Consider the following 57,509-nt stretch of genomic DNA (forward strand, 5'->3'; position numbering starts at 1 on the left):
CGATGCGATCGAACAGCACCAGCCCGACATCATCGGCATGTCGGCACTGCTGACCACGACCATGCCCTACATGAAGGTCGTCATCGACACGATGAAGGAAAAGGGCATCCGCGACGATTATGTCGTGCTGGTCGGCGGTGCGCCGCTGAACGAGGAATTCGGCAAGGCCGTCGGCGCCGACGCCTATTGCCGCGACGCCGCGGTGGCGGTCGAGACCGCCAAGGACTTCATGAAGCGCAAGCACAACGTGCGGACTTGAGCACAGCAGTTCGATCCATGTTTGTGACCGAGAACGCCGCCATGCACCCGGATGGCAAGATGGCCTGAATCGCTTGGCACGAAGGGGGCTGAGGTCCGTATGCGCATCGAGTCGATCAAAGTCTATCAGGTCCTTCTGCCTGTCAAAGGCGGCGCCTACCGGATGGCCAGCGATACCGTGCAGACTCTGGATAGCACACTCGTTGAAGTGACCACCGAAGACGGACTGTCAGGCTGGGGTGAGACGTGCCCGGTCGGCCCTGTTTATCAACCCCAACATGCCCTGGGTGCGCGAGCGGCAATTGCCGAAATAGCGCCTGGACTCATTGGTGAGGACACTGCGTCCATGCGCCGCCTCGCGAAAAGAATGGACGAGCGGTTGAACGGTCACAACTATGCCAAGGCGGCCTTGGACATAGCCCTCCTCGACCTCGCCGGCCTGCGGCTGGGTGTTCCGGTTTCAACACTTCTGGGCGGGGCGCTCACCGATCGTGTGCCGTCTTACTACTCGACTATTGTCGGTGCACCGGACGAGACGGCGCGTATTGCCGTCGACAAGGTCAAGGCCGGATACCCACGACTTCAGATCAAGATAGGCGGACAGGATCTCGAGCAAGACGTCGCCACCGTGCACAAGGTATGGGAAGTGGTTGGCTTCAAGGCCCGGATAGCCGTCGACGCCAATCGAGGCCTCACCGCCGCTGCGGCGCTGCACATCGATCGGCTTTGCCAGGCAATCCCGTTCGTGTTCGAACAGCCTTGCAACACCATGGAGGAAGTCGCCAGTCTCAAGGGACGCGTGACCCATCCGGTCTACCTCGATGAGAATACCGAGGATTTGAATGCCGTCCTGCGGGCAGTTTCTTCAGGTATCGCGGACGGATTCGGATTGAAGGTCACCCGCCTTGGTGGCCTTACCAAGATGGTCACGGTCCGCGACCTGTGTGCGATACGATCGCTCCCGCACAGCTGCGACGATGCCTGGGGTGGGGACGTCATCGCCGCGGCCTGCGTGCACCTCGCCGCTACCGTCGAGCCGAGCCGTTTTGAGGGCGCCTGGATCGCGCAGGAATACATCGAAGGGCATACCGACCCGGTAAACCCCGTCGTCATCGAAAACGGGCATATAAGCGTCCCGCAGATGCCAGGGCTCGGTGTCAAGCCTGAGCGCTCCCGGCTCAAAGCACCTGTCGCGACTTTCGGAGGCTGAGGATCCTGTGATGTTCGCGGCGATTGTATCTGCCAGTGTCGTCGGCAGTTGACCGCGGAAGTGCTTTTGCGAACCTCCAGAATGTCTGGCGGGGCGCCTGGGGCTGGCGCTGCAGGACTTCATGAGCCGCAAAAAAGTCGATATGCAGGATGCGTGGTATTGATAGCTTCAAGCCATCAGCCGGAGATTCTGCATGAGACCGACAGTGCTCGTTGCCGCCCTTTCGATAGCCTTGCCCGCGGCTGCCTTCGCCGGACCAGCGTCCGATGCGGTGAAGTTCTTCTATGTGCCGGCGGTCAAATTCGAGGCTGATGAGCAATACCGGGATCGGTTCACCGAGCCGGTGACGAACCTGTTCAACCTGAACGACCAGGCAACGAAAAAGAACCCTGACGAGGTCGCCTGCATCGATTTCGATCCTGGCCTGGATGCGCAGGACTTCGATCAGAAGACTGTCTCTAAAACGCTGAAACTGTCCGAGAAGATGGATGGTGACACCGCCGAGGTTACGGCGTCCTTCAGCCTTTTTGCAGAAGGCGATGACTCGAAACGTGACATGGTCTGGTCGCTCAAGAAGATCGACGGCAAGTGGAAGATATCGGACATTGCCTCCAAGACCAGCGACTGGAAGCTCAGCGCGCTGGAATGCGTGGCCGGCCAGACGCCGGAGTGAAGGCGATGGTCCGTCGCCGGATCCTGGCACTATCGGCCATGTGCCTGCTGGCAGCGGGTCCGAGCGGCGCCGCCGCGCAAGGGCTGTTCGGTGCGCCGCCGGCAAACGCGCCGGCCGACACCGCTCCGGGCGACAGCGGAGCGCCACCTGCAAATGCGCCCGGCGGTGCGGTGGAACCCGCAACGCCACCAGTGGCATGGCCGCCCAGCGAGCCCGCCGCACCCATCCAGCCGGGATCGCCGACGGCGGTGGTGCGGCCATTTTACGATCAGGTCGGGCTCGAACTCGATCCGGCGCAGCGCAGCCATTTCATCGATCCGGCGAAAACCGTTCTCGACAAGAGCGACGCCTTGCGCAAATCGGGACAGGGCGAATGCCTCGACCCCAACATGGCGCTCGACAACGCGAACTATGACAAAGCCGAGATCGACAAGAGCCTGAAGACGCTTGAAGCGATCAATGGTGACAAGGCCAAGGTCATTGTCGCCTTCGTTGTCGCCGGCAACCCGCACCGGCTGGAATGGAAGTTCAGCAAGGTCGACGGCGACTGGAAGATATCGGACCTGTTGTCGGTGACCGGCGAATGGGCGCTCAGCCAATATCAGTGCGAATGAGCGGGAGACCAAACGCGCATCGCGTTGAAACGGATTCAGGCGACGCGCCTTAAGTCTTTGTTTTTATGTATGCCGTTGCCTCAAAACCGGCGTCAGTTTTGGGTGACATGCATTAGCCGCGCCCGCGATAGGGCGCCACTCCGGTATCGGGCAACCAGGCGCCTTCCGGCGGCGCGCCGGTCTGCCAGAACACGTCGATCGGAATGCCTCCGCGCGGGAACCAGTAGCCGCCGATGCGCAGCCACAGCGGCTTGGTTGCCGCCACGATGCGGCGGCCGATCATGACGGTGCATTCTTCATGGAAGGCGCCGTGGTTGCGAAATGAGGTCATGAACAGTTTCAGCGACTTCGATTCCACCAGCAGCGCATCGGGGGCGTAGTCGATGACGATATGGGCGAAGTCCGGCTGGCCGGTGACCGGGCACAGCGAGGTGAATTCCGGGCAGGTGAAGCGCACGATTGCGGGCGGGCCGTCGCCGCGCGTAAATGGCACGGTCTCCAGCACCGCTTGATCGGGGCTCTGGGGCGTCTCGACGTGTGCGCCGAGCTGGGTAAGGTTCTTGGTGACGGTCATGGGCAGCATTCCTTCGAATTTGCCGCTCATTAGCACCGGACCGAAAAGCGCGCAGCGGTTTTCGGACGAATCCGATCATTAAATAGGATCTGAACCATCGGACCGAAAAGTGCCCCGGCATCGTTGGTGGCGCGCGGTCGGCCCTGCGTACGAGAGCCCGTGTACGTCGGTCAGGCCGCGCGCCCGCACGTCATTGGCTTGTCGCCAGACAACGTACGATTCTGTGAGTTGCTGCGTCTCAGACCATCCTGGCGACGGCCATGCAGAGCACGGTGACGACCAGCAGCCGCGCGGCGATGCGCTCGCCCGTCGCCATTCTGGCGCGCAGTTGCGTTTCGGTTTCCGCACTTGCGCCGGCAAGCCACCGGCTGGGCGCCCTGACCATGGCGCCGAGCACGCCCGCGGCGGCGAAAGCGGTCAGGATGCCAAGCGCCAGCACCATTTCCATCGAGCCGAAATAGGCGCCGTGGAAGAAATACCAGAGCAGCGCTCCGGTCAGGAAAACCATGCCGGCCGCACCCATTTGCGGCTGGATGAAGCGCTCGGCACGGATATCGGGATCGCGCGCCAGCGTGATCGTCGTGCCTGCCCAGAATACGCCCGCCATGACGTGAAGGCCGATAACGACGATGTAGACGTACTGCATGACCGGATTCTCCTCCTTCGTGCGTCAATATGATATAGTTAGATATCTAACGGTTAGGTGTCAATGTATAAACCACGGCCAGTTCCATCGGCCTTTCCCTTGTTCTAGTGTCTTGTGATGACGCCCTTTGAACGCCCGCCAGTCGGCATGAATCTCGGCCGTACCGCCAAGCTGGTTGCCCAGGCTTTTGACGCTGCCCTGGTCGAGGCTGGCGGCACGTTGCCTGTCTGGCTCACTCTGCTGTCGGTCAAGTCGAGCAAGCTTGCCAACCAGCGCGAGCTTGCCGGCATGATCGGCATCCAGGGCGCGACGCTGACACACCATCTCAACGCGATGGAGACGCAGGGCCTGCTGACGCGCCGCCGCGATCCCGTCAATCGCCGGGTTCACCTGGTCGAATTGACTCAAGCCGGAGAAGCGATGTTCGAGACATTGCGCAAGGCAGCGCTAGTTTTCGACAAGCGGCTGCGGGTGGGGCTTTCCGACGAGCGCTTGGCGGAGTTCGCACAGGTGCTGGCGGCCTTGCGGGCCAATGTGGAAAGCTAGGGCAGGCTCAGTCGTCGTAGCTCTGGATTGCGCCAAAGGTGTAGCGGCGCAGCTTCAGTGCGGTGATCAGGTTGGTCAGCTTGGTCTTGCCGTCGAAACTGTCCTGGAACATCTCGTCATGCATCAGCAGGATCAGCTTGTGCGGCTTGACGAAGCGGCCGTAGCCGAACAGGTGATCGATCTCGCTGACCAGATGGTCGACGCTCTGCACCGGCTCGCCGCTGTCCTTGTGCACCCATTCATGGTCCCAGCCGTAGAAATAAAAGCCTGAGGCCGCGACAAACTCATAGTCGGGCTCCTCGCGGCCCTCCTGGGCCAGGCCAAGCGAAGTGTCGTTCTTCGACATCGAGGGCAGTCTGAACACGTCGCGCCCCGGCAGGCGGGCATGCACCACCGGCTTCAGGCCGAGCACCGCGTTTGCCCGCATCATGTCGGCGACGACGCCTTCGGTGTCGGCGTAGTAATGCTGGTAGCGGTTGTTGGCGTGGCTGTAGCTGTGGTTGCCGAGTGTAACCAGCGGAAGCTGTTTGGCGCGCTGGACGAGCGCCCTGTTGGCGGCGCTTGCTTGCGCATGCATGCCGACCATGAACATGGTCGCCGGAACCTGCTCGGCTTCCAGCACGTCGAGGATGTTGCTGGTGCCGTTCAGCGGGCCATCGTCAAAGGTGAGATAGATTGTGCGATCCGCCCCATGGGCGGAGAACGCAAAAATCAGCAGTGCCGCCAGGACAATCCGAAACGGTGTCATCACCCGCACTATCAGGTTGCGATGACGGCAGGCCGCCATGTCCACAACGGCTTGTCAAGGCGGGCGGTGCATGTCGCCCAAAAGTGCGCAGCGGTTTTGGGGCAACGACATGGAGAAAACAGGGACGCAAAGCGCGTCGGATGTCTCCGCTCGAGCGCGACGGGCTTTGTGCAGCGCCTACGCCAGGCTTCCCTGCAGCACCGTCAGCCTGGCCTTCTTCGGCATGCGGGCCGTCAGCCATTCCAGCGCCTTGTCCTGCGGCATCGGGAAGGCGATGGAATAGCCCTGCACCTGATCGCAGCCGATTGCCATCAGCGAATCGAGCTCGGCCTCGGTTTCAGCGCCTTCGGCAACGATCGAGATGCCAAGGCCACGCGCCAGCTCGGTGATGGCACGCACGATCTTCGAGTTGTCGCCATTCTCATGGATGTTCTGGACGAAGCGGCGGTCGATCTTCAGCCGGTCGATCTCGTTGGGATTGACATGGCTGAGCGATGCATAGCCGGTGCCGAAATCATCGAGTTCGAGATGGACGCCGGCTGCCCTGATATGGCGCAGCTTGGCGGCGATACCGGTCTTCTCGTCATCGAGAATGACGGACTCGACGATTTCCAGCGACAGTTTCTGCGGCGGCAGCCCAGCCTTCTCCAGCGTCTCGAACAGGAACGCATCGAAGTCGTGCTCGCGCAGTTCGGTGCCTGAAACATTGACGGCAAGCCGCCCAAAGGCAATGCCGGCGCGGTTCCATTCGGCGGCTCCGTTGATCGCCTTGCTGATGACGATGCGGCCGATCTCCGGCATGAAGCCGCATTTCTCGGCGACCGGAATGAATTCGCCGGGTGAGATCATGCCGCGCTCGGCATGGTTCCAGCGCACCAGCGCCTCGATGCCGCTGATCGTGCCGTCGGTCAACGAGACCTGCGGCTGGAAATAGACCTGGAACGCCCGGTCCGCGATGGCGATCTTGATGTCGTGCTCGAGCTGCTTGCGATAGTCGAGCTCCCGGCGCAACTCTTCGGAGAAGAACGAGAAGTTGCTGCCTCCTAGTTTCTTGGCAGAGTAGAGTGCCAGATCGGCGTGGACCAGCAGGTCCTGCGCATTGTCGGCGTCGACCGGGTAGACGGCGATGCCGGCGCTGGCGCCCGGAAGAATGGTCGTGCCCTGAAAGATGATCGGCTCGTTGATGTGGGCCAGGATACGCCGCGCCAGCATGTTGATGTCTTCGGTGCCGCCGGCGCCGCCGAGGATCATGACGAACTCGTCGCCGCCCAGGCGTACGCACAGGTCCGATGCCCGGCAGGAATCGCGCATGCGCTGCGCCGTGACGACCAGCACATAGTCGCCGGCGGCGTGGCCGAGTGTATCGTTGATCTGCTTGAACCGGTCGAGGTCGAGCTGGACGACGGCAAGCCGCTCACGACGCCGTTGCGAGCCCTTGATCAGCGTATCGAAATGATCGGTCAGGAACGTGCGGTTGTGCAGGCCGGTGAGGCCGTCGTGCACCGCGATGAAGGCCATGGAATTGCGTGCGTCGATCAGCTCATGCGTCTTGCGCAGGATGGCGTTCGACATCGGCCGGAAGATGAAGAGCGCCACCAGCACGATCACGCCGAGGGTGGCGTAGAACAGCGTGCGGTGAAGCGCGAGCAGCTTCTCGGCGCGCTCGTCGGCATCGGCGCTAATGCGCTGGCCAAGCGCTGCGTAGCCCGACAAGGTCGCGTTGGCGACAGAGGCATCGAGATTGACGCGCTCGCCGCTGCCCTTGTAGCCGTCACTGGCGCCCGTCAGCTGGGATTCAAAGGATGAGATCAGCCGCTTGCCATTGGCGACGAGGCCTACCGAGAAATAATCAAGATGGAACGGCTTGGCGAACAGCACGCTCTCGGTCGATTTCGGGTCCAATCGGGCAGGCGACATCGGGTCGGCGTTGGTCTGCTCGAGCAGCAGATCGTAGTTCGTCTCGAACTCCGCCGTCGCCTGCTTAAGAGCGCTGACCAGCGCCGGCTGCTTGTCACGCGAACCAGAACTCGTTGCGCCGGCAAGGAAGACGATGCGCTGCGACAGCGTCTTTTGCGTGCTTACGATGTCGAGCAAGGTGTTGTTGTGCTGCTGGGTGGCCATCATCTGCTGCAGCAGGATGAAGGAAGCTATCACCATGGCGGCGATGATCAGCAGGGCCAGCCAGTAGCCAGCCTTGATCAGCAGTATGAGCTTGCCTGAAACGGTTTGCACCGGCTGCTGCGACATGTTGTGGGGCGGCCCTCTCGCCAACGGATTCTTGTTGCGAGGACCATTGGCTTGCAAACGTTAACAGGTCTGGAAATCGACAGCCGGACGGCGAGGGGGAAACGCTTAAAGATCGCGAAATGGTTATTGGCTGGTTTCGCGCTGTGTCGGCATTTGAGAGGTCGTCGGCCAGCACTGTTGTCGTGACGTCGCTTCCGCGGCCGCATGACGATGCATATCGGGGCCGCATGCCCACCGATCCGGTCGTTTTTGCGATGGATTTTTCGCGCGGGCCGGACGACAGTCGGCCCACATCAAACGAGGCCCTATCATGACCGCAGCATTTCTCTCTCACATCGACAGCGAACTCGCGGGGCTTAAGTCGGCCGGCCTCTATAAATCCGAGCGGGTGATCTCTTCGACCCAGTCGGCGCAGATCGAGGTCGGCGGTCAGAAGGTGCTTAATTTCTGCGCCAACAACTATCTCGGCCTCGCCGACAGCGCCGACCTGCGTGCGGCGGCCAGCCAGGCGCTCGACCGCTATGGCTACGGCATGGCCTCGGTGCGCTTCATCTGCGGCACGCAGGAAGAGCACAAGCAGCTCGAGGCGACGATTTCATCCTTCCTCGGCCTGGAGGACACCATCCTCTACGGCTCCTGCTTCGACGCCAATGGCGGCCTGTTCGAGACACTCCTCGGCGAGAACGATGCGATCATTTCCGATGCGCTGAACCACGCCTCGATCATCGACGGCGTGCGGCTGTCGAAGGCAAAACGCTTCCGCTACGCCAACAACGACATGGCCGACCTCGAAGCGCGGCTGAAGGAGGCGAAGGATTGCCGCTTCCGGCTGATCGCCACCGACGGTGTGTTTTCCATGGATGGCATCATCGCCAATCTAAGGGGTGTCTGCGACCTCGCCGACAAATACGATGCCATGGTGATGGTCGACGACAGCCATGCGGTCGGCTTCGTCGGCCAGAATGGCCGCGGCTCGGCCGAGCATTGCGGCGTCGAGGGCAGGGTCGACATCATCACCGGCACGCTCGGCAAGGCGCTCGGCGGTGCATCCGGCGGTTACACATCGGGCAAAAGCCAAGTGGTCGACTGGCTGCGCCAGCGCTCGCGGCCCTATCTCTTTTCCAACACGCTGATGCCGGCGATCGCCAGCGCCTCGATCAAGGTGTTCGACCTGATCCGCAATGGCGACGCCTTGCGCGAACGCCTATATGCCAATGCGGCACGGTTCAGGTCGCAGATGGGCAAGCTCGGCTTCACGCTGGCCGGGGCCGATCATCCGATCATTCCGGTGATGCTGGGCGACGCGACGCTGGCGCAGGAGATGGCGGCGCGCATGCTGAAGCGCGGAATCTATGTCATCGGCTTTTCCTTCCCGGTGGTGCCGAAGGGCCAGGCGCGCATCCGCACGCAGATGTCGGCGGCGCATTCCAGCGCCGACATCGACCGTGCGGTCGAGGCGTTCGGCGTCGTCGGGCGCGAACTCGGGGTGATTTCCTGAAAGGCCGAAATCGCAAAGCGATTTTGGAACAAGAGATTCAAGGGACAAAAGCATGTCGAACATGATGAAGGCGCTGGTGAAGGCCAAGGCCGAGCCGGGCATCTGGATGGAAGAGGTGCCGGTGCCGGAGATCGGCCCCAACGACGTGCTGATCAAGATCAGGAAGACGGCGATCTGCGGCACCGACGTCCACATCTACAATTGGGACCAGTGGGCGCAGAAGACGGTGCCGGTACCGATGGTGACCGGCCATGAATTCGTCGGCACGGTTGCCGATTTCGGCGCCGCGGTCACCGAATACAAGGTCGGCCAGCGCGTGTCGGGCGAAGGCCACATCGTCTGCGGCCATTGCCGCAACTGCCGAGCGGGCAGGGGGCATCTGTGCCGCAACACGCTCGGTGTCGGCGTCAACCGCCCCGGCGCCTTCGGCGAGTATCTGGCGATCCCGCAGCACAACGTCGTGCCGATCCCCGGCGACGTGCCGGACGAGATCGCCGCGATTTTCGATCCGCTCGGCAATGCGGTCCATACCGCCCTGTCCTTCGATCTGGTCGGCGAGGATGTGCTGGTCACCGGGGCCGGGCCGATCGGCATCATGGGCGCGCTGGTGGCGCAATGTGTCGGCGCGCGCAAGGTGGTCATCACCGACATCAACCCGGTGCGGCTGGCGCTGGCGAAAAAGCTTGGCGTGCAGCACGTCGTCGACGCCTCGAAGGAAAAGCTGCGCGACGTCATGCCGGTACTCGGCATGACCGAGGGTTTCGACGTCGGTCTCGAAATGTCGGGGGCGGCGCCCGCCTTCCGCGACATGATCGACACGATGAACAATGGCGGCAAGATCGCCATTTTAGGCATTGCGCCCACCGGCTTCGAGATCGACTGGAACAAGGTCATCTTCAAGATGCTGCATCTCAAGGGCATCTACGGCCGCGAAATGTTCGAGACCTGGTACAAGATGATCGCGCTGGTGCAGGGCCCGCTCGATGTTTCCGGGTTGATCACGCACCGCATCGGCATCGACGACTTCCAGACCGGTTTCGATGCAATGCGCAGCGGCAGTTCCGGCAAGGTGGTGATGGATTGGTAGACGGCGGTCGCAGGGTGGAAAACCACACTCTCGACATGGCAATGTCTGTACATGATTGAGTTCCTGCACCTGAACCCCGATTGGAATGCCGACCCGAACGCGCCCGACGTCGAGCTAACCGTCGAGGGTGACGGCGTTCAACTTGTCTTTCTTTTGAACCCATGGGCTTACGAGGCCGAAAAGGGCGAGAAGGGAACGCTTCGCTTCGTTGACTGTAGTCGTTGGCGATGGGACGCCACCAACGATCACGCTTGGTTCGCAGGCAAAGGCCGCTACAGCGATCAAGCTCCAGAATGGGGGGAGTTCTATGAGGTGATCGGCGAAGATCGCGCAGTCAAAGAACTTGATTGGGAGGTTCTATCACCGGACACTCCGAGTTCACGGCATTTCTTGTTCTACTTTCGAGACGAAACGATCGAGTTTGTTGCTCAAGATTGGTCGCTCAGTCGAGAGGTTTTGGATGTCGAGTAAGGTCGGAGAGCGGTTACTCTGTCGCTGAGTTGGTCGGGGCCAATTTGGCTTCCAGCGCAGTCAATCCATCGCTGATCGCAGTCCGCTCTGCCATGCTCAGCTTTGCCAGCAATTCCCGCTCGAACGCTTTCGCCAGCGGCACCATCTCGCGATAGGCCGCAAGCCCCGCCTTGGTCAGCGTCAGATGCTCGACGCGGCGGTCGTTTTCATCGGGAGTGCGCGTCAGCCAGCGCCGCCTTTCGAGTTCTGCAACGGCGCGTGACACCTTGGTCTTGTGCATGGCCGATTGCTCGCCGAGGGCTGTCGCCGTCATCGTGCCGTGCTGGCCGAGCCCCGAAAGGGTGCGCCATTCCGGCCGCGTCAGGCCATGGCTGTCCTTGTATATCCCCGCGAATTCCCGGCTGACCGCGTCGGCCAGGCGATAGAGCCGATAGGGCAGGAAGTTTTCCAGGTCGAGGATTTCCATGGTTGCACATCCCGGCAGAGGCATTGGCATTGATAGTTACATTTTCGATGGTTACAAATGAAACCAGTTTGGTCAATTCCGGGAGGAAGCGATGGCCTTTTCCTACATGCCGGGCTTCGGCAACGACTTCGAAACTGAAACCTTGCCCGGCTCGCTGCCGCAGGGACGGAATTCGCCGCAGCGGCCGGCCTATGGCCTCTATGCCGAGCAGCTTTCCGGTTCGCCGTTCACCGCGCCGCGCGGCACCAATGAGCGCTCCTGGCTCTATCGGATCCGGCCGAGCGTGAAGCACACCGGCCGTTTCAAACCGGCGAGCTATCCATTGTGGAAGAGCGCTCCCAATGTCGGCGACCACGAGCTGGCGCTCGGCCAGTACCGCTGGAACCCGGTGCCGATGCCGAAGGAGCCGACCGATTTCATCGCCGGCATGCGCAGCATCACCACCGCCGGCGACGTGCTTGGGCAAACCGGCATGGCGGCCCACGTCTATGTCGCCAACCGCTCGATGGTTGACGACCATTTCTTCAACGCCGATGGCGAGTTGCTCATCGTGCCGCAGGTCGGCGCCTTGCGCTTCGTCACCGAGATGGGCGTCATCGAGCTTCGGCCCGGCGAGATCGCCGTGCTGCCCCGCGGGCTTGTCTTCAAGGTCGAGCTGGTCGATGCCGAAGTGCGTGGCTATGTCTGCGAGAACTATGGCGCCAAGCTGACCTTGCCGGACCGTGGCCCGATCGGCGCCAATTGCCTGGCCAATCCGCGCGACTTCAAGACGCCTTGCGCCTGGTTCGAGGAGAAGGAGACACCGTGCCGGCTGACGGTGAAATGGTGCGGCAAGTTCCATGTGACCGAGATCGGCCACTCGCCGCTGGACGTCGTTGCCTGGCACGGCAACTACGCACCCTATAAATATGATCTGGCCACCTTTTCGCCGGTCGGCGCCATCCTCTTCGATCATCCCGATCCGTCGATCTTCACCGTGCTGACGGCGCCCAGCGGCGAGGAAGGCACCGCCAACATTGACTTCGTCATCTTCCCGCCGCGCTGGTTGGTGGCGGAGGATACGTTCCGGCCGCCCTGGTATCACCGCAACATCATGAGCGAATTCATGGGCCTGATCCACGGCCAGTATGACGCCAAGGAGGAGGGTTTCGTTCCCGGAGGCATCAGCCTGCACAATCTGATGCTGGCCCACGGCCCGGATGCTCCTGGCTTCGAAAAGGCCTCGCGCGCGGACCTGAAACCGGTCAAGCTCGACAACACCATGGCCTTCATGTTCGAGACCCGTTTTCCGCAGATGCTGACCCGCTACGGCGCCGAACTGGAAACCCGGCAGGACAATTACATCGACTGCTGGGCCGACCTGAAGAAGCGCTTCAACGGCACGCCCGAGGGCGACTGGTCTTGAGCGGCGAGCCGATGCCGGACCGGCTGGTGCTTTTGGGCTCGAAGGGCGGCCCGGCGCTGCGGCCGGGTGGCCCATGGCCGAGTTCGTCGCTGCTGCAGATGGGCGGTCGCAGCATTGTCATCGACTGCGGGCTTGGCGTAACGCGGGGTCTCGTCGACGCCGGAATCGGGCTGAAGGCGCTCGACCTGATCTTCATCACGCATCTGCATTCCGACCATGTGCTGGAACTCGGGCCGCTGGTTCACACCGCCTGGACAGCGGGTTTGGCCACGTCCGTCGGCGTGTACGGTCCGCCCGGAACCGGCCATTACTGGCGGCGCTTTTGTGAGGCTATGGAATTCGACATCGAAATCCGCATCGTCGACGAAGGCCGGCCGGATATTCGCGAGCTGGTTTCGATCAACGAATTCACCGAAGGCTTGATTGTCGAGCAACACGGCCTCGAGGTTTCAGCGCTGCGCGTCGACCATCCGCCGGTGACCGACTGCTTTGCGCTGCGCTTCGAGCATGGCGGGAAAGGCGTGGTGTTCTCCACCGATACGGCCTTCTTTCCGCCGCTCGCTGATTTTGCCCAAGGCGCCGACATCCTCGTCCACGAAGCCATGCTGGAGGAAGGCATAGAGCGGCTGGTGGCCAAAACCGGCAATGGCGCGCGGCTGCGGGAACATCTGCTCGCCAGCCACAGCTTTGCCGATGAGGCCGGGCGCATCGCCAGCGATGCCGGCGTGAAGAGGCTGGTGCTCAATCACCTCATTCCGGCCGACGATCCCGGGATCGGCGAGGCCGACTGGATCGCCGCTGTCAGGAAAACATGGGCCGGCGACTTGACGATCGCCAGCGACGGCCTTGTTGTGGAGTTCGCATGACCCTGAAAAGTGGAAACCGCTTTTCGCTGGAGATAATGCGTAAAACAAAAATCCAAAGCGGCGCCAAAGCCGTAACAGGAGAGGAAACCGCATGAAGCTTGCCACACTGAAGGATGGGACGCGTGACGGAAAACTCGTCGTCGTCTCGCGCGACCTGACACGCTTCACCGACGCCTCGTTCCTGGTGCGCACGCTGCAGGCAGCGCTCGACGACTGGCGGCGCATCGCCCCGCACCTCGCGACAATAGCGGAATCGCTGGAGAACAACGCGGTGCCGTCGGAGCGCTTCCACGAGCATGACGCGCACTCACCGCTGCCGCGCGCCTATCAATGGGCCGATGGCTCGGCCTATGTGAACCATGTCGAACTGGTGCGGAAAGCGCGCGGCGTAGAAATGCCGGCAAGTTTCTGGACCGACCCGCTGATCTACCAGGGCGGCTCGGATTCCTTCATCGCGCCGCGTGATCCGATCCGCATGGCCGACGAGGCCTTCGGCATCGACATGGAGGGGGAAGTCGCTGTCATTGTCGACGACGTACCTATGGGCGCCAGCCTCGATGAGGCACGCGCCGCTATTCGGCTGGTGATGCTGGTCAACGACGTGACGCTGCGCGCGCTCACCGGGCCGGAACTCGCCAAGGGTTTCGGCTTCTTCCAATCAAAGCCGTCCTCGGCGTTTTCACCTGCCGCGGTGACGCCCGATGAATTGGGCGATGCCTGGGATGGCGGCAAGGTCAGCCTGCCGCTGCTCGCCGACCTCAACGGCAAGCCGTTCGGCCGCGCCAATGCGGGCGCCGACATGACCTTCGATTTTCCGGCCCTGATCGTTCACGCCGCGAAAACGCGTCCACTTGCCGCCGGCACCATCATCGGTTCCGGCACCGTCTCCAACAAGCTCGACGGCGGGCCAGGCAAGCCTGTCTCGGCCGGCGGCGCCGGCTATTCCTGCATCGCCGAACTGCGCATGATCGAGACCATTGTATCGGGCGCGCCCAAAACGCCGTTCCTGCGCTTCGGCGACACGGTGCGCATCGAGATGAAGGATAGGACCGGTCATTCGATCTTCGGCGCCATCGAGCAGAAGGTCGAGAAATACGAGAGGTGAGGGACGCGGATGAGTAATTTGCCAACGTTCGGATTGGTCCTGATTCTTGGCGGGGTCGTTTCGTGGACTATCGGTGGGATGATCAGCTTCAGGACCGATTACGACGTTCACAACAGGGACATGCTCGGGCAGAGTGCACGACCTAACGAGCTATGGCGCGCGTTTTTCAGCAATCCGAAATCACGGTGGTGGTGCATGATTGGGCTTTCTCTGACTTTAATCGGGGTGGGATTGTTGATGTTTTCGGGCGAAAAGCTGAGCTTGTAGATAAGTGTATGACAGGCGAGATATTCTACCTTCTCAGTGGCGTCTGGGCGCTTGCCATACTGGCGGTGTTCGTCCTGGCGATCCGGTTGAGCTACCGCATCGAGGCGCGCTCGCCGGACCTAACCAACCGCAGCGGCTTTCCGCGCAAGGCGATGATGTTCCACACCATCACCAACATGAAAGTCGCGCGGGACGCCGAAACGCAAGGCTTGCGGCGGCGCATGAACAGGCTGCTGCTGATCGTTCTCGCAGGATTTGCGGTTATGTGGGCGGGTCTGTATCTGGTTCGGTCCGCCGGATGAACCTGCTGGATCATCTGCGCCGCATGGCCGGCAACAATCTCTGGTCGAACGATCGGCTGTACCGTGCTGTTCTGCAGCTCAAGCCCGGCGAATTCGCAGCCGAACGCACCAGTTTCTTCCCGTCGGTCGAGGCGACGCTCAACCACATCCTTGCGGTCGATCTTCTCTATCTCGATTTTCTCGAAGAGGGTGGCGTCGGTGCTGCCGCCCATGACGATTTTGTGCCAATCGAAGAACCGCAGGCGTTGTTTGCCGCACAGGTGGCCGCGGACCGTCGCCTGATCGCTTTTTGCGACCGGCTCTCGGCGGCCGATCTCGATCGTCAGGTCGTCACCGACCGGCGCAAGGACGGCTTGATCCCCGAGCGGATCGGCGACATCCTCGCGCATGTCTTCCTGCATGACATCCACCATCGCGGTCAGGTGCACGCGATGCTCTCCGGCACGTCGGTCGCGCCGCCGCAACTCGATGAATTCCTGCTCGACTACGATGTGAAGCTGAGGAAAGAAGAGGTCGAGCGGCTGGGCCTCAAGATCTGATTTGGCGCATGACCCGAAACCGGTCATGCACAGTCCGCTCGACCTGAAGCCTACTCCGCCGCCTGAACCTTGATCACGCCGCGCTTGATCTGGTCCTGCTCGATCGATTCGAACAGGGCGCGGAAATTACCCTCGCCAAAGCCTTCGTCGCCCTTGCGCTGGATGAATTCGAAGAAGATCGGCCCGATAACGGTTTTCGAAAAGATCTGCAGCAGGATCTTGGTCATGCCGCCGTCGACCACGCCTTCGCCGTCGATCAGGATGCCGTGCTTCTTCATGCGTTCGATCGGCTCGTCGTGGCCGTTCACGCGATCATAGGACATGTCGTAGTAGGTTTCCGGCGGGCCCGGCATGAACTTCAGTCCGTTCTCGGCCAGCCTGTCGGTGGCGGCGTAGATCTCGTCGGTGCCAACCGCAATGTGCTGGATGCCTTCGCCATTGTACTTCTTCAGATACTCGGCGATCTGGCTGGTCTCGTCCTTGGACTCGTTCAGCGGGATGCGGATCTTGCCGCAGGGCGAGGTGATGGCGCGGCTGACCAGCCCGGTGATCTTGCCGTCGATATCGAAGAAATGGATCTGCTTGAAGCCGAACAAATTGCGGTAGAAATCCCACCATTTGTCCATCTGGCCGCGATAGACATTGTGGGTGAGGTGGTCGAGAAAATAGAAGCCGACGCCTTGCGGCCGCGGGTTGCGCGCGCCGAGCCACTCGAACTCGGCATCATAGGCCGAGCCCTTCTTGCCATAGGTGTCGATGAAATACAGCAGCGAGCCGCCAATGCCGACGATGGCCGGCACGTCGAGCGCCTTGTCTGTGCCCTCGTAAGGCGTGGCGCCCTTGGCAACGGCGTGGTCGAATGCGTGCTTGGCGTCGACCACCCGCCAGGCCATCGATGCAGCACAAGGGCCGTGCTTGTCGGCGAACTTCATCGCATGCGAGCCCGGTTCGGCATTGACGACATAGTTGATGTCGCCCTGGCGCCAGACGGTGATGTCTTTCGTGCGGTGCTTGGCCACCGCGACATAGCCCATGCGGGTGAACAGTTCGGCGAGCTTTTCGGGCTCCGGATGCGCGAACTCGACGAATTCGAACCCATCCGTGCCGGCGGGGTTGTCGTTGCTGATCTTGGCGGGCGGGGCGCCGTGCGGGAAGGGGCCCATGATAGTTCTCCGGATATGGCTAGGCCTGAAACGGCCACCTGACGCCATCATAGCGCGGAGCCGGCGCATGGTGCTTGCATTCAAACGCTTGAAATGATCAGTTCATGCGTAAAGCGTGCACGAAAGGGCAGAAATCCATGGATGAAACGCGCATTGATCAATTTGACCGCAAGATAATGGCGCTCTTGCAGGGCGATGCGGGGCTGACCAACAACGATTTGTCGGAGCGGGTGAATCTGTCGGCGTCACAATGCTCGCGCCGCCGCCAGCGGCTGGAGGAGGACGGCTATATCAAGGGCTATCACGCCGTGCTCGACCGCGACAAACTGGGCTTTTCCCTAGTCAACGTCATCTCGGTGACGTTAGCCACCCACAATCGCGACAATGCTAGGCGCTTTGGCGAACTGGTGGCGCGGCTGCCTGAGGTGCAGGAAGCGCACGCGTTGACCGGCGAGATGGACTATATCCTGAAAGTGGTGACGCCCGACCTGAAGTCGCTATCGGAATTCGTCAACGGCGTGCTGCTGCCGCACGAATCCGTGCAGCATGTGAAGACGGCGATCGTGCTCGAGACGCTGAAGGAAACCGGCGCGCTGCCGATTTGAACATTCTTCGACTGGCCTGCGCTAAATGGAATTACCAACCTGCGGTGAACCATGTCCAACTTTCAGCTTGCCGGCATAATCCTCTTTCTGGTCGGGCTGGTGCCGTTCACGATCGGCGGCCTGATCTTCCTACGGTACGATTCCTCGAATTGGAACGCGTCGCTTTTGCGAGATACAAGTTGGTCATGGCGGGATCGCAAGATAGGTTTTGAGGGCATCCTGGCCAATCCGAAGTCCCGCTGGTGGTGCGGGATTGGCTTTTCAATCTGTATCTCGGGTTTTGTCTTGCTGGTCGTGAGCACGGTCCCACTCGCCGCGCTCGCGCCCTTCATCGCTCTTCTAGGGCTTCTTTTTGGCATCCGAAGCTTCGTCGCCAAGGGGCGCCAATAGGCTCACGCCGATCAGCCAATTCACCCTTTCGACTGCTGGATTAGTCCATACAGATTGGTGCAGCGGGCGCCGGAACGGCAATAGGCGAACACCGGGCCTTGAAGCTCGTCGAGCGCCTCGGCTTGATCCTCGACATTCTCGGCCGTGATCTGGCCGCTGACGACGGGGATGTAGCGGAAGGCCATGCCGGCGGCCTCGACCGCGGCTTTGAGCGTGTCGGCCGAAGGCTGGCCGGGCTGCTCGTCATCGGGCCGGTTGCAGATGACGCTCTTGAAGCCGGCCTCCTTGATGGCGGTGACGTCTTCGGGCTGGATCTGGCCCGAGACCGAATAGGCCTCGCTGATCTCGCGGTATTCCATGGCTGTATCCTCGCAATCTGATTTGGCGAGAAGTCTTGCCACTCTCCGGCGGAACCGGCAACTACTTCCTATGCCGCAGCCGGCTGAGCAAGCCGTGACCTCGCGAAACGCGCCACGACGATGCCGGCGATCACCGCCGTGACAAAGATCGCCGTCGCGGAGGAGCCGAGACCAAGCGCGGGAATGGCGCCGCCGGGACAGAAGCCGGCGATGCCCCAGCCGATGCCGAAGACAGCGGCGCCGCCGGCCAGCTCCGCGTCGATGGTGCGCGTCGTCGGCAGGGCGAACGCGGTTTCGAACACTGGTGACTTACGGCGCCGGAATATCAGGCGGTAGCCGGCGAAGGCGACCGCAAGGCCGCCACCCATGACGAAGATCAGGCTCGGGTCCCAGCTGCCGGCGATGTCGAAGAAGTTCAGCACCTTGGCAGGATTTATCATCCCGGACACGGCGATGCCGAGGCCGAAAATCCCACCGATCAGAAATGCCGAGATGAACTTGTTCACGGGCTCAGCCTCCGATCACGTGGCGGATGATGAAGACGGTGACGAAGGCTGTGACCATGAAGATCGCGACGGCGACGATCGAGCGTGGCGATAGCCGCGCTATGCCGCAAATGCCGTGTCCGCTCGGGCAGCCGCCACCGAAATGCACGCCGATGCCGACCAGGAAGCCGCCACCGACAAGTGCCAGCGTCGACACGGGCACGCTGAAGGCGATGTGTCCGCCGACCGTCTGATAGAGAAGCGGCGCCGCCACGGCGCCGGCGAGAAAGGCGGCGCGCCAGCGCCATTCAGGCGATAGCGGCGGGATGACGCCGGTCAGAATGCCGGTCATCCCGGCAATCCGCCCATGCAGTGCCATCAAGAGCACTGCCGACAGGCCAATAAGGGCGCCGCCAAGCAGCGACTGGAAAGGCGTAAAGTCTGTCATGTGATGCCGGCTTTTGATCCACGGTCGATCCGCGTCTTTGCGCAGCTCGACACCGTAGCGCAGATAGGCATTTCCGGCGCGGAATCCAGCTCGAACTGCCAGAGCGCAAAACAGAGAGGCGGAGACCGGCTCCGCCTTTCCGGGGAGGGCCGCGTCAGCTGCCGAGGATGGCGCCTTTGATCTGGCGGATGTTGTTGTGCATCATGTCGATATAGGTCGAGGCCGGGCCGTCGGGCTGCGACAGCGCATCCGAATAGAGAGTGCCGCCGACCTTGATGCCGGTCTCGCTGGCGATCTGCTCGATCAGACGCGGGTTGGTGATGTTCTCGACGAAGATCGCCGCCGCCTTGTCCTGCTTCACCTGGTCGACCAGCCTGGCGACATCGGCGGCGGACGGTTCGGAGTCGGTCGAGATGCCTTGCGGGGCGAGGAAGGTCAGGCCGTATTCGTGCTCGAAATAGCCGAAGGCGTCATGCGAGGTGATGACGACGCGCTTCGCTTCGGGGATCGAGGCGATCGCGGCCTTCACTTCGCCTTCGACCGCGTCGAGTTTCTTGGTGTAGGCGGCGGCATTGGTCTGGTAGCTGACGCAGCCGTCGGAGTCGGCGGCGCAGAAGGCTTCGGCGATGTTCGCCACGTAGATCTTGGCATTGGCGATCGACTGGAAGGCGTGCGGATCGGTGACCGTCTTGCCGCCGCCGGTTCCGGCCCCTTCGGCGGCGTCGGCGTCGGCGAATTCAGGCTTGAAATCGATCGGCGTCACGCCCTTGGTCAAGGTGACGATCGACGCCTTGGTGGCGCTGGCATCAACCAGCCGCTGCAGAAAACCTTCGAAATGCAGGCCATTGACCAGCACGATGTCGGCCTTGGCCATCGCCACCGCGTCAGCCGGGCTCGGCTCGTAGACATGGGCGTCGCCGTCCGGTCCGACGATGGTGGTGACATCGATGCGGTCGCCACCGACATTTTTGGCAAAATCGGCAATGACGGTGAAGCTGGCGACCACTTTCAGCGGTGCCGCAAAAGCCGGCGAGGCGCCAATGGCAGTTAATGTTATAACGCTCATCGCCAGGGCGGCACGGATCGATTTCAGCATGGACGGGTCTCCTTCTAGGGGCGGGGGATCAGGCCGTTCTGTGACGGTGATGGACGATGCGGGCGCGCAGGATGCCGCGCGTGCCGAACAGGATCGAGGCGAAATAGACCACGCCGGCCGACAGGATGATGGCCGGGCCGGACGGCAGCGACGCGTGATAGGACAGAAGCAGCCCGGCGATGCAGGAGGCAAAGCCGATCAGCACCGCCAGCACGCACATCGGCTCGACGCGCACGGTCCAGAAACGGGCGGCTGCCGCCGGCAGCATCATCAGTCCGACCGATAGAAGCGTGCCGAGCGCCTGGAAGCCGCCGACAAGGTTGAGCACGACGAGGCCGAGGAAGATGAAATGCACCGGACTGCCGAGCCGGCTGACCGAGCGCAGGAACAGCGGATCAAGGCATTCGGCGACCAGCGCCCGCCAGAAGATGGCGAGGCTGACCAGCGTCACCGCCACAATGCCGCCGATCAGCGTCAGCGCTTCGTTGTTGAGCGCCAGCACGGTGCCGAACAGCACATGCATGAGATCGACGCTGGAGCCGCGGATCGACACCATCAAGACGCCGATGGCGAGCGAAATCAGATAGAAGGCTGCCATCGAGGCGTCTTCGCGCTGGATGGTGAAGCGCGAGACGGCGCCAGCGCCGAGCGCCACGATGACGCCGGCGATCAGGCCGCCAATGGTCATCGGCAGGATTTCCAGGCCGTAGAGCAGGAAGCCGGCGGCGGCACCCGGCAAGATGGCATGCGCCATGGCGTCGCCGGACAGGCTCATGCGCCGCAGCATCAGGAACACGCCAACCGGGCAGGCGCCGAGCGACAGCATCAGCGAACCGATCAGAGCCCGCTGCATGAAGCCGAAATCGGCGAAGGGCGCGATGAAGAGACCGTAAAGCGTGTCCATCAGGCAGCCCTCGGTCCGGCACCGTGGTGATGGTCATGCCCGTGAGCGTGGCCATGATGGTCGTGATCGTGGTCATGAGCATGCCCGTCCGGCTCGCACCAGGGCGCATTCTCTTCCCAGGCTTCGTGGAAGCGGCGGGCGCGCAAGAGGTTCTCCGGCTTCAGCGTTTCCCTGGTTTCCCCCCAGGCAATCGGCTGGCGGGCAAGCAGCAGCGTTTCGGGGAAATTCTGGCGCACCAGGTCCAGATCGTGGACGACGACCAGGATGGTGCGCTCTTCGCCATGCCAATGCTTGATCAGCGCGATCAGGTCGCCGACCGTCTTGGCGTCGACCGCGTTGAACGGCTCGTCGAGCAGGATGAGGTCAGCGTTCTGCAGCAGCACTCGCGCAAACAGCGTGCGTTGCAACTGGCCGCCTGACAGCGTGTCGATCGGCCGCTTTTCGAAGCCGCCGAGACCGACGGCCATCAGCGCCTGGCTGACGGAATCGCGATCTTCCCTGGTGTGACGACCGAGCAGGCCCCGCCGTGGCCACAGGCCGAGGGAGACCAGGTCAACCACCCGCGCCGGGAAGGAGCGGTCGAGTTCCGATTGCTGCGGCAGATAGGCGGCACGCACGCCAGGCGCGCGGATGACTTCGCCGGCCATCGGTTTCAGGACGCCGACAATGCCTTTCATCAGCGTCGATTTGCCGGAGCCGTTGGCGCCGACCACCGCAGTCAGCGAGCCTTTGCGAATCGTACCGTCAAGATGATGGATCGCCGGGTGGCTGCCGTAGCCAAGCGTCAGGTCGCGGAAGGTCAGGCAGGTATTTGTCATTCTGCGATCCGTGAGGGCAGCGAAAACGGGCTGCTGGTAGCGGCCGATTGGATATGTGATGTTATTACATTAGTCAACAAGCCAATCGGGCGGAATTGCTACTGCCGGGTCAACTTGCCGTGTGTGGACATCACACGCCCTTGGCCCAAAGGGATTTGCCAAGGGATTTGACCGGGCGACCTTGCCCGAAGCCGGCCGCAACCTTAAAGAAGCGCGACCACAAAGGAAGGAACCTCCCATGAGCATTCGTCGCATCGATGTTGGCCCGCGCATGAGCCCGATCGTCATCCACGGCAATACCGTCTATCTGGCCGGCCAGGTTGGTCAGCCGGGCGGCAACGTCGCGTCGCAGACCAGGGATGTCCTGGCGACCATCGACGGACTGCTGGCCAAGGCCGGCTCGGACAAGACCAAGATCCTGCAGGCGATCATCTGGCTGGCCGACATGAGCACCTTTGCCGAAATGAATGCCGAATGGGACAAGTGGGTGCCGCAAGGCAACACGCCGGCCCGCGCCACCGGCGAAGCAAAGCTTGCCGGACCGGAATATCTGGTCGAGATCATTATTACGGCGGCGGTTTGACTTCTACACCCCCGTGGGGAGGTCGAACGAAGGTCCGGGTAGGGGTCGGCGCCCCACCCCACTGCTTCGCAGCGCCCCCCACAAGGGGGAGGGTAAAAATTACCCCTGCGACGGCCTGAATCGCGCCACCAGCGTGTGGCTGTCGGCGGGGTAGGTGAAGCGCACATAAGTGACCGGGTGTTCGGCACTCCAGGTCCGCCGCTCGACCACCAGGCAGGGCGCGCCGGCCGCAATGTCGAGTGCCGCCGCGACCTGCTTGTCGGCGCCGACCGCACGGATGCGGTGCTCGGCTTCGCTCCACGGCACGCGGCCGATCAGCCACGGGCTGGGTGCGATGGCCAGGAATTCCTCGTCTGATGCTTCCGGCACGGCGGTCAGGTTGATCAGCCGCTGCTCGTGCGCGAACGGCCGCTTGCCGGCGAAATGCCGGCATTCCAATGCCAGCACCGGCCCGGCGGCACCAAGCTCCAGCAAGGCGCGATCCTCGGCGTCACTGCGCCTTTTGTGGCGCGCCACGCGCTCGTAGCGATAAAGCAGGCCGAGCGCTTCGACCTCGACCCGAATGTCATGGATCTCCAGCACCGCAGCCTGCGACTGCGGTTGGCGGACAAAGCTGCCTGAGCGGCGCCGCCGCTCGATCAGCCCCGCCTTGGCAAGCTGCGACAGCGCCTTGTTCACCGTCATGCGCGAGCAATTGTATTGCGCGCTCAGTTCGTGCTCGAACGGGATGCGATGGCCGGGCGCCCAGGCGCCGGACAGGATCTTTTCGCTGATGTCGGACAGGATGCGCTGGTGCAGCGAGACGCCGCCTTCCGCATCCGCTGTCTCGATCATGTTCATGCCGAAAGCGCCGTCATTACGCTGCGAAACCGCTCGGCGATGGCCTCGTGCCTTGCATGCCGGCCGCCGCTGACCTGTTTGTTGCCATGCACCCAGACGCAGTCGACCTTGCTGCCATTGGCGAAGATCCAAGCGTCGAGGATCGCGTCACCGGTCTTGCCGGCCAGCGAGGGGTGATTGCCGTCGAGCGAGACGAGATCGGCGGATGCGCCCGTGGCGATCTCCGAGGCGCCGGCCCCAAGGGCAACGCTGCCGCCGTCGAGCGCGGCATCGAACAGCGCGCGTCCGGTCGAGCCGCCGGCCACGGCCAGCACATTGCGGGCGCGGTGCGCAAGGCGCTGCGAATATTCGAGCTGCCGCAGCTCGTCGGGCAGGCCGATCAGCACATTGGAATCGGAGCCGACGCCGAAGCGGCCGCCATGCTCCCCGAACAGCGGCGCTGCAAAAGTGCCGTCACCGAGATTGGCCTCGGTGATCGGGCAAAGGCCGGCGATCGCGCCGCTCCTGGCCATCGCGACTGTTTCCGCATCGGTCATGTGCGTGGCGTGGATGAGACACCAGCGTTGGTCTACTTTCGCGTTGGCCAGCAGGAATTCGACCGGTCGCGCGCCCGACCAGGCAAGGCAGTCCTCGACTTCCTTCACCTGCTCGGCGACGTGGATATGGATCGGCCCATCCGGCGCCATGGCGGCCACCTCAGTTAGTTCCTCAGCTGTCGCGGCGCGCAGACTGTGCGGAGCGACGCCGACAACAGCTTGATTCAAAGTGCGAACGCATTCCAGGCTTTTCTCAACAAGCCTGGAGAAGCGATTCACATCGTTGATGAAACGCCGTTGGCCTTGGTTTGGCGCGGCCCCGCCGAAAGAAGAGTGCGCGTAGAACACCGGCAGCAGCGTCAGGCCGATGCCCGTTTCGCCGGCCGCCGCCGCGATGCGCTCGGCCATCTCGGCAGGGTTGGCATAGGGCTTTCCATCGCGGTCGTGATGCAGATAGTGAAATTCGCCGACGCGTGAAAAGCCGGCCTCCAGCATCTCGACATAGAGCTGCGCGGCAACCGCCTCGACCTGGTCGGGCGTCATCGACAGGGCGAAGTGGTACATCACCTCGCGCCAGCTCCAGAAACTGTCGGCGGAAGGCCCGCGAAGCTCGGCCAATCCGGCCATGCCGCGCTGGAATGCATGGCTGTGCAAATTGGGCATACCGGGCAGCAGGATCGCGTAGCGTTCGTCGCCTGCCACGGCGGTCGCACCCGGCTCGACAGTTGTTATGCGTCCCTTGGCCAAGGTGATCCGCACATTGCGGTGCCAGCCATTGGGAAGGAGCGCCTGTTCCGCGAAGATGTCAGTCACTTTTCTCTCCGGTTCCCTGTCTCATATGCGATGATGGCACTTGCAGTGCGTTTCAATATGTATATACATAATCGCCACCGATTGAAACGGAAAAGATGATGGCTGCAGAGAGCAAAAGCCGGGCAGGGGGTCTTCGTCTATGGCGCAATGCGCGCCTGGCGACCATGGCCGAGGGAGCCGCCGGACTTGGCGTCGTCGAACACGGCGCGGTCGCAGTTCGTGATGGCCGCATTGTCTATGCCGGCCCTGAATCGGGCATGCCCGCAGCGCTTGCCCAAAATGTCGAGACGATCGATTGCGAGCAGCGCTGGATCACGCCCGGCCTGATCGACTGCCATACCCATCTGGTCCATGCCGGCAACCGCGCCAATGAATTCGAGATGCGGCTGGCCGGCGCCACCTATGAAGAGGTCGCCAGGGCCGGCGGCGGCATTGTCTCCTCGGTCAAATCATTGCGTGCCGCCAGCGAGAGCGATCTGGTCGCGCAGTCGCTGCCGCGCCTCGATGCGCTGATCGCCGAGGGCGTGACGACGGTAGAAGTAAAGTCGGGCTATGGGCTCGATCTGGAAAACGAAAAGAAGTCGCTCCGCGCCGCACGGCGGTTGGGCGGTGAGCGGCCGGTGACGATCCGCACGACCTTCCTCGGCGCCCATGCGTTGCCGCCGGAAGCCAAGGGCGACAAGGACGCCTTTATCGATCTGGTCGCAAGAGAAATTCTCCCGGCGGTTGCCGCCGAGGGGCTGGCCGATGCCGTCGACGGGTTTTGCGAAGGCATCGCCTTTTCTCCGGAGCAGATGGCGCTCGTGTTCGATGCCGCCAAGGCGGCAGGCTTGCCGGTCAAGCTCCACGCAGACCAGCTCTCCAACCTGCATGGTGCCGAACTTGCCGCCCGCTTTGGTGCGCTGTCGGCCGATCATCTCGAATACACCGACGAGGCAGGCGCCATGGCCATGGCGAAGGCGGGTACCGTGGCGACGATCCTGCCCGGTGCCTACTATTTCATTCGCGAGACCAAGAAGCCGCCGGTCGGCCTGTTCCGCCAGCACGGCGTCAGGATGGCGGTCGCCACCGACAACAATCCCGGCACCTCGCCGCTGACCTCGCTGCTTTTGACTATGAACATGGCGGCGACCCTGTTCGGCCTGACGGTCGATGAATGCCTGGCCGGCGTTACCCGCGAAGCCGCCCGCGCGCTCGGCCTGCTGGGAGAGACCGGCACGCTGGAAGCCGGCAAATCCGCCGATCTGGCGATCTGGAACATCGAGCGCCCTGCTGAACTCGTGTACCGCATGGGCTTCAACCCGCTGCATGCCCGCATCTGGAGAGGACAATGACCGAACTGACCCTGAAGCCCGGCAATGCGACGCTGGCCGACTGGCGCGCCATCTACCGTGGCGCCGTGCCCAAGCTTGACGATGCCTGCAAGCCAAAAATCAAGGCGAGCGCCGAGGCCGTCGCCAGGATCGTCGCCAAGGGCGAACCCGTCTATGGCATCAACACCGGCTTCGGCAAACTGGCCAGCGTCCGCATCCCCGCCGCGGATCTCGAGACCTTGCAGCGCAACATCGTGCTGTCGCATGCCGCCGGCGTCGGCGAGCCGATGCCGGTCGCTGTTTGCCGGCTGATGATGGCGCTGAAGTTGGCCAGCCTGGCGCAGGGCGCCTCCGGCGTGCGGCCGCAGACCATCGAGTTGCTTGAAGCGATGCTTGCCAACGACGTCATCCCGGTGGTGCCGGCGCAAGGCTCCGTCGGCGCCTCCGGCGACCTTGCCCCGCTGTCGCACATGACGGCGGTGATGATCGGCGTCGGCGAATGCTTCACCCCGCATGGCCGTTTCCCGGCCAAGGTCGCCTTTGTCTCGCACGGGCTGGAGCCTGTGACATTGGGCGCCAAGGAAGGCCTGGCACTGCTCAACGGCACGCAGTTTTCCACCGCCTATGCGCTGGCCGCTTTGTTCGAGGCCGAAGTGCTCTACCAGTCGGCGCTGGTCGCCGGCGCGTTGTCGACCGACGCAGCAAAAGGCTCCGACGCGCCCTTCGATCCGCGCATCCATCAACTGAGAAAGCATCGCGGCCAGATCGAGACGGCGGATGCGCTGCGCAATCTGATGGCCGGCAGTGCCATCCGTGAATCACACCGCGTGGGCGACGAGCGCGTGCAGGATCCCTATTGCCTGCGCTGCCAGCCGCAGGTGATGGGTGCGGCACTCACCGTCCTGCGTCAGGCGGCGGACACGCTGGGCACCGAGGCCAATGGCGTCACTGACAATCCGCTGATTTTCGCCGAGGACGATACTGCACTTTCCGGCGGCAATTTTCATGCTGAGCCGGTGGCCTTTGCCGCCGACATGATCGCGCTCGCCGTCTGCGAGATCGGCTCGCTGTCGGAGCGGCGTATCGCCATGCTGGTCGACCCCGCGCTGTCCGGCATGCCGGCCTTCCTGACGCCCAAGCCCGGCTTGAATTCCGGTTTCATGATCCCGCAGGTGACGGCGGCGGCGCTCGTTTCCGAGAACAAGCAGAAAGCCTATCCGGCCAGCGTCGATTCCATCCCGACCTCGGCCAACCAGGAAGACCACGTTTCGATGGCAGCGCATGGCGCGCGCCGGCTGATCGGCATGGTCGAGAATGCGACGGCGGTGATCGGCATCGAATTGCTGGCCGCGGCGCAAGGCTGCGATTTCCATGCGCCACTGGCATCGAGCAATGCCCTGGAAGCGGTGCGCAAGCTGGTCCGGGCCGAGGTGCCGCATCTCGACAATGACCGCCACTTCCATCCTGATATGGAAAAAGCCATCGCCATGGTGCGCAGCGGCGCGACCGTCAAGGCAGCCGGTGCGGTAACACTGCCTTCGATCTCGGGAGCCTGAACATGACCGACTGGCTTACAGTGACGGAAGGCACGGAACCTCTGCTGGTGTCGATCCCGCATACCGGCATCGATCTCGCCGGCATCGACAACCGGCTGGTCTCACCCTGGCTCGGTCGCCGCGACTGCGACTGGTGGATCGACCAGCTCTACGATTTCGCCGCCGGCCTTGGCGCGACGGTCGTGCATACGTCGATCTCGCGCACCGTCATCGACGTCAACCGCGATCCCTCCGGCGCCTCGCTCTATCCCGGGCAGACGACGACGACGCTTTGCCCGACAGAGACTTTCGACGGCGATCCGCTTTACCTGCCCGGCGAGGAACCGACGCCGGCGGAAATCAGCCAGCGCTATCAGTCATATTTCGCGCCCTACCATGAAATGCTCGGGTTTCAGGCGACCAGGCTGCGCGGCCTGCATCCGAAGGTCGTCATCTATGATTGCCACTCGATCCGCTCGGTTCTGCCGCGCCTGTTCTATGGCTCGCTGCCGGTGTTCAATCTCGGCACCAATGACGGCCAGACCGCCGATCCGGTGCTGCAGGGCCTGGTCGGCCAGATCATGGCCGAAAGCGGCGACAGCTACGTCATCAACGGCCGTTTCAAGGGTGGCTGGATCACGCGCTACTTCGGCAATCCGCAAGGCGGCTTCCATGCGCTGCAGATGGAACTTGCCGATCGCGGCTACTTGCATGAGCCCGAGGGCAAGGGTGAACCGGACAATTGGCCGGTGCCCTATGATGCCGCGTTCGCCGCACCCATGGCTGCGAAGCTGAAGAAGATTCTCGAGACCGCGATCACCTGGGCGCAGAGCTGACATCGAAACATCGGGAGGATGTCATGAACCGCCATGCCAGGATCGGCTTTCTCGCCATTCTGTTCGCAGCGACGCTGGTTTTCGGCGCGTCAGCCGATGAGGTGAAGATGAAGGGCGCTGATATGCTCGCCACCTTGAAAGGCGCGCATGTCGAAGGGCCGGACTGGACACAGAGCTTCGACGACGGCGGAGCCACCATCTACACAAAAGGCGGCACCCAGTCTCCCGGGCGTTGGGATGTTCGTGGCGACCAGTACTGCTCGCTATGGCCGCCTTCGGATGTCTGGGCCTGCTACGCCATGACCATCGATGCTTCCGACCCTGCCCATGAGCAGGTCACCTGGATCAGTGCTGACGGCCACCGCAACGCCGCGCACCTCATTCGAAAGGGACAATGATGAACAATCCTCGCCACAACATTCGCGAAGTCCGCAGCCCGCGCGGCACGGAAATCAGCGCCCGCTCCTGGTTGACGGAGGCGCCGCTGCGCATGCTGATGAACAATCTCGACCCGGACGTCGCCGAAAACCCCAACGAGCTGGTCGTCTATGGCGGCATCGGCCGGGCGGCGCGCACTTGGAACGACTTTGACCGCATCGTCGCCTCGTTGAGGACGCTGGCCGATGACGAGACCTTGCTTGTGCAGTCGGGCAAGCCGGTCGGCGTCTTCCGCACCCATCCCGACGCGCCGCGCGTGCTGATCGCCAACTCCAACCTGGTGCCGCACTGGGCGACATGGGAAAAGTTCAACGAGCTCGATAAGAAGGGTCTGATGATGTACGGCCAGATGACGGCCGGCTCGTGGATCTACATCGGCACGCAAGGCATCGTGCAGGGCACCTACGAGACCTTCGTCGAGGCCGGCCGCCAGCACTATGGCGGCAATCTCAAGGGCAAGTGGATCCTGACCGGCGGCCTCGGCGGCATGGGCGGCGCCCAGCCGCTCGCCGCAGTTATGGCCGGCGCCTGCTGCCTGGCCATCGAATGCAACCCGGATTCGATCGATTTCCGCCTGCGCACCCGCTATGTCGACGAGAAGGCCGAGACGCTCGACGAGGCGATGGCGATGATCGAGCGCTGGACCAAGGCAGGCGAGGCGAAGTCGGTAGGCCTGCTCGGCAATACAGCCGAGATCGTTCCAGAAATGTTCAGGCGCGGCATTCGCCCTGATATGGTCACCGACCAGACCTCGGCCCACGACCCCATCAACGGCTATCTGCCCAAGGGCTGGACGATGGCTGAGTGGCGTGAGAAGCGCGTCAGCGACCCGAAGGCAGTTGAAAAAGCCGCCCGCGCCTCGATGCTCGAACATGTCGAGGCGATGGTGGCGTTCTGGAACGCCGGCGTGCCGACGCTCGACTACGGCAACAACATCCGCCAGGTGGCCAAGGAGGAGGGGTTCGAGAACGCCTTTGCCTTCCCCGGCTTCGTGCCGGCCTATATCCGACCGCTGTTTTGCCGCGGCATCGGCCCGTTCCGCTGGGCGGCCCTGTCGGGCGATCCCGAGGATATCTACAAGACCGACGCCAAGGTACGCGAACTGACGCCCGGCAACACCCATCTGCACAACTGGCTCGACATGGCGCGCGAGCGCATCGCCTTCCAGGGCCTGCCGGCGCGCATCTGCTGGGTTGGTCTTGGCGACCGGCACAGGCTCGGCCTCGCCTTCAACGAGATGGTGGCCAAGGGCGAGCTCAAGGCGCCTGTCGTCATCGGCCGCGACCATCTCGATTCCGGCTCGGTCGCCTCGCCGAACCGCGAGACGGAATCGATGAAGGACGGCTCGGATGCGGTGTCCGACTGGCCGCTGCTCAACGCGCTGCTCAACACCGCATCGGGCGCCACCTGGGTGTCGTTGCACCATGGCGGTGGTGTCGGCATGGGCTTCTCACAGCACGCCGGCATGGTCATCGTCGCCGACGGTACGCGTGAGGCGGCCAGGCGCCTCGAGCGGGTGTTGTGGAACGACCCGGCGACCGGCGTCATGCGCCACGCCGATGCCGGCTACGACATCGCCGTCGAATGCGCGAGGGAGCACCAGCTCAACCTGCCCGGCATTCTCGGGTGATGGACTGACTGATGCGCGTCCTGCGGGCAGCCGGATACAAGTCCATGCCTTGGAAGAACGGCGGCGGGGTGACGACAGAGGTCGCCGTCTCGCCTGCCGACGCCGGGCTAAATGACTTCGACTGGCGCGTCTCGATGGCGCGCGTCGAAGGCAGCGGTCCGTTCTCGCAATTTGCCGGTATCGATCGCACGCTTGCAGTGCTCGAAGGCGAGGGCATCGTGCTGGATGTTGCTGGCCGCCCGCCGATATCAGTCACCGGGGCGACCGCCCCGCTTTCCTTCCCGGCTGACGTGGCGACCGCGGCCGCGCTGATCGGCGGGCCGATCACCGACCTCAATGTCATGACCCGTCGCAGCCGGATGACGCATTCGGTCGAACGCCTTATGGTTTCGAACCCTGTGGAAATCAGGACCAGGACCGGGACAACCCTCGTCCTGTGTCTGAACGGCGAAGTCACCGTGCCCGGCACCGAGCCGGTCCACCTCGGGCCGCTCGACACTCTGCTGCCCGGCCCGGACGCCGCCAGCCTCTTTATCCAGCCCGTCCAGGAGACGACGCTGTTCGTGATCCGGATCGGCGGCATCTCCGGCAACGATTAACGCTTGTTTCCAAACATGATCGCGATGCCGGCGAAATATAGCGTAAGCTATCGGCGGCATCACGAAAAAGCCTGAATCCTCCCCGTCGATCGAGCTTGACGGGAGAAGGGGCGCTCGTCTTGGAATTTTTGCTGAGAGATAACGCCCTGTCGTGGTGCGGAAACAAACTTTCAGCAAGTGGGATTATGCAACCAATTGCATTTGAATCGGTTTTAGGGCCATTGCCGTGGCGGTGACGCCGCTCAGTGTCCGCATACGGAATTTTCAATGAATATTCAGACGACCCCTGCCCAGATCGAGAAGACGAGCGCGAGCTTCCCAGCCATCACGGAAGAGCCGATCCGATCCAATTTCCTGCCCGAAGAGCGTCTTCGCCTGCTTGGCGAAAGCCTGGCAAAAGGCGATCTCACCGATCTGTTCGGCCTGACGCCCTTCGACTTTCAGGCCCGCATCCGCGACAGCGCCAAGAAGATCTTGGAAGTCTACCGCTCGACCAATGCCGCGCAGGCGAGGGGCGAGACGATCACGCCGGCGGCGCAGTGGCTGCTCGATAACAATTATCTGGTCGAAGAAACCATTTTCCAGGTCAAGCGCGATCTGCCGCGCCGCTTCTACCGCCAACTGCCCAGCCTGAAACTGCCCGAGGGCGGCAGCGTGCCGCGCGCGCTGGCGTTGGCCTGGACCTATGTGGCGCATTCGGACAGTTCCGTCTCGGCGACGATGTTCAAGTCCATCGTCCAGGGCTTCCAGTCGCTCGAGCCGCTGAAGATCGGCGAACTCTGGGCGCTGCCGTCGCTTCTGCGCTTCGTCCTGATCGAAAATCTCCGCCGGCTGGCGGTCAGGGTCAATCGCACCCGCCAGATGCGCCAGATCGCCAACGATGTCGCCGACAAGGTTCTGTCGACCGACGACAGCCCGGACCGGCAGGCGATCCTGTCCAAATTCAGCGCTCATGCGCAGGACACCACCTTCGCCACCCAGCTGCTCTATCGCTTGCGCGATGGATCGCAGAATGCCGGCAAGGCCCTGGAATGGCTCGAAGGCGAGCTCGAAAAGACCGGCTCCGACGCCGAGGAAATCATCATTTCCGAACATCACACGCTGTCCAGCGGCAATGTGACGACCGGAAACATCATCCGTGGCCTGCGCCTTATCAACGACGTCGACTGGACGGTGTGGTTCGAAGGCGTCAGCCGCATCGACACCGTGCTGCGCGAGCGCACCGATTTCGCCGCGCTCGACTTCTTCTCGCGTGACCAGTACCGGACCGCGATCGAGGAACTGGCGCGCCGCTCGGACCTTTCGGAATATCGCGTCGCCGAGAAGGCCATCGAACTGGCCGATCACGCCGCCACCGAGACCCTATCGGGCGATGATGAAGGCGCTGCCACCCAAGTTGCATCCGCCCACACCGATGTCGGTTTCTTCCTCGTCGGTCCGCGCCGGCTGGAACTGGAGAAAACGATCGGCTATCGGCCGACCATCAGCCAGACGGTCAAGCGCACCTTCCGCAAGACCGGATGGCTTGGCATCGTCGTACCGGTATTTGCGCTGACGGCCCTGCTTCTCGTGCTCACCGGCAACGCGCTGGCCAATCTCGGCCTGTCGGTGCCGTCGATCGTCGTGATGCTGGCGCTGTTTGCCGTACCGGCCAGCGAGGGCGCGCTCGCCTTCTTCAACACCGTCGTATCGCTGTTCCTAAAACCGACGCGCGTCGTTGGCTATGATTACAGGCACGGCGTGCCGCCTGAGGCGCGCACCCTGGTGGTGGTGCCGTCGCTGATCGGCTCACGCGACGACGTCGAGGAAAACATCCGCAACATCGAGGTGCATCATCTCGCCAACACGGCGGATGAAATCTATTTCGCGCTGCTTTCGGACTGGCCCGACAGCAAGACCGAAATCGATGCGGCCGATACCGAAATCCTCGAATTCGCCCGCGCCGAGATCGCTCGTCTCAACGCCCGCTATCCCTCAGAAGGCGCGCCACGTTTCTACATCCTGCACCGGCGGCGCCTCTTCAATGCGGCGCAGGGTTCCTGGATGGGCTGGGAGCGCAAGCGCGGCAAGCTGCATGAACTCGACCTTCTGCTGCGCGGCGACAGCGACACCACATTCCTGCCGCTCGACGTGCCGCTGCCCGAGAACGTCGTCCATGTGATGACGCTCGATGCCGACACGCGCACCACCCGCGACGCGGTCGCGACCCTGGTCGGCAAGCTCTGCCATCCGCTCAACCGTCCGCATTTCGATGCTACCAAGCGTGTTGTCACGGCGGGCTATGCCATCCTGCAGCCGCGCATCACCGCGTCGCTGACCAGTGGCGACGATGCGTCGTTTTTCCAGCGGGTGTTCTCGGCCAATCGCGGCCTCGACCCTTATGTCTTTGCCGTCTCCGATCTCTATCAGGATGTCTTCGGCGACGGGTCCTTCACCGGCAAGGGCCTTTATCACGTCGATGCTTTCGAGGCCGCACTGCAGGGCCGCATCGAGGAAAACACCATCCTAAGCCACGATCTGCTGGAAGGCGCGCTGGCGCGCTCGGCGCTGGTCACCGACGTCGAACTGGTCGAGGACTATCCGATCCGTTATTCAGTCGACGCATCGCGCCACCATCGCTGGGCACGCGGCGACTGGCAGCTTCTCGGCTTCATGCTCGATCCGCGCTCCGGCGTGCCGGCTCTGTCGCGCTGGAAGATGGTCGACAATCTGCGCCGCTCGCTGACGCCGATCTTCTGGGTCATGGCCGCGATCGCCGGCTGGACGCTGCTGCCCTTCACGCAGGCCGCCCAATGGCAGGCCCTGCTGATCCTCAGCCTGTTCATGGCGCCGACGTTCGACATCGTCAACGCCATCCTGCCCAAGAGCGGCGACCAGACGCCGCGCGGCCATTTCTCGGCCCTGGCGCGCGACGTCGCCTTCGGTACCGCCATGGTGGCGCTGAAAATCGTGCTGATGGCGCACAACGCCTGGATGATGGGCGACGCCATAATCCGCACGATTTACCGGCTCTTCGTCAGCCGCCAGAACCTGCTGGAATGGCGCACCGCCTCGCAGGCGCACAAGGCCGGCGACAACGATGTCGGCTCCTATTACGGCATGATGTATGGCGCCGTGATTATCGGCTTCGTCGGCCTTGCCATCCCGGTGCTGGCCGATTCCACCGGCGCCTTCGTTGCTTTCTTCTTCGCCCTGTTCTGGATCGCTTCGCCGGCCATCGCCAGCTGGATCAGCCGCTCGGCCGAAACCGAGGATCGCTTGCGCATATCGCAAGCCGATATCCACGCACTGCGTACGGTGGCGCGGCGCACCTGGCATTATTTCGAAAGCTTCGTGACGGCCGAGCACCACAATCTGCCGCCGGACAATTTCCAGGAAAGCCCGGCGCCGGTGGTGGCGCCGCGCACCTCGCCGACCAATATCGGCGTCTACCTGCTGTCGGTCGTCTCTGCCCGCGATTTCGGCTGGATCAGCCTGTCCGACGCCATCACCCGCATCGACGCCACCATGACGACGATCGAGGGCATGCCGCGCGACCGTGGCCATCTCTTCAACTGGTATGACACGACGACGCTGAAGCCGCTCTACCCGCTCTACATCTCGGCGGTCGACAGCGGCAATCTTGCCGGTCATCTGGTGGCGGTGGCCGCGGCATGCGCCGAATGGGCGGAAGCGCCCTCCGTCCATCTCCAAGGCGATTTCGAAGGCATTCTCGACACTGTGACCATCCTCAGCGAGAGCCTCGACGAACTGCCCGACGACCGCCGCCAACTGCGGCCTTTGCGCCAGCGCCTCGTCGACCGTCTCGACGGCATGCGGCGCGCGGTCGACACCATCAAGGCGCAGCCGGAAATGGCGTCGATCCGCACCATCAATCTGGCCGTGCTGGCCGGCGAGATCCGCAAGCTCGCCACCGCCATCCACACCGAGGCGGCGTCGGCCCAGAGCGACGTCATCGTCGACTGGGCGGCCAGGCTCGAGGCCACCTGCGAGGCGCATGTCCATGACGCGCACAGCGACGACAATGCCGTCGAGGCGCTGCGCGCCAAGCTGCTCACCTTGCGCGAGCGCACGCGGCGCTTCGCCTTCGAGATGGATTTTTCCTTCCTGATGCGGCCCGAACGCAAGCTGCTGTCGATCGGCTACCGTGTCGAGGAGCACCAGCTCGATGAAAGCTGCTACGACCTTATGGCTTCCGAGGCGCGGCTGACCAGCCTGTTCGCCATCGCCAAGGGCGACCTGCCGACCGAGCACTGGTTCCGGCTTGGCCGGCCGATCGTCGAGATCGGTTTCAAGGGCGCGCTGATGTCCTGGTCCGGCTCGATGTTCGAATACCTGATGCCGCCGCTGGTGATGAAGGAGCCGCAAGGCAGCATTCTCAACCAGACCAGCAAGCTGATCATCAAGCGCCAGATCCAGTATGGCCGCCAGAAGAACGTGCCGTGGGGCATTTCGGAAGCGGCCTACAACGCCCGCGACCGCGAACTGACTTACCAGTACACCAATTTCGGCGTGCCCGGGCTCGGCCTTAAGCGCGGCCTTGGCCAGAACACGGTGATCGCGCCTTACGCCACCGTGCTCGCGGCACAGTTCAACCCGCGCGAAGCCGTGCAGAATCTCGCCCGGCTGCGGGAGATCGGCGCGCTTGGCCGCCACGGTTACTACGACGCTGTCGACTTCACGCCGCAGCGCGTGCCGGAAGGCACCGATCATGTCGTCGTGCAGAACTACATGGCCCACCATTCGGGCATGTCGATCGTGGCCGTCGCCGACGCCATCTTTGAAGGCCGCATGCGCGACCGCTTCCACAGTGACCCGGTCATCGAATCGGCTGAACTGCTGCTGCAGGAGAGGGCGCCGCGCGACATCCCGACCGCGACCGTCAGGACCGAGGCCGACGAGCGCTCCAAGGACGAGACGGAAGTCGAGAGCCCCGACACCCGCATCGTGCTCGATCCGTTGCGGTCGCTGCGGTCGACCAGTGTGATGTCGAACGGCCGCTATTCGGTGATGGTCACCGCGACCGGCTCGGGCTACAGCCGCTGGGGCGATCTCTCCATCACCCGCTGGCAGCCGGATCCAACCGAGGACCGGCTCGGCTCCTACATCTTCCTGCGGGACGCAGGCACCGGCGATTGGTGGTCGGCTACGGCCGAGCCGAAGCGTGCGGCCGAGGAAAAGGCGCAGACCTTGTTCTCCGACGACAAGGCAAGCTTCGTCAAATCGGTGGGCACGTTGCGCTCCGAAGTCGAATGTATCGTCATCTCGGAAGGCAATGGCGAGGGCCGTCGGGTCACGCTCTACAATGACGGGCCGTCCGACCGTCACATTGAAGTCACCTCCTTTGCCGAACTGGTGCTCGGCCTGGAGGCGTCGGACAACGCGCATCCGGCTTTCTCGAAGATGTTCGTGGAAACCGAAATCGCATCGAACAACGCGCAGATCTTTGCGACGCGGCGCAAGCGGGAGACCAGCGAGCCCGATATCGCCATGGTGCATTTCGTCACCGATCCGTCCGGATCGGCGCGCGATGCCGAAGCCGAGACAGACCGGCGCGCCTTCATCGGCCGCGGCCGCACCATCGTCGACGCGGCCGCCTTCGATCCCGGCGCCAGGCTTGGCGGCCATTCGGGCTTCACGCTCGATCCGGTCGCAGCGCTGCGCCGCCAGGTGCGTGTGCCTGCCAACAAGAAGATATCGCTGACCTTCTGGACCGTGGTCGGCGCCAGCCGCGCCGAACTGGAAGAGGCCCTTGCCCGACTTGACCATCCGGAGAGTTTTGCCCGCCAGGCCATGCTCGCCTGGACGCGAAGCCAGGTGCAGACCCGCCATATGGGCCTCAGTCTGACCGATGCCGCCAATGTGCAGAAACTGGCACGCTATCTGATCTATCCGGATCCGTTCCTGCGTCTTCCGGCCGAATCCATCGCCACGGGGTTGGGCAAGCAGTCGAGCCTGTGGCCGACCAGCATTTCGGGTGATTTCCCGATCTTCCTGGTCAGGATCGGCGACGTCGCCGATCTCGAAATCGTCGCCCAGGCGCTGCGTTTCCAGGAATACATGCGCACCCGCGGCATGATGATCGACTTCGTCGTCGTCAACGAGCAGGCCTCCTCCTATGTCCAGGACCTGCAGCGGGCCGTCGAGACGCTGTGCGAAAACAGCCGACTGCGCGGCAAGGAACTCGGGCCTCGCCAGCACATTTTCGCGGTGCGCCGCGACCTGATGGACGAGATCACCTACAAGACGCTGCTCGCTGTCGCCCGCGTCGTCCTGCACACGCGCAACGGCACCATCTTCGACCAGATCGAGCGGGCCGAGGCGGCCGCCCTGCAGGCGCGCGACGCCCTGCAGCCGGCAGCATTGGCGGTCGCGCGCGAATTGCCGTCGCCGGTGCCAGTAATGCATGCCTCGCAGGCCGTGGCGGATGTCAGCGCCGATGGAAGCGGCCTCAGCCAATGGAATGGCTTCGGTGGTTTCGATGGCGACGGGCGGCACTATGTCGTGCGTCTGGCTGGCCGGCGCACCACGCCGCAGCCATGGATCAACGTCGTCTCCAACGCGTCGTTCGGCTTCCACACCTCTGCCGAGGGTGCCGCCTTCACCTGGAGCCGCAACAGCCGTGACTACCAGCTGACGCCGTGGTCGAATGATCCGGTCTCGAACCGGCCGGGCGAAGGCGTCTACATCTACGATCAGGCCAGCGGCAAGGCGTTCTCGCCGCTCGCCGCCGTGGTACGCGACCCCTCGATGACCTACGAGGCCTGGCACGGCCAGGGCTTCTCGACCTTCCGTTCGAGGCGCGGGCCGTTGTCGATGGACCTCACCCATGTCGTCGACCCGATCGACCCGGTGAAGATCTCGCGGCTGCGCATCCAGAATTCCGGCTCGGTGCCGGCGCGGCTTCGTGTCTACGCCTATGCCGAATGGGTGCTCGGCGGGCATCGGTCGCGCACGGCGGCAACAATCGTCCCGTCTCGCGACGCCGCCACCGGTGCGTTGCTGGCGCAAAATCCCTACGGGCTCGATTTCAGCGAGCGGGTGGCTTTCCTTGCCGCCGACGGTGGCGTCCATTCGGTGACGACCGACCGTTCGGAGTTCCTCGGCCGGCATGGCTCCAGCGAACTCCCACAGGCTGTGCTGAGCGGCGCGGCGTTGTCGGGCCGTGTCGAGGCCGGAGACGATCCTTGCGCGGCGATTGCCCGCGACATTGAGATCCCGGCCGGCGGCGACGTGACGCTGCTCTGGCTGCTCGGCGATGCCGAGACCGTCGAGGAGGCCAGCGCCCTGGTGCAGGAGCATCGGGTCAAGGACTTCGACCGGAGGCTGGCCGACAATGAGCGCGAATGGCGCGGCTTCCTCGACACCATCCAGGTCGAGACGCCGGACAAGGCGCTCGACGCCATGGTCAACCACTGGCTGCCCTACCAGAGCCTCGCCTGCCGCATCCGCGCCCGCTCCGCCTTCTACCAGGCAAGCGGTGCGTTCGGTTTCCGCGACCAGTTGCAGGATACGCTGGCATTGCTGGCGCATGATCCGCAACTGGCACGCGACCAGATCCTCAATGCGGCGCGGCGGCAGTTCCCGGAAGGCGACGTGCAGCATTGGTGGCTGCCGCGCACCGGGGCCGGCGTGCGCACCACGATCTCCGACGACGTGGTCTGGCTGGCCCACGCCACGGCGCGCTATTTGCTGGTCACCGGCGATGCCACCATCCTGAAGCAGCAACTGCCGTTCATCGATGGACAGGCGCTGGGCGAGGGCGAGCACGATGCCTTCTTCACCCCGGAAATCTTGAAGAAGACGGCGTCGCTCTACGACCATTGCGCCCGGGCGCTCGATCTTGCCATCAAGCGCAGCAGTCCCGCCGGGCTGCCGCTGATCCTCGGCGGCGACTGGAACGACGGCATGAACCGCGTCGGCGAACACGGCAAGGGCGAGAGCGTATGGCTTGGCTGGTTTCTGCTGAAGACGCTGGGCGACTTCGCCGCAATTGCCAAGACCGAAGGCGATGCCAAGCACGCGCAAGCCTGGGCAAAGCATGCCGATGCGCTGAAGCGGGCGCTTGAAAGCACGGCATGGGATGGCGAATGGTACCGGCGCGGCAGCTTCGACGACGGCACGCCGCTCGGGTCTCGGTCCTCGCAGGAGTGCAAGATCGACTCGATCGCCCAGTCCTGGAGCGTGCTTTCGGGAGAGGGCGATCCGGCCCGGTCGACGACGGCGATGGAGCAGGCGACCAAACTGCTCGTCGACGAGAAGCTCAAGATCGTCAAGCTGTTCACGCCGCCGTTCTCGAAGACGGACAAGGAACCGGGTTACATCAAGAGCTATCCGCCCGGTGTCCGCGAAAATGGCGGCCAGTACACCCACGCCGCCACGTGGTTCGTCATCGCGCTCGCCGAAATGGGGCGGACCGACGAGGCCTATCGCTGTTTCTCGATGCTGAACCCGGTCAACCATGCGACCGACGAGGCCTCGGCCGAGCACTATCGCGTCGAGCCCTATGTCGTGGCGGCCGACATCTACGCCGAGGACGACAAGGGTGGCCGTGGCGGCTGGACCTGGTACACCGGCTCGGCCGGCTGGCTCTACAGGGCTGCGGTCGAAGGGATCCTCGGCATCGAACGGCGCGGCAAGCGTGTTCAGTTCAAGCCAAAGCTCCCCCGCCATTGGGACGGTTACTCGGCAACCCTCAAGATGCTGGGGGCGGAACTCAAGGTTCGCGTCGTCCGCGACAACAAGGCCAAGGCGGTTTCGCTGGAACTGAATGGGGCCAAGACCAAGGTTTCGGCAGTCGAACTGAAGGATGGCGAAGTTACCGACGTCGTCATCAGGATCCCGGCCTGAGGCATTTTGCCCAGAAAGCGTGCTCTCGGGCTCAAGAGCCCGGGGGCGGTTTTCGGGACCACAACAGGGCTAAAGGCGCCAATGCCACCCTGCGTTGCTATCGCCTTGGGTGAAGGGCATGCCGATGAAAAGAACATAAAATCAAAGGCTTGACGCCAAGTGCATACGCCGCCCAGGCTGGCTGGGCTTGGCATCTCGTCGCCTTTGGCGGGCGCGAGGCCGCATTTGTTTGGCGCTATACTGTGTAGAAGGCGATTTCGGCATTGGTCATCCGCCAGACATCGTTGTTGATTAAATTTGTGGCAGCACGTGCCAGCTGCCATGATTTCGCCGCATGCCTGACATTTTACCTGTCTTCTCAAACCGTTAGGTGATCACGGCAGATTTCGGAACGTCGCCATCTTTTGTTCGCGAATTGGGAACTGAAGAGGTACACGGCCATTGTTTTGCGACGTATCAACCGATACGAGTCAAATGATGCAGTGCACAATAAACAGCATGGCGGAGTAACTGGGGTGACCCTTCTGCAAATCTACTGGCGAGCGCTCGGTTATCTGGCCGCAGACAGGAAACGCGTCGCGTTGATCTGTTCGGCCAACGTCGCTCTCGCGATCATCGCCATTCTCGAGCCGATCATGTTCGGACGAGTGATCGATGCGATTTCCGAACGTGGTTCGGTGTTTGCCACGCTTGCCCTGTGGGCGGGCCTGGGCGCGTTCAACATCGTGGCCTTCGTCCTGGTGGCGCGCGGTGCCGATCGCTTTGCCCACCAGCGGCGCAGCGAGGTGCTTTGCCAGTCGTTCGAGCGCGTGATCACCATGCCGCTTGCCTGGCATCACCAGCGCGGCACCTCCAATGCCCTGCACACCCTTTTGCGCGCGGTCGAGACCCTGTTCAGCCTGTGGCTTGAATTCATGCGCCAGCACCTGTCGACGGCGGTCGCGCTGTTCCTGCTGATCCCGACCGCGATCAGCATGGACCTGCGCATGTCGATGGTGCTGTTGGCGCTCGGCGTGCTCTATGTCGGCATCGGCCGGCTGGTGATGAAGCGGACCAAGGAAGGTCAGGCCGCGGTTGAGCGCCATTACCACAAGGTTTTCGCGCATGTGACCGATTCGGTCTCCAACGTCGCCGTCCTGCAGAGCTACAACCGCCTCGGCCACGAGGCGGACACGCTGCGCCGCTACGTCAAGAACCTGCTCGACGCGCAGAACCCGGTGCTCGACTGGTGGGCGATGGCCAATGCGCTGCACCGTCTCTCGTCGACGATTTCGATGATGGTGGTACTGCTGATCGGCGCCTATCTGGTCACCCATGGCCAGCTGCGCATCGGCGACGTCATCGCCTTCACCGGCTTTGCCACGCTGCTGATCGCCAGGCTCGACCAGATGTCGGCTTTCGCCAACCAGATTTCGGAGGCCCGTGCCAAGCTCGAGGATTTCTACCACCTCGAGGATTCCGCGGCCGACGCCGCCGAGCCGGATGGGTTGCGCGATCTCACCAATGTCACCGGCCATGTCCGCTTCGAGAATGTCGGCTTCGAATTCGCCAATTCGGGCCAGGGCATCGACGACGTGTCGTTCGAGGTCCAGGCCGGTCAGACGGTCGCCATCGTCGGCCCGACAGGGGCCGGCAAGACCACGCTCATCAATCTGCTGCAGCGTGTCTTCTCGCCGTCCCATGGCCGTATCCTGGTCGACGGCATCGACACCCGCAGCGTGACCCGGAAGTCGCTGCGTCATTCGATCGCCACCGTGTTCCAGGATGCGGGCCTGCTCAACCGCTCGATCGAGGACAACATCCGCGTCGGCCGGGCTGACGCGACCAATGACGAGGTCCATGCCGCCGCCACCGCGGCTGCCGCGCAGGACTTCATCCTGTCCAAGAGCAATGGCTATGACACGCTGGTTGGCGAACGTGGCGGCCAGCTGTCGGGTGGCGAGCGCCAGCGCATCGCTATTGCCCGCGCCGTGCTGAAGGATGCCCCTATCCTGGTGCTCGACGAGGCGACCAGCGCCCTCGACGTCGAGACCGAGGACCGCGTCAAGGAAGCGATCGACGAATTGCGGCGCGACCGCACCACCTTCATCATCGCCCACCGCCTGACCACCGTTCGCGACGCCGATCTGGTCGTGTTCATGGACAAGGGCAGGGTGGTCGAGATGGGCGGCTTCGCCGAACTGTCGATGCGCAATGGCCGCTTTGCCAGCCTGCTGCGCGCCGGCGGCCTGCTCAACGACGAGGAGGTTCGCCGCCTCAGCCGCACCGTGCAGCAACAGCAGGAAGCCGCCGCCTGAGCAGGTGGCGCTTCTTCCTTCTCCCCTCGTGGGGTCCGAAGGACAGGGCGAGACCCGTGCCTCGCCCCAGGGCGTTGGTCGAGCAAGCTCGGTCGGATGTGGGGTGCTCCAGCCTGGCGATACCCTTGCCATCACCCCCGGCCCTTCATTCATTCCGGCACCCTCATCCCCGGCGCTGTCGCGCCGATCCAAGCCTGCGACACCACCGCTCGATTGCCCCAAACGCACGAGCGGTCTATGTAGAGCCGCATGAGCGACACGACTTCACGCCTGACCGGCTGGATGGATCTTGCCAACCCGACGCGCTTTGTCGGGCTGGCAGACAGGGTCGTGCCATGGCTGGCGTCCATCGCCGCACTGGTCCTTGCCGTCGGGCTCTATATGAGTTTCGCCGCGCCTGAGGATTTCCAGCAAGGCATTACCGTTCGCATCATGTACATCCACGTGCCTTTCGCCTGGCTCGCCATGATGTGCTACACGCTGATGGCGTTCTCCGCACTTGGCACTCTGGTCTGGCGGCATCCGCTGGCCGATGTGGCGCTGAAATCAGCGGCCCCCATAGGCGCGGTCTTTACGGCGCTGGCGCTGATCACCGGCTCGATCTGGGGCAAGCCGATGTGGGGCACCTGGTGGGTCTGGGATGCGCGGTTGACCTCGGTCTTCGTGCTGTTCCTGATGTATCTCGGCATCATCGCGCTGACCCGCGCGCTCGACGATGCCGGACGCGCCGCCTGGGCCGCCGCAATCATCACCCTGGTCGGCTTCATCAATATCCCGATCATCAAATTCTCGGTCGACTGGTGGAACACGCTGCACCAGCCGGCTTCGGTGTTCAGGCTCGGCGGGCCGACCATCGACCCCAGCCTGCTGTGGCCGCTGCTGGTGATGGCCGTCGGCTTCACGGTGCTGTTCTTCGCGCTGCACCTGATGGCGATGCGCACGGAAATTCGTCGCCGCCGGGTTATTGCCATGCGGCGTGTGGCGGCACGACAGGCTAGCTGACGACCGGCGAGTTCTCAAAAATCTTGCTGCGCGCGGCAGCACTCGCTGGCGTGGGGTTAGCCCATCCGTCCGCGCGCTGCCACCGGCAGTGTCTCCAGCACCTTGTCGCCGTCGATCAGGTTGACCTCGTTGAACAGGTTGGTGACCACGCAGCAATGGTCGGGCACGACGCGGACGCGTTCGCCGATGCGCAGCTTGGCATGGTCTGAAAGCGTGACGGTGCCGTGCTCCTCGCTCAAGCCCGTCACCCGCGCTCCCGCAACGCCAAGCAGTTCGCCAAAATCGGCAAGCCCCAGCGTGTCGCTGGACAGCGCCTTGCTGCCGGCATCGAGGATAGCGCGCGTCGCTGTGGGATGGCTGACCACCGTCGACAGTACCGTCAGCGCGCAATCGTCGAGAGTGCCGACGCCTTTGGCGACCTGGTAGCGGTCGAGATAGATGTAGGTGCCGGGGCGATACTCGGTGACGACCGATGCCTCGTTGGAGCGCCACATATCCGGCGTGCCGCCGCTGGAGATGCGGTCACAGGCGAGGCCCGAAGCGGCCAAGGCCTGCCTGACGTCGGCAAGCCACGCTTCGGCCTCCGCCGCGCGGCCGGCGGCCGGGTAGGTCATCAGCCCGCCGAAAGCGAGGCCACCGGCCTTGTCGATCTGTCTGGCCAGCGCAACGGCTTCATCCGCCGTCTGCACGCCACAGCGGCCCATGCCGGTGTCGAACTCGACCAGCACCGGCAGAGGATGGCCGGCATCGGTGAAGGTGGCCGCCAGCCCCTCGAGCGTCTCGACGCTGTCAGCCGTCACCGACAGCGTGACCCGGCCATGCAGCGCCAGAAGCCGTTCCAGCTTGGCCCGCCCGAGGATGTTGTAAGGGAGAAAAATATCGGTCAGGCCAGCGTCGGCCATCACCTCGGCCTCGCCGATCTTCTGGCAGGTGATGCCGACGGCGCCGGCCGCGACCTGCTTCTTCGCCCAATAGGGCAATTTGTGCGTCTTGATATGCGGCCGCAGCTTCAGCCCGTTCTTGTCGGCATGGGCCTGGGCGCGGGCAATGTTGGCTTCGGCGCGTGCGGCGTCGATCAGGATCGATGGCGTATCGAGGTCGTGGATGGTCGGCATCGTCTGTCATCCCATGGAAATCCGCAGGGTTTATGACCCCGAAAGCGCATGATGTCACGCGGCCAGCGCAGCTGATCTGTGGTCCATACGCTTACGCCGCAAGGACGGGCAGGGCGGCAAGATGGATCGACACCGGATCGGCGTTCCGCTATGCGATTTGTCGGAAAAATCGACACGAAGGACCATGATCATGAAACGCTCCGCCATCAACGACATCATCCGCGACGCCGACGCTTTCATCCGCTCGTTCGGCTACATCATGCCGCCCTTCGCCTATTGGTCGCCGCAGGAGGCAAAGGCGCGCCAGGTCGATTCCTCGGCCGTTTTCACCTCACGGCTTGGCTGGGACATCACCGACTATGGCCAGGAGAAGTTCGATGAACTCGGCCTGTTCCTGTTCACGGTTCGCAACGGCCGCTACGAAGACATGAAGAAGGGCATGGGCATGCTCTATGCCGAGAAGATCATGATCTCGCGCAAGGACCAGCTGTCGCCGATGCACCGCCACAACATCAAGGCCGAGGACATCATCAACCGCGGCGGTGGCAAGCTGGTGCTGGAACTGTTCATGCACGATCGCGACGGGGGTATCGATCCCAAGGCCGAGGTGTCGGTGCCTGTCGATGGAACCATCCACAGGCTGCCGGCGGGCGGGCTCCTGAAGCTCGACCCGGGCCAGAGCGTCACGCTGCTGCCCGGCGTCTGGCACGCCTTCTGGGCCGAGGGCAAGGATGTGCTGATCGGCGAGGTGTCGACCGTCAATGACGATCTCACCGACAATGTGTTCCGCGAGCAGATCGGCCGTTTCTCCAACATCGACGAGGACGTCGCCCCGGTGCACCTGCTGGTGTCCGATTATGAGAAGTGGCTGGGGTAGCTTCGGGGCTCAGTGGCAGCAGCTGGGCGCTGACTGCACGCTCGTCCTGCACAGGCAGGACGACCTGACCGGCACGTCTGCCTTGGCCAACGCCGTGGCAAGGCTTGCCTGCAGCCCCGGCAGTTCTTCGGTCTCGTCGCGCCGCTTCAGGCATTCCACCAGGCCGTGCAGTGCCCAGACATTGTTCGGGTGCTGGGCGCAGCGCTGCACCTTGCCGCTCAGGCCCAGATCGTCGCGATAAACCTGTTCGGCTTCCTCGGCGTGGCCCTGGTCGAGAAGCAGCGCCGCCAGCGCATGGCGCGGCGGGTGCATCCACGCCCACGGCTCGGTGTAGGACAGATTGTCGTCAAGCTCGACCGCTTGCCGCAGATGGCCATACGCCACTTCATGCCGGCCCTGGTGATAGGCAAGCTCGCCGTCGAGGAGAGCCGCGCCGACAGCCAGCGAAGCGCGGGTCGGGTTGCTGAGGAAGCGCCGTTCCATAGGAATGCCTTCCAGATGCCGGTAGAATTTCTCGCGCTCGCGCTCGGCTTCGGCAAAGTTCCTCAGCGTCGCGTGCGCCACACCCTTGGCGTAGTGCTGCATGGCCGCCGTCAGCACATAGACGCCGGGCTCCCGGGTCACCGGTTCGTCGATGATTTCCTGCCAGCGGCCGAAGCGCACCTCAACATGCGATTTCATGGCGTGGTAGCCTTCCACCGTCTGCGTGAGTTTTGGCCGGTCGGGAAGGCTGACCACGTCGCGCGTCACCAGACTGCGCACTCTGTCGGCGGCCCACAGGGCCGGTCTGGACTGGCCGAGCAACATGCAGGTGAACATCATCAGATGCAGGTCGTGGCAGCAGCCGAGCAGGTAGTAGGTCGGCTCGTCCGCATAGGCGAGATAGAGGTCGTTGGCGCGAACCGCCTTCTCGCTGGCGAGCTTGGCCTTCTCGTACGCGCCGCACAGCACATAGATGTGACCCGGCATGTGGTTCATGTGCCCGGCATCGGGGCACATTTCGCCGAGCAGGTCCGCCGATCGCATGCCGCGTTCCGGCATGGTCGACATTTCCAGGAGATGGATGTGCAGATGGACGATCGCCGGATGCTGTGGAATGCCGGCCTCGTCGGCAAGCCGGATCGACCGCTCGCAAACCGCGAGCGCCTCGATCACGTCGGAGTTCGGCGCAGGCGCACCGGTCTTGAGGTTCCACAACCGCCGCACCGTGCGCATCATAAGCGCCTCGACCAGCAGCGCCATCACGTCATGGTCGTCAGGAAAGCTTTGATACACCAGCCGCATCGCGGCGGCGTAGGCGTCATCCCACTGCTCGAATTCCGGCGGCGTCACCCGATGCGGTTTTTGGAAGCGGCGGGCCAGCGCCTCGATCAATCGCCTTTCGACCTCGCTGGCGGAAGCCGCATTGGCGTGCGCGAGTTGAACATGCTCGAAGCAGCGCTTCGTCGCGCTTTCGGCCTCAGCCTCGCCATGCTCCCTCCAGGTCAGATTGTAGAAAGGCCCGGCGGCATAGGCGATGCCCCAATGCACCATCGGGCAATCGGGGTCCGTTGCGAGTGCCTTCTCAAAACACTTGATGCCTTCCTCATGGTTGAAGCCGTAGCACCAGTTCAGGCCGATATCGAACCAGCGCCGGGTTTCCGCCGAGTGGGTGGAGATGGGGCGGCGGTAGCTGCCGAGGTTGAAGCGATCCATTGAGCCCCCGAGTTCTCCGAGCGCTTTGGTTAGAGCGCGCTTACAGAGCGCCCCGGCGGAGGGCTGGACACCGCGTCAGCGCTTCCAGAAATCGCGGTGTGGTGCGATCAACTCGTCCGCGATCTCGGGGAAGGGGCCGAAGACCTCGATCTTCTTCTGGCCGGAGTCGAGTACGGTGCGCGATGAGAGGCTCATCGTTGGGTTGTCCGCATGATTCCCCGTAAGCGCCAGGAGCTTGCTCTCCTCGAAGCCGTAGACCAGCCGGCCGATATTTGCCCAGTAGAGCGTTCCGGTGCACATCGCGCAGGGCTCACCGGTCGAGACCAGCGTGCATTGCCATAGGAACTCCGGCTCGTAGGTCGCCGCGGCGCGCCGGGCAAGCTCGGTCTCGGCATGGCGCACCGTGTCGAGATTGCCCTGCCGCATCAGCACGTGATCGTCCGGCCCGACCAGCACGCAACCGAACGGATGATGCCCATGCGCCGCCGCCTCGCGCGCGACCGCGTCTGCGGATCGGAGGTGGGCGAGCATCTGATCTCGGGTCATGGCAAAATCCCCATCACGCCGACATCCGATGAGCGGCTCTTCGCGCCGAGATTGCGGCCAAAGCGACGCGATTGGCAAGAGCTAACCCCGCTTGAGGGTCCACCTACTCCAAGGTCGGTGGCGCGGAGGCGAGCGCCGATCGGCTCGGGCCTGGACAACGAGCTGATTAACTTGGCAAATTGCTTGCCTGTGCTGGCAGTCTCAAGTGAACCCGTCTCTGGTCTCGGTTCCCTGAAGTACAGGGAAAAACAGGGATTTTGGTGAAGGCATAGGCTTCCTTGGTGGTCAAGAGCGCCTCGCAGGCGATCGGATAACGGCTGGCGAAGTCGGTAATCGTCAGCGGATTATGAAAGTAACGACCGACCTTCGAGCCATTGAGGAAGGGCCTACCGGCCCTTCCTCAACCTTCGCCCGTCACTTTAATTATGACCCCGCAGGGCGACAGGCGCAGTCCTGCGTGCTATCTTTGGCTTTTGATACGAGGGGTGCGTGTTTTGTCCGCTTCTTCTCAAAAAGCCGCGGGGCGACGTTTCCAGCTCGTCCTGATAAAGCCATCGCACTACGACGATGACGGATACGTTATTCGCTGGTGGCGAGCGATGATCCCGTCGAATTCGCTCGCCGCTGTCTATGGCATCGCTACCGATTGTGCGGATCGCGAAATCCTCGGTTCAGACGTAGCCATCGACATCATGGCGATCGACGAGACCAACACGCGGGTCGATATTCCGGCGCTGCTGGCGAAGCTCCGGCAGCACGACAATTTCGGAATGATCGCTCTGATTGGCGTCCAGTCCAATCAGTATCCCCGCGCGCTCGATATTGCTCGACCCTTCCGCGACGCGAAAGTGGCCGTCGCGATGGGCGGCTTCCATGTCTCGGGATGTCTGGCCATGCTGGACGGGAGCGCGGTCGAACTCGACGCTTGTCGCGAAATGGGCATTTCCATGTTTGCAGGCGAGGCCGAAGGTCGATTCGAAGCGGTACTGCGCGACGCTGCATCTGGCCAGCTCGCGCCGCTATACGATTTCCTGAAGGACATGCCCGGCATTGAGGGCTCGCCGGTACCGTTCCTTCCTAAACAGTACGTCGAACACACTATGGGCCTCAGCACGAGTTTCGATGCGGGTCGCGGCTGCCCCTATCAATGCTCGTTCTGCACCATCATCAATGTGCAAGGTCGAAAATCACGCTTCCGCTCCGCAGATGACGTGGAGAAGCTGGTGCGGATGAACTGGACGCACGGGGTCCACAAGTTCTTCATCACTGACGACAATTTCGCGCGCAATAGGGAATGGGAAGCGATTTTCGACCGCCTTATCTCGTTGCGTGAGAAGGATGGCATCCCTCTCGGCCTCATGATCCAGGTGGACACGCTGTGCCACAAGATCGAGAACTTCGTGGAGAAGGCGAAACGAGCTGGTGTTACGCGCGTCTTCATTGGCTTGGAGAACGTCAATCCGGACAATCTCGCTGCGGCCAAAAAGCGGCAGAACAAGATTACCGAATACCGTAAGATGCTACTCGCCTGGAAGGCACAGGGCATCATGACTTTGGCGGGCTATATTCTCGGCTTTCCGTCGGACACGCCCGAGACGATCAGACGCGATATCGCAATCATACAGGAAGAGCTCCCTCTCGACATAATAGAGTTTTTTAACCTGACGCCGCTGCCGGGGTCGGAGGACCACCAGGGCCTTTGGAGGAAGCGGGTCGAGATGGACTCCGATCTCAACGTCTACGACCTTGAGCATGTCTGCACAGCACATCCGAGAATGACCAGCCAGGAATGGAAGAGCATCTACCAGGAAGCATGGTCGCTCTACTACACGCCCAAGCATATGCGTACGCTGTTGCGCCGTGCGGTCGCGTCTGGCGTTCCACTCGGCAGTCTGGTCAAGCTCCTCGTGACGTTCTCAACCGTAGTCCCTCTTGAGAAGGTGCATCCGTTGCAGACTGGTCTTCTGCGCCTCAAGCGGCCGTCGGAGCGGCGCCCCGGCATGCCCCGCGAAAACCCTTGGTACTTCTGGCCTCGATTCGTATGGGAAACTCTTCGGAAACACGCCGTCCTCGCCAACACAATTGTGCGTCTTATGGTAGCGGCACGTGCGATCTCGCGAAATTCTGCATCAAAGGATTACATGGATCAGGCGCTCATGCCGGTCGGTGATGACGGCGACGAGACACTCGATCTTTTCACAAAGACCGCTGGCGGCGACGCGGCGGTAACGCACATCAAGAAGGTCGCGGGATTGACGAGGGGCATTAAAGCCGCCTGACAGCGAGGCTTGGAGAAGCCCGCTTTGCCGAAGTCGAGGGCATCGCGATCGTCGGCGAGTTCGCCGAGATCGAGACCGGCAAGGGCGCGGATGCGCTCGATCGGCCACAACTCGCCGCAGCGCGCCAACAGTCTGTCCAGAAGCGTCTCAATGACCACCTGGACCGCGCAATGTCGCCGATCACCGCTCTGGATCTCATGGAGTCCCATTGCGATCTGGGCAGCGTGCGCTATTTCAGTAGCGGTAGTAGTGCCTACGATGGTAATACCTGTGGTGGTAGTAGTGCCTATAGTTATAGTAGTACCTGGGATGATAGTACCTGTGATGATAGTACCTGTGATGATAGTACCTGTAGTGATAGTACCTACGGTGGTAATAATTCCTATGGTAGTAGTGCCTGTGATAATACACCGGGCGGTAATAGCCACCGCCGTAATACGGGTCGGAATAATACCCGCCATCGTAGTAGCCGCCACCGTAGTAGCCGTTGTTGAACATGCTTCCGATCAGGGCTCCTGCGACAAGTCCTCCCGGAAAGAAGTCATTGTAGCCGTCATATCCACGCCCATAGTAGCGGTGGCCATAGTAGCCACCTCTGTATCGCCCATAATTGCCGCCTCCCCAATGATTGTTGCGCCATCTGGCGCCCCGAACTTGGAAAACGTGGGGCTGCGCGCTTTGCGCCTGAGGAACGAAAATTGGTGCGGCATCAACTGGAACAGCGCTCGTTAGCGCTAACGCTGATATCAAGGCGGCGGCCATGCCGGTCAGGAACTTCATGATCAAGTCCTCGCTGATTGGGCACTATTTCTGGCTATCCACCAAACGTCGTCGTTGCGAAATAGTTCCAGACTGATGAGCCGCGCCAGGCTGCTCGTCACAAGCTGCTGACAAGTCTAAACCTCGGACGGATTTCAGCAGGACGTCACATCAGCCCGCCAGCGCCAGCCCGACGGCGACACCAAGACCGAACACGATGCCCGCGGCGAACCTGCCGCCAAGGCTGATGGTGAGAGCCAGGCGTTGCTGCCAATTTGGACCGAGGTCGCAAAATTGCTACCGACAGAAGGCCCGCTTCGGCGGGCTTTTTGTTGTGGTGGTCGCAAACGAAAAACCCGCTGCCGAAGGGGGAATGGCAGCGGGTTTATTTGAGCTAACCTCGGGGGAGGAGTTAGCCTGGGTACCGGCATCGCATCTTGGGAGGAGTAGATGGCCGATAGCTGATAAAGTACCGGCTGCAGTACGTCGCCGCAATTGTGCGAAGGTCTTGCTGCCTAAACGAAGGTTTAGGTTTAGCCCCCACTTCGGTGGGGTTTCATGCCGCCATGTTGCTATCGCGATTCCCGCAACCATTACCAATCGTTACAAATCAATGGCTTAGGTTGCTAACGCTACACGGGCCTAGCAACATGATTTTTGGGGCGTTTGGCAGCTAAGTGTCTGAAATTGATTGGCTGGGGAACCTGGATTCGAACCAGGACTAACGGAGTCAGAGTCCGTGGGTCTACCGTTAACCTATTCCCCAGCAAGCGCGGTCATGAACCGTGCGGGCCGAGCGGCCAAGCCGCTTGAGCGCTGCCTTGTAGCCGCCAGCGGAAAATAGTCAAGCCTGCTCGGCAGTTCAATCGCAACGTTTTGTCGGTCCGTTTTGTAAGTTGGTTCCACGCATTGCGTGGCCCGGGCGACGCCAAGTCCACCCGCGCCTCAGCTCTCGCTTCGGCTGAACTGCGACCGTTCGAAGAACAGCACGATACCAAGGCCCAGAATCAGCGGGATGACCAGGTAGAACAGCCGGAACACCAGCAGTGCCGCCAGCACGCCGACCGGATCCATGTCGGACAGCCCCGCCAGGAACACCACTTCGAACACGCCGAGCCCACCCGGCGCATGCGAGATCTGCGCGATCGAGAACGAGATCAGGAAAACGCCAAGGACGACAAAATAGCCGGGATTGTGGATCGATGGCAGGGCAAAGAAGATGATCGCAGCCGCCGCCAGCAGCTCGACCGGGCCGATCAGCAATTGCCGCGCGACGATCGGCAGCGCCGGATAGTGCAACTGGAAGCTGGCGATCTTCAGTGGGCGCAGATGCAGCCAGCTGCCGAATATGTAGGCGGCGACGAGCAGCAGCATCACGATCCCCGCCGCCTCCGACAGACCGTGATGGGCGATGCCGGAAAACCGGTCGAGAATCTCAGGCTCGAAGACCAATACGAGGCCGGAGGCTAGAATCGTCGACAGCACGAAGGTGATCCAGCAGATCGCCACCAGCACGCCGACATCCTGGCCGGTCAGGCCCCTGGTGCCATAGGCGCGGTAGCGGATGACGGCGCCGGAGAACACCGATCCGCCGATGTTGTGCGACAGCGCATAGGTGGTGAAGGAACAGAGCGTAACGAACAGCCACGACACTTTCTTGCCGATATGCAAGAGCGCGATGTGGTCGTAGCCGGCGAGCGAGGCATAGGCGACGACCGAACACAGCGCCGCGAGAATCCAGCGGCGAGCCGGAATCGCCGATATGCCGCCCCAGACATCGTCGAGCGAGATGCCGCGCAGTTCGTGCCAGAGCAGGAGCAGCGAGAAAATCACCGCCGCAATGCCGACGACCGGCCAGAAATAGCGTCTCCAGTTCATTGCCTGATTGCCATGCGTTGCGGGTCCGCTTCCTTTTCTGTCGAGAGGCCGGTTGCGCCGGATTCTTCCGCTCATTTCAGAGATGCCTCATTGAAGCCGGCTATTCAACCGCGAACGCTTTGCGTTGCGGCAGCCGGCAGGATTTGCCTGCGTCGAGGGCGGCCCAACGGGACGCCAGCCGGCATTGCGCCTACCAATCGAGGCTTACGGGTACATTGCGTGGCGCGGCCTCAAAGGCGGTTCACGCGCCGAGCCGGCAAAATTGAGCGCGCGGCTCTTGGTAATCGGGCGCGGCACTGTTAGTCTGGCGGCAACTTAAAACACGTCAAAGCGCCTGCTGCGTCCGTCATCGGTTCGCGCGGCGCCGGAAGGAACGAAAGTGGAAGACCGCGACACCRGCGCTGGCGCGCCGGAGGTGGGTGCGTCCAGCACTTCCCCAGGGCCAGCGGGCTCGTGGCGGCAAAGCCGCCCGACGGAGTCCCGCTCCGCCGACGGGCAGGCGGGCGACGCAACCCACAGCCAGAAGGGCAAGCCCAGGAAGCGACGCAAGCGAAGGCGCGGGCGCAAGGTTTTTGCGCGCGACGAGGCGCATCCCGTAGGGAATAGATCGCTTGTGCCCGGCAACGCCCCTTCGGCGGCGGAAGCGACAAAACTGCCCAATTCGGTGGTCTTGCCCGCCGTTGCGCCGGCACGGCATGAGCCGGGCGCCCACCGGTCGCCGCTGCAGGAGCTTCCGGTGTTTGCGGCTCTCGACCTCGGCACCAACAATTGCCGGTTGCTGGTTGCCGTGCCGACGCGGCATGGCCAGTTCCGGGTCATCGATGCTTTTTCGCGCATCGTCAGGCTGGGCGAGGGGCTCACGGCCAATGGCCGGCTCGGCCAGCCGGCGATGGACCGCGCGGTCGAGGCGCTGAAGATCTGCGGCGACAAATTGCGCAACCGCAAGATCAGAAAAGCCCGGCTGATCGCCACCGAAGCCTGCCGCTCGGCTGAAAACGGCGTCGAATTCCTCGATCGCGTCGAGCGCGAGGCCGGCCTGAAGCTCGAGATCATCGATCGCCAGACCGAAGCACGGCTGGCGGTTTCCGGCTGCGGTTCGCTGGTCGAGCGTGACACGCAAGGCGTCGTCCTGTTCGACATTGGCGGTGGTTCGTCCGAAATCGCGCTGATCGACCTCAGCGGCCGCCGTTCGCCGCGGCTCGCCCACCATATCGTGTCGTGGACGTCGCTGCCGGTCGGCGTCGTGTCACTGGCCGAGCGTTTCGGCGGCCGCACGGTGACGCGCGAGATCTTTGGCGCCATGGTCGACGACGTCGCCAACCGGTTGGCCAGCTTCGACGGCCGCGACCGCTTAAGCCATCTCAAGGCCAGCCCGAATTTCCATCTGCTCGGCACGTCGGGTACGGTGACGACGCTGGCCGGCGTCCACCTTGACCTCGAACGCTACGACCGCCGGCGCGTCGACGGGCTGTGGATGGACCGCGACAGCGTCGACCGCATGGTCGAAAAGCTGGTCGGCTGGGATTTCCAGCAGCGTTGCGCCAACCCTTGCATCGGCGCCGATCGCGCCGATCTGGTGTTGGCCGGCTGTGCTATCCTCGAGGCGATCCGCGCGGTATGGCCGTCGGAGCGGCTGCGCGTCGCCGACCGTGGCCTGCGCGAGGGCATATTGAGCGAACTGATGGCCGATGACGGCGTCTGGCGCAACGATGGACGTGGCAGAGCATGATCCCGAAAAGTGGCGCCCGGTTTTCGGAACAGATCATGCTCAGGCAAAAAGGCGAGCATGATCCCGAAAAGTGGCGCCCGGTTTTCGGAACAGACCATGCTCAGGCAAGAAATTAGGCAATGACCAAGAAACCGGAAAAACCAGGGTCTGCGAGCATTCGCGTGCTGAAGACGCGGATCAAGAAGAAGAGCGGCCTGAAGGAATCGTCGCGCCGCTGGCTGCAGCGCCACATCAACGATCCCTATGTCCAGCGCTCCAAGGCGGATGGCTACCGCTCGCGCGCGGCCTACAAGCTGATCGAGATCGACGACAAGCATCATTTGCTGAAACCCGGCATGAAGGTGATCGATCTGGGTGCTGCCCCCGGCGGCTGGTGCCAGGTCGCGGCGGCGCGCACGAAATCGACGGCCGACAAGCCGCATGTCGTCGGCATCGACTATCTGGAAATGGATGCCGTGCCCGGTGCGCCGGTCCTGTTGATGGATTTCCTCGATCCACTGGCGCCGCAAAAACTGGCCGAGGCGCTGGGCGGCGACCCGGATGTCGTGCTGTCCGACATGGCGGCACCCACCACCGGCCACAAGAGGACCGACCATATCCGCACCATGCATCTGTGCGAGGTCGCGGCCGATTTCGCGCTGTCGGTCCTGAAGCCGGGCGGGCATTTCCTCGCCAAGACCTTCCAGGGCGGCGCCGAAAACGAACTGCTCTCAATGCTCAAGCGCAACTTCCGCTCGGTCCATCACGTCAAGCCGCCGGCGTCGCGCGACGAATCGGTCGAGCTCTATCTGTTGGCCAAGGATTTCAAGGGACGCATGGCGCCGGATGGTGCCCAGGTTGAAAGCGCTGAGCAGGAGCCGTCCGAAGGCTGACGGCTGCCTTCCGGGCCGGCATCAATTGCCAGGCGGGCTCACCGGTTCCAGCGTCTTGGGCGTGCTCAGCCGGCCATGGCCGGAGATGGCGTTGCCGGCATCGGGCGCCAGCCGCACGAACGACAGCGCCGCCGCCGCCGATACAGCCGCGACGATGAAGAAGGCGATGTGGAAGTCGTCCAGCGACAGCGGACCGCCATGGATTGACGTCGAAACTTCCAGGATGCCGCCGGCCAGCGCCACGCCGAGCGCGATCGAAAGCTGCTGGAAGACAGCGGTAATCGGCGTCGCCTTGCTGGTGTCTTCAGCCGAAACCTCGGCATAGGCAAGCGCATTGACGCCGGTGAAGAACATCGAGCGGATGAAGCCGCCGACCAAAAGCATGGCCAGCATCAGCAGATAGGGCGTGTCGGGTGTGAACAGCCCGTTGATGGCAATCGACGCCGCAGCGACCAACGAGCCGACGACCAGCACGCGGCGGAAGCCGGCGACGCGGAAGATCAGCGCGGTGACGAATTTCATGCCGATGGCGCCGATCGCCGAGACGAAGGTGATCATGCCCGACTGAAAGGGCGTCAGTCCGAAGCCGATCTGGAACATCAACGGCAGGAGGAAGGGCACGGCGCCGATGCCGATGCGGAACAGTGAGCCGCCCAGCACCGACGAGCGGAACACCTGGTTGCGGAACAGTTCCAGCGCCAGCAGCGGGTTTTTGGCGTGGCGCGCATGCAGCAAATAGAGCGCCCCCGACGCCAGGCCGACTACCACCGTGATGATGCCGACGATCGGCGGCAGATATGGCAGGCTGACCACCGACAGGCCGAACACCACGCCGGACGCCGCCAGCCCGCTCAACACGAAGCCGATGAAATCAAGTGGCGGGTTCTGCGTTGGTTCGGTCCGCGGCAGGAAACGCGTCGCCAGCCAGATGCCGATCAGGCCTATCGGCACATTGATCAGGAAGATCCAGTGCCAGGTGAAATAGGTGGTGATGAACCCGCCGATCGGCGGTCCGACCAGCGGCCCGACCAGCGCCGGAACGGTCAGCCAGGACATAGCCGCGACCAGTTCACTTTTCGGTGTCGCGCGCACCAGCACCAGTCGCCCGACCGGTGTCATCATGGCGCCGCCAATGCCTTGCAGGAAACGTGACACCACGAAAGCCGGCAGCGAACCGGAAAGGGCGCAGGCGATCGAGCCGACCATGAAGACCGCGATTGCGGCACGAAAGACATTCTTGGCGCCGAAGCGATCGGCCATCCAGCCACTGATCGGAATGAAGATCGCCAGCGACACCAGATAGGCCGTCAGCGCCAGCTTCAGCGCGATCGGGCTGGTATGGATGTCGATGGCGATCGCCGGCAGCGATGTCGCGATGACGGTCGAATCCATGTTTTCCATGAAAAGTGCGACCGCCAGGATGAGCGGGATGGTGCGGTTCAAGGAACGCGTCCGAACTGAATGTTTCGTCGTCAATTGCTTGCCGACCTTGGGGGCAAGCCGACACGAAGGGCGGTTATCACGGCTTGGGGCGGATGTCGCATTAATTTGCAGTCACTTTTGTGCGACCGCAACCGCAGATGACGTCCGTTCGGCGTCACGTCACCTTTACGGGAGCGTGAAATCATCGGCTTTTCATCGGCGGCGGGACGTGTTACGAGCCAGCGCCAATCCTGAAAGGGAAGAAGACGAGTCGGCGCTGTCCATCCTGGTCAAGCGCTTTTTTGTATTCCGAGGACTGGCCATGGCAAAAATCATCGAAACGTCCACCGGCGCACTGGCGCTCACCTTTGACGACGTGCTTCTGCAGCCCGGTCATTCCGAGGTCATGCCCGGCGAGACCGATGTCCGCACGCGCATTGCCGGCGACATCGACCTCAATGTGCCGATCCTGTCGGCGGCGATGGACACCGTCACCGAAGCGCGACTTGCCATCGCCATGGCCCAGGCCGGTGGCATTGGCGTCATCCACCGCAATTTCTCGCCGGCCGAGCAGGCCGAGCAGGTGCGGCAGGTCAAGAAGTTCGAATCCGGCATGGTGATCAATCCCGTCACCATCGGCCCCGACGCCACCCTTGCCGACGCGCTTTCGCTGATGCGGACCTATTCGATTTCGGGCATTCCGGTGGTCGAGAATGGCGGCACCGGCGGCCAGAAAATCGGTCGGCTGGTCGGCATCCTGACCAACCGCGACGTGCGCTTCGCGTCCGATCCGGCGCAGAAGGTCTACGAACTGATGACGCGTGAGAACCTGATCACGGTCAAGGAGAATGTCGACCAGGACGAGGCCAAGCGCCTCCTGCATCAGCACCGAATCGAAAAACTGGTCGTCGTCGACAGCCGAGGCAATTGCGTCGGGCTGATCACCGTCAAGGACATCGAGAAGTCGCAGCTCAACCCGCACGCCACCAAGGACGCGCAGGGCCGCTTGCGCGCCGCCGCCGCCACCAGCGTCGGCGATGACGGTTTCGAGCGCGCCGAACGTCTCATCGATGCCGGCGTCGACCTTCTGGTCATCGACACCGCGCACGGCCATTCGCAGCGCGTGCTGGACGCGGTGGCGCGCGCCAAGAAGCTCTCCAACTCGGTTCGCATCCTGGCCGGCAACGTCGCCACCGCCGAAGGCACGCAGGCGCTGATCGACGCCGGCGCGGATGCCGTCAAGGTTGGCATCGGCCCGGGCTCGATCTGCACAAC

At 62.9% G+C, this 57,509-nt stretch carries 50 protein-coding genes and 1 tRNA gene (1 of these 51 running past the window's edge); 30 read left to right on the forward strand and 21 right to left on the reverse strand.

The window, feature by feature from the left end:
* From AC1D2G_RS31995 to AC1D2G_RS32010, 4 genes are all read left to right on the forward strand, one after another.
* The coding region (locus AC1D2G_RS31995) for a cobalamin-dependent protein (protein WP_477419020.1) at positions 1 to 259 on the forward strand (259 nt) is incomplete at its 5' end.
* Between the two features lie 99 nt (positions 260 to 358).
* Positions 359 to 1,468 carry a mandelate racemase/muconate lactonizing enzyme family protein gene (locus AC1D2G_RS32000; RefSeq protein WP_477419022.1) on the forward strand — a complete coding sequence of 370 codons (1,110 nt, stop codon included), beginning with the start codon at positions 359 to 361 and terminating at the stop codon, positions 1,466 to 1,468.
* A gap of 193 nt (positions 1,469 to 1,661) precedes the next feature.
* A complete protein-coding gene (locus AC1D2G_RS32005; RefSeq protein ID WP_477419024.1) occupies positions 1,662 to 2,141 on the forward strand; it encodes a DUF3828 domain-containing protein in 480 nt (159 codons plus the stop codon).
* 5 nt (positions 2,142 to 2,146) lie between these two features.
* On the forward strand, positions 2,147 to 2,755 hold the full coding sequence (locus AC1D2G_RS32010; RefSeq protein ID WP_477419026.1) for a hypothetical protein: 609 nt from the start codon (positions 2,147 to 2,149) through the stop codon (positions 2,753 to 2,755).
* Positions 2,756 to 2,867: 112 nt separating this feature from the next.
* On the opposite strand, the gene queF is transcribed toward AC1D2G_RS32010, so the two are convergent.
* Together queF and AC1D2G_RS32020 are read right to left on the reverse strand one after the other, a co-directional pair.
* Positions 2,868 to 3,329: a preQ(1) synthase gene (gene queF / locus AC1D2G_RS32015; RefSeq protein ID WP_095086672.1), complete on the reverse strand. Its 462-nt coding sequence runs from the start codon at positions 3,327 to 3,329 to the stop codon at positions 2,868 to 2,870.
* A gap of 238 nt (positions 3,330 to 3,567) precedes the next feature.
* On the reverse strand, positions 3,568 to 3,975 hold the full coding sequence (locus AC1D2G_RS32020) for a hypothetical protein (RefSeq protein ID WP_477419028.1): 408 nt from the start codon (positions 3,973 to 3,975) through the stop codon (positions 3,568 to 3,570).
* 117 nt (positions 3,976 to 4,092) lie between these two features.
* On the opposite strand from AC1D2G_RS32020, the gene AC1D2G_RS32025 reads away from it, so the two are divergent.
* Positions 4,093 to 4,521, forward strand: a complete 429-nt coding sequence (locus AC1D2G_RS32025) for a MarR family winged helix-turn-helix transcriptional regulator (protein ID WP_477419029.1) — start codon at positions 4,093 to 4,095, stop codon at positions 4,519 to 4,521.
* A gap of 7 nt (positions 4,522 to 4,528) precedes the next feature.
* On the opposite strand, the gene AC1D2G_RS32030 is transcribed toward AC1D2G_RS32025, so the two are convergent.
* A complete protein-coding gene (locus tag AC1D2G_RS32030) occupies positions 4,529 to 5,269 on the reverse strand; it encodes a polysaccharide deacetylase family protein (protein ID WP_477419030.1) in 741 nt (246 codons plus the stop codon).
* A 177-nt stretch (positions 5,270 to 5,446) separates the two neighbouring features.
* The gene (locus AC1D2G_RS32035; RefSeq protein ID WP_477419032.1) at positions 5,447 to 7,516 is read right to left on the reverse strand and encodes a putative bifunctional diguanylate cyclase/phosphodiesterase; all 2,070 of its coding nucleotides are present in this window, start codon (positions 7,514 to 7,516) and stop codon (positions 5,447 to 5,449) included.
* Positions 7,517 to 7,826: 310 nt separating this feature from the next.
* Between AC1D2G_RS32035 and AC1D2G_RS32040 the strand changes: the two genes are divergently transcribed.
* The 3 genes from AC1D2G_RS32040 to AC1D2G_RS32050 are packed head-to-tail and all read left to right on the forward strand — an operon-like array spanning position 7,827 to position 10,572.
* Positions 7,827 to 9,014, forward strand: coding sequence for a glycine C-acetyltransferase (locus AC1D2G_RS32040; protein ID WP_477419034.1), 1,188 nt, complete (start codon positions 7,827 to 7,829; stop codon positions 9,012 to 9,014).
* 52 nt (positions 9,015 to 9,066) lie between these two features.
* Complete coding sequence (tdh, locus tag AC1D2G_RS32045; protein ID WP_477419036.1) at positions 9,067 to 10,101, forward strand: L-threonine 3-dehydrogenase; 1,035 nt, start codon at positions 9,067 to 9,069, stop codon at positions 10,099 to 10,101.
* Between the two features lie 51 nt (positions 10,102 to 10,152).
* Complete coding sequence (locus AC1D2G_RS32050) at positions 10,153 to 10,572, forward strand: hypothetical protein (protein ID WP_477419038.1); 420 nt, start codon at positions 10,153 to 10,155, stop codon at positions 10,570 to 10,572.
* Positions 10,573 to 10,585: 13 nt separating this feature from the next.
* Here AC1D2G_RS32050 and AC1D2G_RS32055 read toward each other — a convergent pair whose 3' ends face one another.
* Positions 10,586 to 11,038, reverse strand: coding sequence for a MarR family winged helix-turn-helix transcriptional regulator (locus tag AC1D2G_RS32055; protein WP_477419040.1), 453 nt, complete (start codon positions 11,036 to 11,038; stop codon positions 10,586 to 10,588).
* 91 nt (positions 11,039 to 11,129) lie between these two features.
* Here AC1D2G_RS32055 and hmgA point away from each other — a divergent pair, with 91 nt between their 5' ends.
* From hmgA to AC1D2G_RS32080, 5 genes are all read left to right on the forward strand, one after another.
* Positions 11,130 to 12,443 carry a homogentisate 1,2-dioxygenase gene (gene hmgA, locus AC1D2G_RS32060; protein ID WP_477419042.1) on the forward strand — a complete coding sequence of 438 codons (1,314 nt, stop codon included), beginning with the start codon at positions 11,130 to 11,132 and terminating at the stop codon, positions 12,441 to 12,443.
* 11 nt (positions 12,444 to 12,454) lie between these two features.
* Positions 12,455 to 13,309, forward strand: coding sequence for an MBL fold metallo-hydrolase (locus AC1D2G_RS32065; protein ID WP_477419103.1), 855 nt, complete (start codon positions 12,455 to 12,457; stop codon positions 13,307 to 13,309).
* Positions 13,310 to 13,400: 91 nt separating this feature from the next.
* The gene (locus AC1D2G_RS32070) at positions 13,401 to 14,414 is read left to right on the forward strand and encodes a fumarylacetoacetate hydrolase family protein (protein ID WP_477419044.1); all 1,014 of its coding nucleotides are present in this window, start codon (positions 13,401 to 13,403) and stop codon (positions 14,412 to 14,414) included.
* A 275-nt stretch (positions 14,415 to 14,689) separates the two neighbouring features.
* Positions 14,690 to 14,983 carry a hypothetical protein gene (locus AC1D2G_RS32075; RefSeq protein ID WP_477419046.1) on the forward strand — a complete coding sequence of 98 codons (294 nt, stop codon included), beginning with the start codon at positions 14,690 to 14,692 and terminating at the stop codon, positions 14,981 to 14,983.
* Positions 14,980 to 15,522 (forward strand): DinB family protein, encoded by a 543-nt coding sequence (locus AC1D2G_RS32080; protein ID WP_477419048.1) that lies wholly within the window; start codon positions 14,980 to 14,982, stop codon positions 15,520 to 15,522. Before AC1D2G_RS32075 ends, AC1D2G_RS32080 begins: the two co-directional genes overlap by 4 nt.
* 50 nt (positions 15,523 to 15,572) lie before the next feature.
* Here the strand turns inward: AC1D2G_RS32080 and hppD are convergent, their stop codons facing one another.
* The gene (hppD, locus tag AC1D2G_RS32085) at positions 15,573 to 16,685 is read right to left on the reverse strand and encodes a 4-hydroxyphenylpyruvate dioxygenase (protein WP_477419050.1); all 1,113 of its coding nucleotides are present in this window, start codon (positions 16,683 to 16,685) and stop codon (positions 15,573 to 15,575) included.
* Positions 16,686 to 16,822: 137 nt separating this feature from the next.
* Between hppD and AC1D2G_RS32090 the strand changes: the two genes are divergently transcribed.
* Together AC1D2G_RS32090 and AC1D2G_RS32095 are read left to right on the forward strand one after the other, a co-directional pair.
* The gene (locus AC1D2G_RS32090) at positions 16,823 to 17,290 is read left to right on the forward strand and encodes an Lrp/AsnC family transcriptional regulator (RefSeq protein ID WP_095085868.1); all 468 of its coding nucleotides are present in this window, start codon (positions 16,823 to 16,825) and stop codon (positions 17,288 to 17,290) included.
* A gap of 51 nt (positions 17,291 to 17,341) precedes the next feature.
* Entirely contained in the window at positions 17,342 to 17,680 is a 339-nt protein-coding gene (locus AC1D2G_RS32095; RefSeq protein ID WP_477419052.1) for a hypothetical protein, read from the forward strand.
* A gap of 20 nt (positions 17,681 to 17,700) precedes the next feature.
* Here the strand turns inward: AC1D2G_RS32095 and AC1D2G_RS32100 are convergent, their stop codons facing one another.
* From AC1D2G_RS32100 to aztA, 6 genes are all read right to left on the reverse strand, one after another.
* The gene (locus AC1D2G_RS32100; protein WP_477419054.1) at positions 17,701 to 18,039 is read right to left on the reverse strand and encodes a protein tyrosine phosphatase family protein; all 339 of its coding nucleotides are present in this window, start codon (positions 18,037 to 18,039) and stop codon (positions 17,701 to 17,703) included.
* A 68-nt stretch (positions 18,040 to 18,107) separates the two neighbouring features.
* A complete protein-coding gene (locus AC1D2G_RS32105) occupies positions 18,108 to 18,545 on the reverse strand; it encodes a DUF6691 family protein (protein ID WP_477419056.1) in 438 nt (145 codons plus the stop codon).
* Positions 18,546 to 18,549: 4 nt separating this feature from the next.
* Complete coding sequence (locus AC1D2G_RS32110) at positions 18,550 to 18,972, reverse strand: YeeE/YedE family protein (protein ID WP_477228889.1); 423 nt, start codon at positions 18,970 to 18,972, stop codon at positions 18,550 to 18,552.
* Positions 18,973 to 19,126: 154 nt separating this feature from the next.
* Positions 19,127 to 20,068: a zinc ABC transporter substrate-binding protein AztC gene (gene aztC / locus AC1D2G_RS32115; protein WP_477419058.1), complete on the reverse strand. Its 942-nt coding sequence runs from the start codon at positions 20,066 to 20,068 to the stop codon at positions 19,127 to 19,129.
* Positions 20,069 to 20,096: 28 nt separating this feature from the next.
* Entirely contained in the window at positions 20,097 to 20,972 is an 876-nt protein-coding gene (gene aztB, locus AC1D2G_RS32120; RefSeq protein WP_095085859.1) for a zinc ABC transporter permease AztB, read from the reverse strand.
* Positions 20,972 to 21,790 carry a zinc ABC transporter ATP-binding protein AztA gene (gene aztA / locus AC1D2G_RS32125; protein ID WP_477398210.1) on the reverse strand — a complete coding sequence of 273 codons (819 nt, stop codon included), beginning with the start codon at positions 21,788 to 21,790 and terminating at the stop codon, positions 20,972 to 20,974. Before aztA ends, aztB begins: the two co-directional genes overlap by 1 nt.
* Before the next feature lie 238 nt (positions 21,791 to 22,028).
* Between aztA and AC1D2G_RS32130 the strand changes: the two genes are divergently transcribed.
* The gene (locus tag AC1D2G_RS32130; protein WP_095085854.1) at positions 22,029 to 22,373 is read left to right on the forward strand and encodes a RidA family protein; all 345 of its coding nucleotides are present in this window, start codon (positions 22,029 to 22,031) and stop codon (positions 22,371 to 22,373) included.
* 99 nt (positions 22,374 to 22,472) lie between these two features.
* Here AC1D2G_RS32130 and hutC read toward each other — a convergent pair whose 3' ends face one another.
* Entirely contained in the window at positions 22,473 to 23,213 is a 741-nt protein-coding gene (hutC, locus tag AC1D2G_RS32135; protein WP_477419060.1) for a histidine utilization repressor, read from the reverse strand.
* Positions 23,210 to 24,562, reverse strand: a complete 1,353-nt coding sequence (locus tag AC1D2G_RS32140; protein ID WP_477419062.1) for a formimidoylglutamate deiminase — start codon at positions 24,560 to 24,562, stop codon at positions 23,210 to 23,212. The genes hutC and AC1D2G_RS32140 overlap by 4 nt, the downstream gene beginning before the upstream one ends.
* A gap of 98 nt (positions 24,563 to 24,660) precedes the next feature.
* On the opposite strand from AC1D2G_RS32140, the gene hutI reads away from it, so the two are divergent.
* From hutI to AC1D2G_RS32185, 9 genes are all read left to right on the forward strand, one after another.
* On the forward strand, positions 24,661 to 25,896 hold the full coding sequence (gene hutI, locus AC1D2G_RS32145) for an imidazolonepropionase (RefSeq protein ID WP_477419064.1): 1,236 nt from the start codon (positions 24,661 to 24,663) through the stop codon (positions 25,894 to 25,896).
* On the forward strand, positions 25,893 to 27,431 hold the full coding sequence (gene hutH / locus AC1D2G_RS32150) for a histidine ammonia-lyase (RefSeq protein ID WP_477419066.1): 1,539 nt from the start codon (positions 25,893 to 25,895) through the stop codon (positions 27,429 to 27,431). Before hutI ends, hutH begins: the two co-directional genes overlap by 4 nt.
* 2 nt (positions 27,432 to 27,433) lie before the next feature.
* Positions 27,434 to 28,246, forward strand: a complete 813-nt coding sequence (hutG, locus tag AC1D2G_RS32155; RefSeq protein ID WP_477419068.1) for an N-formylglutamate deformylase — start codon at positions 27,434 to 27,436, stop codon at positions 28,244 to 28,246.
* A gap of 23 nt (positions 28,247 to 28,269) precedes the next feature.
* Entirely contained in the window at positions 28,270 to 28,644 is a 375-nt protein-coding gene (locus AC1D2G_RS32160) for a hypothetical protein (protein ID WP_477419070.1), read from the forward strand.
* On the forward strand, positions 28,641 to 30,314 hold the full coding sequence (gene hutU, locus AC1D2G_RS32165) for a urocanate hydratase (RefSeq protein WP_477419072.1): 1,674 nt from the start codon (positions 28,641 to 28,643) through the stop codon (positions 30,312 to 30,314). Before AC1D2G_RS32160 ends, hutU begins: the two co-directional genes overlap by 4 nt.
* Positions 30,315 to 30,325: 11 nt before the next feature.
* A complete protein-coding gene (locus AC1D2G_RS32170; protein ID WP_477419074.1) occupies positions 30,326 to 30,913 on the forward strand; it encodes a HutD/Ves family protein in 588 nt (195 codons plus the stop codon).
* A 267-nt stretch (positions 30,914 to 31,180) separates the two neighbouring features.
* Positions 31,181 to 39,763 carry a glycoside hydrolase family 94 protein gene (locus tag AC1D2G_RS32175; protein WP_477419076.1) on the forward strand — a complete coding sequence of 2,861 codons (8,583 nt, stop codon included), beginning with the start codon at positions 31,181 to 31,183 and terminating at the stop codon, positions 39,761 to 39,763.
* Between the two features lie 515 nt (positions 39,764 to 40,278).
* Positions 40,279 to 42,060 carry a glucan ABC transporter ATP-binding protein/ permease gene (locus AC1D2G_RS32180; RefSeq protein WP_477419079.1) on the forward strand — a complete coding sequence of 594 codons (1,782 nt, stop codon included), beginning with the start codon at positions 40,279 to 40,281 and terminating at the stop codon, positions 42,058 to 42,060.
* A 249-nt stretch (positions 42,061 to 42,309) separates the two neighbouring features.
* Positions 42,310 to 43,062, forward strand: a complete 753-nt coding sequence (locus AC1D2G_RS32185) for a heme ABC transporter permease (RefSeq protein ID WP_477398190.1) — start codon at positions 42,310 to 42,312, stop codon at positions 43,060 to 43,062.
* Positions 43,063 to 43,118: 56 nt separating this feature from the next.
* On the opposite strand, the gene AC1D2G_RS32190 is transcribed toward AC1D2G_RS32185, so the two are convergent.
* Positions 43,119 to 44,177, reverse strand: coding sequence for a D-TA family PLP-dependent enzyme (locus AC1D2G_RS32190; protein WP_477419081.1), 1,059 nt, complete (start codon positions 44,175 to 44,177; stop codon positions 43,119 to 43,121).
* Positions 44,178 to 44,367: 190 nt separating this feature from the next.
* On the opposite strand from AC1D2G_RS32190, the gene AC1D2G_RS32195 reads away from it, so the two are divergent.
* Entirely contained in the window at positions 44,368 to 45,054 is a 687-nt protein-coding gene (locus tag AC1D2G_RS32195) for a D-lyxose/D-mannose family sugar isomerase (RefSeq protein ID WP_477304506.1), read from the forward strand.
* A gap of 9 nt (positions 45,055 to 45,063) precedes the next feature.
* Here AC1D2G_RS32195 and AC1D2G_RS32200 read toward each other — a convergent pair whose 3' ends face one another.
* Both AC1D2G_RS32200 and AC1D2G_RS32205 read right to left on the reverse strand, forming a co-directional pair.
* Entirely contained in the window at positions 45,064 to 46,749 is a 1,686-nt protein-coding gene (locus AC1D2G_RS32200; protein ID WP_477419083.1) for a hypothetical protein, read from the reverse strand.
* A 75-nt stretch (positions 46,750 to 46,824) separates the two neighbouring features.
* Positions 46,825 to 47,295, reverse strand: coding sequence for a nucleoside deaminase (locus tag AC1D2G_RS32205; protein ID WP_457153748.1), 471 nt, complete (start codon positions 47,293 to 47,295; stop codon positions 46,825 to 46,827).
* A gap of 494 nt (positions 47,296 to 47,789) precedes the next feature.
* On the opposite strand from AC1D2G_RS32205, the gene AC1D2G_RS32210 reads away from it, so the two are divergent.
* A complete protein-coding gene (locus AC1D2G_RS32210; RefSeq protein ID WP_477419084.1) occupies positions 47,790 to 49,574 on the forward strand; it encodes a B12-binding domain-containing radical SAM protein in 1,785 nt (594 codons plus the stop codon).
* Positions 49,575 to 49,808: 234 nt separating this feature from the next.
* Here the strand turns inward: AC1D2G_RS32210 and AC1D2G_RS32215 are convergent, their stop codons facing one another.
* The 3 genes from AC1D2G_RS32215 to AC1D2G_RS32225 all read right to left on the reverse strand — a co-directional run bounded on the left by AC1D2G_RS32215 (position 49,809) and on the right by AC1D2G_RS32225 (position 52,211).
* The gene (locus tag AC1D2G_RS32215) at positions 49,809 to 50,354 is read right to left on the reverse strand and encodes a BA14K family protein (RefSeq protein WP_477419086.1); all 546 of its coding nucleotides are present in this window, start codon (positions 50,352 to 50,354) and stop codon (positions 49,809 to 49,811) included.
* Between the two features lie 671 nt (positions 50,355 to 51,025).
* Positions 51,026 to 51,099 (reverse strand) — tRNA-Gln (locus AC1D2G_RS32220).
* 179 nt (positions 51,100 to 51,278) lie between these two features.
* Entirely contained in the window at positions 51,279 to 52,211 is a 933-nt protein-coding gene (locus AC1D2G_RS32225; protein ID WP_477228901.1) for a lysylphosphatidylglycerol synthase domain-containing protein, read from the reverse strand.
* 334 nt (positions 52,212 to 52,545) lie between these two features.
* Here AC1D2G_RS32225 and AC1D2G_RS32230 point away from each other — a divergent pair, with 334 nt between their 5' ends.
* Both AC1D2G_RS32230 and AC1D2G_RS32235 read left to right on the forward strand, forming a co-directional pair.
* Positions 52,546 to 53,940, forward strand: a complete 1,395-nt coding sequence (locus tag AC1D2G_RS32230; RefSeq protein ID WP_477419105.1) for a Ppx/GppA phosphatase family protein — start codon at positions 52,546 to 52,548, stop codon at positions 53,938 to 53,940.
* 119 nt (positions 53,941 to 54,059) lie between these two features.
* A complete protein-coding gene (locus AC1D2G_RS32235; RefSeq protein ID WP_477228902.1) occupies positions 54,060 to 54,812 on the forward strand; it encodes an RlmE family RNA methyltransferase in 753 nt (250 codons plus the stop codon).
* A 21-nt stretch (positions 54,813 to 54,833) separates the two neighbouring features.
* Here the strand turns inward: AC1D2G_RS32235 and AC1D2G_RS32240 are convergent, their stop codons facing one another.
* On the reverse strand, positions 54,834 to 56,255 hold the full coding sequence (locus AC1D2G_RS32240; protein WP_477419088.1) for a DHA2 family efflux MFS transporter permease subunit: 1,422 nt from the start codon (positions 56,253 to 56,255) through the stop codon (positions 54,834 to 54,836).
* A gap of 301 nt (positions 56,256 to 56,556) precedes the next feature.
* On the opposite strand from AC1D2G_RS32240, the gene guaB reads away from it, so the two are divergent.
* On the forward strand, positions 56,557 to 57,509 hold the 5' portion of the coding sequence (guaB, locus tag AC1D2G_RS32245; RefSeq protein ID WP_477419090.1) for an IMP dehydrogenase. The gene runs 550 nt beyond the window's last position; only the first 953 of its 1,503 coding nucleotides appear in the window; the start codon lies at positions 56,557 to 56,559; the stop codon falls past the right edge of the window.

The sequence above is a fragment of the Mesorhizobium sp. P2_C7 genome (assembly GCF_056404515.1).

Bases quoted from the DNA above. Each gene is read 5' to 3' on its own strand.
- hutH (WP_477419066.1), top strand. From the start codon at position 25,893: ATGACCGAACTGACCCTGAAGCCCGGCAATGCGACGCTGGCCGACTGG.
- AC1D2G_RS32030 (WP_477419030.1), bottom strand. From the start codon at position 5,269: ATGACACCGTTTCGGATTGTCCTGGCGGCACTGCTGATTTTTGCGTTC.
- AC1D2G_RS32075 (WP_477419046.1), top strand. From the start codon at position 14,690: ATGACAGGCGAGATATTCTACCTTCTCAGTGGCGTCTGGGCGCTTGCC.
- AC1D2G_RS32205 (WP_457153748.1), bottom strand. From the start codon at position 47,295: ATGACCCGAGATCAGATGCTCGCCCACCTCCGATCCGCAGACGCGGTC.
- queF (WP_095086672.1), bottom strand. From the start codon at position 3,329: ATGACCGTCACCAAGAACCTTACCCAGCTCGGCGCACACGTCGAGACG.
- hmgA (WP_477419042.1), top strand. From the start codon at position 11,130: ATGGCCTTTTCCTACATGCCGGGCTTCGGCAACGACTTCGAAACTGAA.
- AC1D2G_RS32130 (WP_095085854.1), top strand. From the start codon at position 22,029: ATGAGCATTCGTCGCATCGATGTTGGCCCGCGCATGAGCCCGATCGTC.
- AC1D2G_RS32225 (WP_477228901.1), bottom strand. From the start codon at position 52,211: ATGAACTGGAGACGCTATTTCTGGCCGGTCGTCGGCATTGCGGCGGTG.
- AC1D2G_RS32065 (WP_477419103.1), top strand. From the start codon at position 12,455: ATGCCGGACCGGCTGGTGCTTTTGGGCTCGAAGGGCGGCCCGGCGCTG.
- AC1D2G_RS32095 (WP_477419052.1), top strand. From the start codon at position 17,342: ATGTCCAACTTTCAGCTTGCCGGCATAATCCTCTTTCTGGTCGGGCTG.
- tdh (WP_477419036.1), top strand. From the start codon at position 9,067: ATGTCGAACATGATGAAGGCGCTGGTGAAGGCCAAGGCCGAGCCGGGC.
- aztC (WP_477419058.1), bottom strand. From the start codon at position 20,068: ATGCTGAAATCGATCCGTGCCGCCCTGGCGATGAGCGTTATAACATTA.
- hutG (WP_477419068.1), top strand. From the start codon at position 27,434: ATGACCGACTGGCTTACAGTGACGGAAGGCACGGAACCTCTGCTGGTG.
- AC1D2G_RS32040 (WP_477419034.1), top strand. From the start codon at position 7,827: ATGACCGCAGCATTTCTCTCTCACATCGACAGCGAACTCGCGGGGCTT.
- AC1D2G_RS32005 (WP_477419024.1), top strand. From the start codon at position 1,662: ATGAGACCGACAGTGCTCGTTGCCGCCCTTTCGATAGCCTTGCCCGCG.
- AC1D2G_RS32000 (WP_477419022.1), top strand. From the start codon at position 359: ATGCGCATCGAGTCGATCAAAGTCTATCAGGTCCTTCTGCCTGTCAAA.
- AC1D2G_RS32080 (WP_477419048.1), top strand. From the start codon at position 14,980: ATGAACCTGCTGGATCATCTGCGCCGCATGGCCGGCAACAATCTCTGG.
- AC1D2G_RS32175 (WP_477419076.1), top strand. From the start codon at position 31,181: ATGAATATTCAGACGACCCCTGCCCAGATCGAGAAGACGAGCGCGAGC.
- AC1D2G_RS32185 (WP_477398190.1), top strand. From the start codon at position 42,310: ATGAGCGACACGACTTCACGCCTGACCGGCTGGATGGATCTTGCCAAC.
- AC1D2G_RS32215 (WP_477419086.1), bottom strand. From the start codon at position 50,354: ATGAAGTTCCTGACCGGCATGGCCGCCGCCTTGATATCAGCGTTAGCG.
- hutC (WP_477419060.1), bottom strand. From the start codon at position 23,213: ATGAACATGATCGAGACAGCGGATGCGGAAGGCGGCGTCTCGCTGCAC.
- AC1D2G_RS32025 (WP_477419029.1), top strand. From the start codon at position 4,093: ATGACGCCCTTTGAACGCCCGCCAGTCGGCATGAATCTCGGCCGTACC.
- AC1D2G_RS32110 (WP_477228889.1), bottom strand. From the start codon at position 18,972: ATGACAGACTTTACGCCTTTCCAGTCGCTGCTTGGCGGCGCCCTTATT.
- AC1D2G_RS32200 (WP_477419083.1), bottom strand. From the start codon at position 46,749: ATGGATCGCTTCAACCTCGGCAGCTACCGCCGCCCCATCTCCACCCAC.
- AC1D2G_RS32100 (WP_477419054.1), bottom strand. From the start codon at position 18,039: ATGGAATACCGCGAGATCAGCGAGGCCTATTCGGTCTCGGGCCAGATC.
- AC1D2G_RS32170 (WP_477419074.1), top strand. From the start codon at position 30,326: ATGCGCGTCCTGCGGGCAGCCGGATACAAGTCCATGCCTTGGAAGAAC.
- AC1D2G_RS32090 (WP_095085868.1), top strand. From the start codon at position 16,823: ATGGATGAAACGCGCATTGATCAATTTGACCGCAAGATAATGGCGCTC.
- AC1D2G_RS32020 (WP_477419028.1), bottom strand. From the start codon at position 3,975: ATGCAGTACGTCTACATCGTCGTTATCGGCCTTCACGTCATGGCGGGC.
- hppD (WP_477419050.1), bottom strand. From the start codon at position 16,685: ATGGGCCCCTTCCCGCACGGCGCCCCGCCCGCCAAGATCAGCAACGAC.
- AC1D2G_RS32195 (WP_477304506.1), top strand. From the start codon at position 44,368: ATGAAACGCTCCGCCATCAACGACATCATCCGCGACGCCGACGCTTTC.
- aztA (WP_477398210.1), bottom strand. From the start codon at position 21,790: ATGACAAATACCTGCCTGACCTTCCGCGACCTGACGCTTGGCTACGGC.
- aztB (WP_095085859.1), bottom strand. From the start codon at position 20,972: ATGGACACGCTTTACGGTCTCTTCATCGCGCCCTTCGCCGATTTCGGC.
- AC1D2G_RS32235 (WP_477228902.1), top strand. From the start codon at position 54,060: ATGACCAAGAAACCGGAAAAACCAGGGTCTGCGAGCATTCGCGTGCTG.
- AC1D2G_RS32160 (WP_477419070.1), top strand. From the start codon at position 28,270: ATGAACCGCCATGCCAGGATCGGCTTTCTCGCCATTCTGTTCGCAGCG.
- hutI (WP_477419064.1), top strand. From the start codon at position 24,661: ATGGCTGCAGAGAGCAAAAGCCGGGCAGGGGGTCTTCGTCTATGGCGC.
- AC1D2G_RS32035 (WP_477419032.1), bottom strand. From the start codon at position 7,516: ATGTCGCAGCAGCCGGTGCAAACCGTTTCAGGCAAGCTCATACTGCTG.
- AC1D2G_RS32055 (WP_477419040.1), bottom strand. From the start codon at position 11,038: ATGGAAATCCTCGACCTGGAAAACTTCCTGCCCTATCGGCTCTATCGC.
- AC1D2G_RS32050 (WP_477419038.1), top strand. From the start codon at position 10,153: ATGATTGAGTTCCTGCACCTGAACCCCGATTGGAATGCCGACCCGAAC.
- AC1D2G_RS32010 (WP_477419026.1), top strand. From the start codon at position 2,147: ATGGTCCGTCGCCGGATCCTGGCACTATCGGCCATGTGCCTGCTGGCA.
- AC1D2G_RS32190 (WP_477419081.1), bottom strand. From the start codon at position 44,177: ATGCCGACCATCCACGACCTCGATACGCCATCGATCCTGATCGACGCC.
- hutU (WP_477419072.1), top strand. From the start codon at position 28,641: ATGATGAACAATCCTCGCCACAACATTCGCGAAGTCCGCAGCCCGCGC.
- AC1D2G_RS32070 (WP_477419044.1), top strand. From the start codon at position 13,401: ATGAAGCTTGCCACACTGAAGGATGGGACGCGTGACGGAAAACTCGTC.